Below are 56,406 nucleotides of genomic sequence, written 5' to 3'. Positions count from 1 at the left end.
TTGAAATTCGTATTGATGCAACAAATACAAATGCATGTAACCTAGCAGAACGTTTAGAATTTATTCTAGAAGGTACAATGGAAAATGATTTCATAGCACCAGATGGTAGCTTACGTGATGCACGCGTATATGCAAAAATCAATTAAAAAACACTCGCCTTTGGCGAGTGTTTATTTTTGTAGTTGTAAATATTGTACTGCAAACATCGTCTTCGCATCATGAATACGAAGATCTTTCATAAGAATAACCGCTTCTTCTAACGATACTTCCATCAATTCCACAAACTCATCTTCATCTAACTCAGCTTTATTTTCTTTTTTCGTCAAACCTGTCGCTTTATATACATATAAAATTTCATCCGCGAACCCTGGAGATGTGTAGAAAGAAGTAATAAGCTCCATATTTTCACATACATATCCTGTTTCCTCTTCTAATTCACGAACTGCTGTCACCTCAGGTTTTTCACCAGGTTCTAACTTGCCGGCTGGAATTTCTATAATCGCCTTTTCAAGCGCTTTACGATATTGCTCAACAAGCACAATTTTCCCCTCATCAGTAATAGCAATAATAGCAACTGCACCAGGGTGATTTACAATTTCACGTTTACTCATTGCTCCATTTGGTAATACTACATCATCAACACGAACTTTTATAACTCTACCATCAAAAATTGGTTCAGTTTTTACGGTTCTCTCTGCAAGATTACTCATACTACTTCATCTCCCTGTTCTATTTCCTATTCTTTCCTCATACATTTTACCACATTGAAAGGAGCGTGATAGAAATGAAAGTTTATATTTTACCAAATCGCGTCACTTTAGTCGGAAAAGCGTGGCAAATTCGCCATAAGCTAAAACAATATGGCAAAGAGTACACAACTGTACAAGAGTGGATTACAGCAAATAAAGGGAAAATTTAATCAGAGGGGGCATCTCCTCTGATTATTTCTCTTCACCAATCGGGATAAAAAGTAAAAGTTTGTCAACCTCTTTTCCCTTGCGTACAATAAAGATAAGGAGGTTGACTTATGAAAAAACGTCAATTAGGAAACTCGGATTTATTTGTGACAGAAATGGGACTTGGCTGTATGTCTCTCGGTACATCTGAAACAGAAGCTATGCGTATTATCGATGAAGCAATCGATTTAGGAATCAATTTTTTTGATACAGCAGATTTATATGATTATGGATTAAACGAAGAATTTGTTGGAAAAGCCTTAAAAGGGAAACGAGACCAAATCGTTCTTACAACAAAGGTTGGAAATCGATGGACAGACGAAAAAAACGGCTGGTCTTGGGATCCTTCTAAAGATTACATAAAGGCTGAAGTGAAAGAAAGTTTACGTAGACTTCAAACTGATTACATTGACCTTTATCAACTTCACGGCGGAACGCTTGAAGATCCTATAGATGAAACAATTGAAGCCTTTGAAGAATTAAAAAAAGAAGGTATCATTCGCCATTACGGTATTTCTTCTATACGTCCAAATGTCATCCGTGAATATGCAAAACATTCAAATATCGTTAGTGTATTAATGGAATATAGCCTTTTAAATCGTCGCCCTGAAGAATGGTTCCCGCTTCTTAATGAACATCAAATTAGTGTCATTGCTCGCGGACCACTTGCAAAAGGAATTCTAGCTGACAACAATGCAAGAAAGATAGAAAGAGTAAAAGAAAAGAATTACCTTTCTTATTCTTACGATGAATTATATGCGACACTCGCAAGTGTAAAAGAAGTAATCAGAGAAAGCTCTTTAACCGGAACAGCTATTCAATATTGCTTACATAACGAAACTGTTGCAGCTGTTATACCTGGTGCAAGCTCTATTCAACAATTACAAGAAAATGTACAGGCTTGTAAACAAACACAGTTAACAACAGCACAATATATACAACTTCAGCAAATTGCTAAATGTGATACCTATGCTTTACATCGTTAAAAAGACGCTACCATACTGGTAGCGTCTTTTTATAACGTATCATATTTATCAGGATTCGTTCCTACATGTAAATTACGGTTTAATGTATTAATTTGATTCATTTCTTCTTCCGTTAGTGAAAAATCAAAGATAGTAAAATTCTCCTGAATGCGAGATGGTGTAACAGATTTAGGAATCGTCACTATCCCACTTTGAATATCCCATCTTAATATAACTTGCGCAGGTGTTTTTTCATATTTGTTAGCAATGGCCTGAATAATCGGGTGCTGAAATACTTCCCCGCCTCTCATTAATGGACTCCATGCTTCCATTTGAATTTGCTCACCTTGACAGAAATTACGCAATTCAAATTGTGTTAACATTGGATGAAGTTCCACTTGGTTTACCATTGGCTTCACTTTACAGTTTGGTAATAACAGTTCTAAATGATGTTTATGGAAATTAGAAACACCAATCGCGCGCACTTTACCTTCTTCGTACAGTTTTTCTAACGCTCGATACGTATCGACATACTTCCCTCTTATTGGCCAATGTATTAAATATAAATCTACATAGTCCATTTGTAATCTCTTTAGACTTTTCTCAAATGCTTCAAGTGTTTCCTCATATCCTTGATCGTCGTTCCAAACTTTTGTTGTAATAAAGATGTCTTCTCTCGGAATCCCTGATTCACGAACCGCTTCTCCGACACCGCTTTCATTTCCATATACAGTTGCTGTATCAATCGAACGGTATCCAACTTCTAACGCTGTTTTTACTGCTTGTTTTACTTCGTCGCCTTCTGTTGCTTTATAAACGCCTAGACCAATCATTGGCATTTTCACGCCATTATGAAGTGTAGTTGTTGGAATATGCACATTCGTTCTCCCTTTCATTGTTACATTTTTATAAGCCACCACTTTATTTCAACAAGATTCAATCAAAAAGTCAAAACATATGTACAGTTTACATAATAAATTTATACACCTTCAAAAATAATGCGAACTCATTCATTCACGCTATTTTCTATCCATTTCTTCGCTTTTTCATCCACATTACGTACAAACTCAGTTTTCCCTTCCGAATATAACGCACCATCATATGTATACTTTTCAGCTAATTCTTTCTTTAAAGTTGCATATGCCTCTGCTTCTTCACAATGAGCCATCATATAATCACGAAATGCTAAATGCCTTACTATCTCTGGATTTCCTTTTTCAAACACGTGTAAATGATACGAACGTTTTTCCTCCGTTCCATGAATAAAATAGCGGCGTCTTGAAATACCATTTTCTCCTTTTGCGATGTAACCAAGCTCTATAAATCGTTCATTCCACCTATCTACTCTTTCGATACTCTCTACTTCCATAATCATATCTATAATTGGTTTAGCTGCCAGTCCTGGCACTGACGTACTTCCAATATGATGAATTTTCACCGTTTCTGGCATCGCTGATTTTAATCTTTCAACCTCTATTTGAAATTTTTCACCCCAATGATTTTCATGCGGAACAACTACAATTTTCCTCATTCTAACTCCCCCTTTCTTACAAGCTCGTCAAAAAAATGATCAGTGAAATATCACTGATCATTTTTTTATTATTTAAAGTCTTTCCAAGTAAGGCTACTTTCACTTAACAGTTCTTCAAATGATTTATTCTTTTCACGTTCTTTTTGTTCTTGGCGCTTTCTTTCCAGTTCTGCTGCCTCTTTTTTCTCTTCTCTCACTTGCAATTCTTTCTTCTTATTCTTTAATTGCTGCATAAGTGAATCATTTAATTGATCACCTAATGTAAGAGATTCTTTCTTTGATTGATTCACTTGAGATTGTCTCTGCATTTGTCTTTGTTTCTTTTTCTTCATGCTGCTCACCTTTTACTTTTTTCTCCATTATAGTAGATACAAGATGAAATCGACAACAAAAAAGGGTCATTACTTTATTATTCATCTTTTGTAAATATGTTAATTTTTCGAAAAAACTAAATTTTTATATAGATATAATCCTATGAATCTATTAAAATTATGTCGTATGATGTCAGATTATAAAAAAAGGAGAATTAAATTATGTGGAAAAAAATTATTCCTGCTGTTGCCGTTTTAAGCACCATTACTTTTTCAAGCGTATTTGCCGCTCCCCCATCTCAGACTCCAGCTGAACAAAACCGCTACATAGACGTACAAATGCTTGGTATTAATGATTTTCATGGACAACTAGATACTGTTAAAAAAATTAATAATAAAGAAGCTGGTGGCGCTGATTACTTAGCTACTTATTTAAAAGAACGGAAAAAACAAAACCCGAATACACTTCTCGTACATGCTGGTGATATTGTAGGTGCTAGTCCACCAGTTTCAGCATTATTACAAGATGAGCCTACAATTGAATTTTTAAATGACTTAAAGTTTGATGTTGGTACAATCGGAAACCATGAATTTGATGAAGGTATCGATGAAATGAAACGCCTCATTTACGGTGGATATCACGAAAAAACAGGAAATTTCAAAGGCGCTAACTTCCCTTATGTCGCTGCAAACTTCTATAACAAATCAACTGGTCGACTATTTTTACCCCCATTTACTGTAAAAATGGTAAACGGTGTGCCTGTAGGATTCATTGGCGTTGTTACAACTGATACACCAAATGTCGTTATGCCAACTATGCTTCAAAATGTAGAAATCACTGACGAAGTAGAAGCAATTAATAAATCAGCGCAACAATTAAAGCGTCTCGGTGTTAAATCTATTGTCGTCCTTGCTCATGTCGGTGGAACAACAGATGAATCTGGTATAACAAATGGAGACCTTACTCGAATTGCAAATGAAACAGACCCGGAAGTTGATATTATTTTCGGTGGACATAGTCATACGTATGTAAATGGTACAGTAAATAATAAACTAATTGTCCAAGCGAACTCTTACGGAATGGCTTTCTCTGATGTGGATGTAACGATTGATAGAAAAACAAAAGATATTGTGAAGAAAAAAGCTGAAGTTGTTACAACATACCATGAAGGTGTAGAACCTGATAAACAAGTAAAGAAAAAACTAGATCAATATAAAGAAAAAATCGCACCACTTGTAAATGAAGTTGTCGGAAAATCTACAGCACCTATCGACCGTAAACAAAATGCTGCCGGTGAGTCCACTCTTGGAAATTTAGTTGCCGATGCCCAGCGCCAAACGATGCAAACTCAAATCGCACTTATGAATCCGGGCGGCATTCGTAATGACTTAGATGCTGGCGATATTACATGGGGCGAATTATATGGTATTCAGCCTTTTGGAAACCAATTGATTAAAGTAGATTTAACAGGTCAAGACATTCGCGACATTTTAAATCAGCAATGGCAAAAAGGTACGACAAGAATGCTTCAAATTTCAGGTATTCAATATACGTGGGATGCAAACAAACCAAACGGTGAAAAAGTTACAAATATACGTTTAACAAACGGAGAAGAATTATCTCCATCTAAAACGTATAGCGTAGTAGCGAATGCTTTCTTAGCTTCTGGTGGTGATGGATTTGTATCATTTAAAAATGGGAAGAATTCAGAAACTGGTCCAAACGACTTTGAAGCACTAGTCGATTACGTAAAACAATTAAAAGAACCAATTCAGCCAGTTATTGATGGAAGAATTCAAAAAGTAAATTAAGTATTTTCCTAATAAACAATCCAATTTTTTCAATGCAAAGGATATGCACTTATCCTGTATATTATCCGTAATATACAGGAAACAAAGAAAAGGATACTCGTTCTTACAATGAACATAGTATCCTTTTTTAGTTATCAAAATGTGATGTTTTGTTAAAATCATATTGTTGTAAAAATTGTTGTAACGCCTCTTCTACAAGTTTAGATTTTTGAATTCCTTTCGATTCTGATATGGCGTCTAATTTTGCTAATATTTCTTTATTAATAGAAAAGGTACGCTTCTTTTTTTCTGTACTTATATTCATAATGGGTGCACTTACTTCTTCTCTCTTTCTTAGTAATTCATAAATACTTTGTAATTGCTCATAAATTAATAATTGATAATCCGTTTTCGCATATTGAAGGGCTGTCGCTTCTTGGAGTTGTAAGTGACGCGGTTCTTCTCCATCTCCTACAAAAATACGTTTCTTCTGTTCTCCATCATATTCGTATCCAATCAATCTTAATTTCTTTGATAATGTATACGGGCTCATTTCAAGACGTTTTGCTATAATAGCGATGGATTCACGTCTATTTAAACAATCTATAATTTCTCCAATCGTCACAATTTCCCACCTCCCGTGTTGAAATGACACTAGTATGGTATGTTACAATGATTTTCTAACAGTATATGCAAAACGAATAGCCTGTGCGATTCATACGATTTCAGAAAAGGAGGTTTTCAATATGCTTTTTCGTAGCTATACTCCGCAGTTCTATAATGAAAATAAACAACTCATTCCTAATAGTATCGCTACGATGGAAAGCGTTATGATTAACAATCGAAAACAAACCCTCCTTATGCGCGGGCAAAACATAGAGCAGCCTATTTTATTGTGCTGTCATGGTGGACCTGGCATGGCACAAATCGGATTTATTCGCCATTTTCAAAAAGAATTGGAGAAACACTTTATCGTTATTAATTGGGACCAACGCGGGGCAGGCAAATCCTTTTCAATGAAAGATTTCGGAGCAAATTTTACAATCAAACAATTCGTTTCCGATGCAAAAGAAGTGATTCAATATGTACTGAAAAAGTTTAACAAACAAAAACTCTTTCTCGCTGGTCATTCTTGGGGAAGCATTATTGGGCTTAACATAGCACATCAATATCCACAGTATATCGAGGCCTACATCAGTATTGGGCAAATTGTACATATGAAACAAAACGAAGAATTACTATATCAACATTTAATTCGTTCTGCCAAAAAGCATGATCATAAAAAAGCATTAGCTTCTCTTTTAAAATTAGGTAAACCACCATTTTTAGATACGAGACGTCTCATTATTCAAAGAAAGTGGCTTGGTACATTCGGAGGAGCAATCCAAAACGGATCTTCCTTTTCTTTCATACGAAAAGGTTTCTTTTCTCCTGAATATACGCTATTAGATTGGTTCAAGTTTCTCGTAGGAAACTTAAAATCTGGTGTTTTATGGGAAGAAATGCTGACAATTGATTTCTTTTCGTCCATTTCAAGTTTATCTATTCCTGTTTACTTTTGTTCTGGCCGCTATGATTATCAAACTCCTTATGCACTCGTTCAGGAATATTGTGATGTTATGGAAGCACCTATAAAAAAGATGATTTGGTTTCCAAATTCAGCACATTCTCCTGATTTAGAAGAACCGGAATTATTTGCTAATTCTTTACAATCAATTAAAAAAGAGCTAACTTTTCAGCATTAGTAACAAAGGGCTCTTTTACATTTCATAAAAAACATTTTATAATAATATGTCGCAACTATGTATAAATCTAGCAAAGTGCTTCATATTTACTTGCCTTAACAGAATAAAAAATTTAGGGAGATTACATTTATTATGAATGCTGTACTCGTCGCAGTAGCAGTTATGCTATTGCTTAGTTTGTTACGTGTCCAGGTCATTGTCGCCATCATTGTTGGAGCTTTAACAGGCGGAATTATCGGCGGACTCGGTATTTCAGAAACTATTAACACTTTTACCACTGGTCTTGGAAACAGTGCTCCAATCGCTTTAAGTTATGCAATGCTTGGCGGTTTCGCTATTTCCCTTTCCAAAACAGGACTTCCAGATGCCATGATTCAAACGGCATTAAAATGGATTGGCAATGAACAAGACACAAAAAAACAAGTTTATTCAAAAATACTTATTTTATTTATCATTTTAACGATGGCTTGTTTCTCACAAAATGTTATTCCTGTTCATATCGCTTTCATCCCCATCTTAATTCCAGCACTTTTAAAAGTATTAAACGAGCTGAAAGTAGATAGAAGGCTTGTTACATGTATTATTACATTCGGATTAATTACTCCTTATATGTGGATTCCTGCAGGATTCGGAAAAATTTATCATGACGTATTGCAAACAAATGCCGCGCAAAGTGGTCTTACATTTGACGTTACACTTATTCCAAAAGCGATGACTATTCCAGCAATCGGTATGATTATCGGATTATGTGTCGCGGTATTTATTACGTACCGAAAACCTCGTACGTATGAAACTGAACAAGTTCATACTACCGAAAATGAAATCGTTCCCTATACAAAACGAAACATTACTTTCGGGTTAGTATCTATCTTAGCTACATTGACTGTTCAATTAGCAACAGAATCAATGATTTTCGGTGCTCTAGCGGGGATTATCGTTTTATCAGTTAGTGGTAGTCTACCTCTTAAAGAAGCAGATGCAATTTTAACAAGCGGAATGCGTATGATGTCCTTTATCGGATTTGTTATGATTTCTGCCGCTGGGTTCGGTGCTGTCCTTCGAAAAACAGGACATGTTGAATCCCTTGTACAAACGAGTGCACATATGATTGGGAATAACAAACCACTCGCTGCATTTCTTATGCTCGTTATTGGACTTCTCGTTACGATGGGAATTGGTTCATCCTTTTCAACCATCCCTATTTTAACAACAATTTTTGTACCTCTTTGCATTCAACTTGGATTTAGTCCAATGGCTACAATTGCAATTATCGGTACAGCCGGAGCGCTAGGCGATGCAGGATCTCCAGCATCAGATAGTACACTTGGACCAACATCCGGTTTAAATGCTGATGGTCAACACCATCATATATGGGATACATGTGTACCAACTTTTCTGCATTATAATATACCGTTACTTATATTTGGCTTTATTGCCGCAATTACATTATAAAAGGTGCGTTTTATACGCACCTTTTACTTTTTTATTTTTCCTTTTAATTGTTGCAAAGCTATTTTCCCATTTTCCTCGACACAACTTTCAATTTTCATGAGTGATGGGCCTATCCATTCACTGTCTATGCTCCCGTTCAGTCCAATAATTTTCAATTTATTCGGTATACAGATATTTAAATTTTTCGCTGCTCGAATTAACTCAAAAGTAATCTTATCACTTGAAGTTACAATTCCATCTATATACGGATTGTTTTGCAATAATGTAATAAACTGTTTATTCGTATACCCTTGTACACATTCTTCTCGATAAGAGACTCCTTCTTCCCAAACAGCATCTAAAAATCCTGATATGTGCTCTTCCATTTCTTCACTATCTTCTCCCTCACCGAAATAAGCAAGGAAGTGACAGCCTTTCTCTTTTAATAAAGAAACCGCTCTTTGTCCACTTTCATAATAATTTGTATGTGATTTTTTTTTATCAACCACAACAAACGGAAGTGGAATTTCTCCTATACTTTTAAAAACGGCTCTTGTCAAAATAACACCTGCAATGTTATTTTCCTTCAACATATGTATGTACCTATCTTTATTCTCTATATTACAAACAATGATTTGATATCCTTCGTTATATGCTATTTCCTCAATACAATGTAGCAAAGTGATGTTTGATGGGTCATATAAATTATCTACAAGTAATGCAATTATCGTTGAATCTTGTTTAAACAATGGCTTCGCTGTAACATTTGGCCTATAACGTAATTCTTCAATTGCTTCCTTTACTTGTTTTACTGTGTCCTCATGAACGTATCCTTTTTCATTCATAACTCGTGAAACGGTTGCGACTGAAACACCTGCTAATTTTGCCACATCACGTATAGTTGCCACATCGTCACCCCTTAATATGGTAATAGATTACAATTTTACGGTAACCTATATTCTACTATTCGTCAAGGTTAATAACTTATATTTCTGAAAATTGTTACATCATTTCATTAAATGATACTCTAATTGAATTTCATGCAAAATTGAGATACCGTCATATCCAATACGTGGAATTTCTTTCTTTATCTTTCGTGCTTCTTCCACTGCGTTCACATATAAATGAGTCATCACAAAATTACGTTTTTGGTAAAAACGTAACGCATTCATATTATCATTTGTTGTAATAAGCCAAACCTGCCTGCACCGTTCTTCTTCTGCAACTTGTAATACACAATCTACAAGCTTCGTCCCTATTCCTTTTCTTTCTTCTAAGCTATCTAACGATACAATTTCACACATATTTCCGTTCACTTCATATGTTATAATTCCGATTATTCTGTCATCTGAGAGCGCAACAAATCCTGACAACTCTTCTAACCGATGCCCCTTACCACGCGAAACCATCAATGAACTTCCCCAGTTCGCACACATGAACATTCGGATTGTTTCTTTCATCGCTGGTGTAATTTTTTGTATATGCAGCATTTCCTATTTCTCCCCTTTTCTATCATTGTGATACAATATAAGTGTATCACATGTAACGGTATTTGGAGGATGAGGTAAAGTATGAAACGTTTTTTTGCAGCATTGTTTACTATACTAGGTGCGATAACTGCCCTTGGGATTTTCTTTACAAATAAAGTGATGTACTTAAAGAAAAAAACAGAGGAAGAAGTACTCGAAAGAGAAACGAAAAAACATTTTCGTATAGAGGATTTTGATGCTCTTCATAAAGAAGAAATTCATATCCCTTCGCAATTCGGATATGATCTTCACGGGTATTACATTCCTGCTGGTCATTCCAATAAGTTTATGGTTTTTTGTCACGGCGTAACTGTAAATAAAATGAACTCTGTAAAATATGCAAACTTATTTTTAAACAGAGGATATAATGTCGTTATTTATGATCATCGTCGTCATGGTAGAACTGGTGGAAAAACAACAAGCTATGGATATTATGAAAAACATGATTTAAAATCTGTAGTTGACTGGCTAAAAAGTCGTTTTGGCACAAATATAACCCTTGGTATTCATGGTGAATCGATGGGAGCTGCAACACTTCTTCAATACGCAGGGCTTGTAGAAGATGGGGCTGATTTTTATATTGCGGATTGTCCTTTCTCTGATTTTTACGGGCAATTGCAGCACCGTTTAAAAGTGGAATTCCATTTACCAAAATGGCCTTTATTACCTTTAGCAAACGCATTTTTAAAAGTTCGCGACGGTTATACAATTCGTGAAGTGTCACCAATCGACTGTATAAAAAACATTAACAATCCCGTTCTCTTTATTCATAGTAAAGATGACGATTATATTTTAGCTGATATGACAAAAGCGTTATATGAAGCAAAAGAGAATAAGAAACAACTTTATATTGCAGAACACGGTGCACATGCTTGCTCTTATAACGAAAATAAAGAAGAGTATGAAGCAGCCGTCGATCAATTTTTAAACACATATGTGAAAGAAACAAAAAACAGGCTTGCATAAGCCTGTTTTTTTATTGCGCTAAAACGTCTGTAACTTGTTCCATATTTTCAGAAATCCATTGCATTGCATCATCTAACGTTGGAAATTCTGTCGTTTGAAAGGTTACTTCATCTTGAAGTAACCAAACATCCTTCGATTCTTGTCCTACACCTGCAATGGACCAATGTAACAAACTATATGGATGATTATCATTCAAAAATGATGCCCACGTGCGCTCATCTGCAATATTTCGTAATGTACGTAATTGTTTATCCATCTTTCGTCACCTTACTCTAGTCAGTTATAAAAAACATTATAACACTCTCTTCTCTTTCGAACAAAGTGCTCTTTTTGCCCCGCTATTTGCGGGCAGTAAAAATCCTACCTCAAAATTCAGCTGAAACAAAGACGTTAGGTGTGAGATTAACTGCCCCTAAAAGCCCGATTGGTTCAACTAATAATCAGTGGGGGATGCCTCCCCCACTGATTAAAGTTTCACTTTATATTGTCAAGTACTTCTCTTGATTATATGATGGAATTAAGCGTTTGGGAAGGAGGGATAGTGTTGGCAAAAGTACAAATTAAAGTAAATGACAATGGCTCTTTTCGCGTTACAGGGGACGTGGAATTAGTCGACTCACAGGGGAATGTATTCCCAGCAAAACCGGCATTTTCTTTATGCCGTTGTGGTTTATCAAAAAATATGCCTTATTGCGATGCTTCGCATAAAGGTAAATTTGAGTCTGTTGTTAGAGCACCAGAGGCAGAATAATTTTACATGTGACATGCACATTTTTTTGTGCATGTTTTTTCTTTTTATCAACTCCGCTATATCCCTTCTCCTTACAACATTTCTAATACTTTTGTCTTCATTCCAGCCTACATATATTTTCACACAATTCTTCACATTCGAATACTTTTTACTAGCCTTTTATTTTTTTTGTGCTATAATTTGACCAAACAGCATCCTTCGGGGTCGGGTGAAATTCCCAACCGGCGGTGATGAAGCGAAAGCTTCTAAGTCCGTGACCCGTTTTCAACTCGAAAACGGTGGATCTAGTGAAACTCTAGGGCCGACAGTATAGTCTGGATGGGAGAAGGATATGTTTCTAGTTTTTTATATAGTGAATACACTTTTATTTCAGTATGCATATTTTTAAAGATTCATTTTGATTCTTTATATATGTTTAGTTTTCTATACTCATTTTTTATACTGAAATAAAAAGAGACAACTAGCGTTTAAAAAATCCGATATTTTGCTAGGTTTTTTCCTTATGCAGAAATATCGATTATCGTTAGGTTTCTTCCCTATGCTTTCGTATTCGAACTATATTTCTAGAAATCACGTCTCCCAAACCCCAAGGATATTAAATCCTTGGGGTTTTTTGATTTTTTTAGGAGAGGTGAAGAAAATGACAGATCAAGAATATATGAGGATTGCCCTGCAGTTAGCAGAAGGAACATCAGGACAAACAAGTCCAAATCCTATGGTTGGTGCTGTTGTTATAAAAGATGGAAACATCGTCGGTATGGGGGCTCATTTACGTGCTGGTAAAGAACACGCAGAAGTTCATGCCCTTCAAATGGCTGGTCAGAACGCCAAAGGCGCTACCGTTTATGTAACACTGGAACCGTGTAGCCATTTTGGAAAAACACCACCTTGCTGTGAATTGCTCATCGAAAAGGGAGTTAAGCGCGTTGTAATTGCTACCCTTGATTGTAACCCGCTCGTTTCTGGTAATGGAAAAAGGAGATTAGAAGAAGCTGGAATCGAAGTAACTACCGGTGTCCTTGAAGCAGAAGCAGTTTTATTAAATCGCTACTTTTTTCACTACATGAAAACGAAACGCCCATTTGTAACAATAAAAACAGCGATGAGCTTAGATGGAAAAACAGCAACTGTAACTGGTGACAGTAAATGGATTACAGGTGAAGAAGCACGAGCTGATGTTCATCAATATCGCCATACACACGATGCAATTCTTGTTGGAGTGAATACAGTTATAGCTGATAATCCGCATTTAACAACAAGAATTCCTAATGGGGGTAAAAATCCAATACGCGTTATTTTAGATACTCATTTAAAAACGCCACCATCTTCTCATGTCATAACAGATTGTTTAACACCGACATGGATTATGGTTGGTAAGGATGTAAATAAAGAGAAAATAGCTTCTTATGAATCTGAAAATATATTTATATTCCAAATGAAAACGAAACAAATTGAAATTCAAGATGTTTTAGACCTACTCGGTGAAAAACAAATCCTATCTCTTTTCGTTGAGGGTGGTCAAACGGTTCATGCAAGTTTCTTACAAACAAATAATTTCAATGAAATTGTAACTTATATAAGTCCAAAATTAATTGGCGGGAAAGATGCCCCTACTTTATTTGGCGGAAATGGTTTTTCAAAATTACAAGATGCGCTTTCCTTAAAAATTCAAGAGATGAAACAAATTGGCGATGATATAAAAATCGTTGCGAATGCCCGAAACGAGGTGACGAAATGTTTACAGGAATTGTAGAAGAATTAGGAACGATAACAAATATGCAACAAAGCGGGGAAGCAATGAAGTTAACGATACATGCAAATGAAATTTTATCAGATGTTCATTTAGGCGATAGTATAGCGGTTAACGGTATTTGCTTAACTGTAACGAGCTTTACACCTACTTCATTTACAGTTGATGCAATGCCCGAAACGATGAAATCAACATCACTTTGCCTACTCAAATCACACTCTAAAGTAAATTTAGAGCGAGCAATGGCTGCAAATGGACGATTCGGTGGACATTTCGTTTCAGGACATATTGATGGCATCGGGACGATATTAAACAAAAAACAACACTATAATGCCATCTATTACAAAATAGCTATTTCGGATGAACTGCTACGCTATTGTTTGCATAAAGGATCCATTGCTGTTGATGGAACGAGTTTGACAATATTTGATATAGACGAATCTTCCATTACAATCTCACTCATCCCGCACACAGTAAGCGAATCTGTTATCGGAGAAAAGAATGCCGGTGACATCGTAAACATTGAGTGTGACATGATTGGTAAATATATCGAACGCTTTATTACTAAGCCTGTAAGACGAAAAGGTTCAATGACCGAAAACTTTTTACAAGAAAACGGATTTCTATAAGGGGGAAGCATTATGTTTCATCGTATTGAAGAAGCTCTAGAAGATTTAAAACAAGGAAAAGTCGTTATCGTATGTGATGATGAAAACCGTGAAAACGAAGGCGATTTTATCGCTTTAGCAGAGTATATTACGCCAGAAACGATTAATTTTATGATTACACATGGACGCGGTCTCGTTTGTGTACCGATTACGGAAGGGTACGCAGAACGCCTACAACTAGAACCAATGGTATCTCATAATACAGATTCGCATCATACTGCATTTACAGTGAGCATTGACCATGTTTCTACCACAACAGGGATTAGCGCTCACGAACGTGCAACTACGATACAAGAATTGTTAAACCCTGCATCAAAAGGCGCTGATTTTAATCGACCTGGACATATCTTTCCATTAATCGCGAAAGAAGGCGGTGTCCTGCGTCGTGCTGGTCATACAGAAGCTGCTGTCGATTTAGCACAGCTTTGCGGAGCAGAACCAGCTGGAGTCATTTGCGAGATTATCAATGAGGACGGTACGATGGCACGCGTCCCTGATTTACTACAGTGTGCAAAACAATTTGATATAAAAATGATTACAATAGAAGATTTAATCGCTTATCGCCGCCATCATGAAACACTTGTGACGAGAGAAGTGGAAATTACATTACCTACAGATTTCGGTACTTTTCAAGCAATTGGCTATTCTAACTCATTAGATACGAAAGAACATATCGCACTCGTAAAAGGTGATATTTCAACAGGTGAGCCTGTACTTGTACGCGTTCATTCAGAGTGCTTAACAGGAGATGTATTTGGCTCGTGCCGCTGTGATTGCGGACCACAACTCCATGCTGCACTTGCTCAAATTGAGCGTGAAGGAAAAGGCGTTCTTCTTTATATGAGACAAGAAGGACGAGGCATTGGCCTTCTTAATAAGCTTCGCGCTTATAAGTTACAAGAAGAAGGCTTCGATACTGTAGAAGCAAACGAAAAACTTGGGTTCCCCGCTGACCTTCGTGATTACGGTATCGGCGCTCAAATATTAAAAGATTTAGGTTTACAACATTTACGATTATTAACGAATAATCCAAGAAAAATTGCTGGCTTACAAGGTTATGATTTAAAAGTTACGGAGCGCGTACCGTTGCAAATGCCAACAAAAGAAGAGAATAAAACGTATTTACAAACGAAAGTAAACAAATTAGGACATTTATTAAACTTATAATCAAAGGAGAGATTTATTATGGTATTCGAAGGTCATTTAGTTGGTACAGGATTAAAAGTTGGGGTTGTTGTTGGACGTTTTAATGAATTTATTACAAGTAAGTTACTAGGCGGAGCTTTAGATGGATTAAAGCGTCACGGTGTAGAAGAAAACGATATTGATGTTGCTTGGGTTCCTGGCGCATTCGAAATTCCTTTAATCGCTAAAAAGATGGCGAATAGCGGAAAATATGATGCTGTTATTACGTTAGGCACTGTAATTCGTGGTGCTACAACACATTACGATTATGTTTGTAATGAAGTAGCAAAAGGTGTTGCATCTTTATCACTTCAAACAGACATTCCAGTTATTTTCGGTGTATTAACGACAGAAACGATTGAGCAAGCGATTGAACGCGCGGGCACGAAAGCTGGTAATAAAGGCTATGAATCTGCAGTTGCTGCCATTGAAATGGCTCACTTATCAAAACAATGGGCATAAAAAATAAAAAGAGGCTGCGGCCTCTTTTTATTTTTTTACTTTTTTCCGTACATCTTTTATTAATTCATTCATTGTTTTTCCTTCTGTTTGTATATGAAGCGTTTGTGCTGTTCTCCATACATTCTCTCTTTTCTTCGCTTCTTCTATAATAGTAATTTCTTTTCGTACTTCCTTTAAATCTTTCCCTTCTGTTTTCAATCCAAAATGTTCAGCTTTCGTTCGAAAATGTTGTTCAATTCGTTGTTGCATCTCTTTTTGTTCAGGATTTTCAGCGGCCTTAACTGGATCAGCACTTATTGCTTTTAGTAAAATTAGACAAGTCATAATCGCTAATATATATTTGTGCATGTAAAATCCTCCAACCCAATATAAATTACATATTTACTATGTACAATTAGGGCTTGGAAAATTCGTCCGCAAAAATTATATTTCTCACTCAAAACCCATTCATATCAAGCGTTAACACCTTTTTATTACATTTTATTTACAAAAAAAGCAAACTCTTTTACAAGTTTGCTTTTTCCTCTATCTTATAACGCACATTCTTCAATCTCAAATCCTAAATCTTCAATCATACCCCAGTCTGCAGTCGGTTCTTGTCCAGCTGTCGTTAAGTAATCCCCAACAAAAATAGAGTTTGCTGCAAATAAACCAATTGGCTGCACAGCACGTAAATTGATTTCACGTCCCCCTGAAATACGAATTTCTTTCGTCGGGTTTACAAAACGCATCATCGCCAGCACTTTTAAACATTCTACTGGTGTTAACTCTTTTTGTCCTTCAAGCGGCGTACCCTTTACAGCAACAAGGAAATTACATGGGATTGAATCTGCATCTATACGTTGTAATTCAAATGCAATTTCAGCACGCTCTTCTATTGTCTCCCCCATCCCAAAAATCGCCCCAGAGCATGGTGAAATACCCGCTTGTTTCGCTTTTTGAACTGTATCAACACGGTCGTCATACGTATGCGTTGAACAAATACTTTCGTAATTATTTGCATGTGTATTTAAGTTGTGGTTATAACGATGTACGCCAGCTTCCGCTAAACGTCCCGCTTGATCTTCATTTAAGAAACCTAAACAACAACAAATCTTCAAATCTGTCGTTTCACGAATCTCCTTAACTGCTCCAATTACATGATTCACCTCTTTATCCGTCGGACGACGACCAGATGCTACAATACAATATGTACCCGCTTTACGGCGAATCGCTTCATGTGCTCCTTCTACAATCTTTTCCTGCGTTAACCATGCATATTTATCAATCGGTGCCTCTGAAATAATAGACTGAGAACAATATCCACAATCTTCAGGACATAATCCAGACTTCGTATTAATAATCATATTCAATTTTACTTTCTTACCAAAGTGATGATGGCGAATGATGTAAGCTGCATTCATAATCTCTAAAATCTCTGTATCGTCAGCCTCCAATATCGCTATTGCATCTTCTTTCGTGATCATCTTCTCTTCTACTACGTCGTATGCAAGTTTGTTCCAATCTCTTTTTGTTTGTACTTGTTTCATTTCATCTCTTCCCCTCTTTTGTTATATGCACAAATAAAGCATGATACGTTGCCATTATCCCTTCATTTCCCGTGAAGTCTCTTTCGTATATGCGAAGCATCGCACGAAAGAGTGAGGGACTTTGACAATATGATTCTTCATTACTATTGGTCGCTCCTACTTTTCGAATAGAATGCAGAAACTCCTTAACTTCTGTAAAACTCTCTATGTAACATGTTTCAGAAACATGCACATCCCCTGTTTCTATTTCACATATATGGCGCAACTGATTTTCCGAATAAAAACGTTGTCCAATCGATGTTTCGTTTTGTATATTTTTTTCTTCTTTCGCCCGCTGGAACGAAGCATGCAACTCTTGAAATGTTTCATGTCCAAACGTTGAAAAAAGTAATATCCCATCTATAGACAAATGATGAAATAAATTTCTTATCACTTGTTTTAAATCATTTAGCCATTGAAATGTTGCATTTGAAATAATGACATCATATGTTTCTTCTAGTCGTAACCTTTCTATATCCTCACAGTAAAACGTTACATTTTTCACATTTTGTCTAGTTTTCGCAACTGAAATCATACTTTCAGCAAAATCAATGGCTGTAATATGTGCTTTCGGAAATAACTCTGATAGTCTTTCTGTGACATAACCTGTCCCGCATCCAAGTTCTAAAATACGTATCGATGAATTAGCACTATATCGCCGATTCAATTTAGAAAGTAATGAATGTGCCATCTTTTTTTGTACACTTGCATATTGATCGTAGGATACAGCTGCCACGTTAAACCGTTTTTGTAGTAACGTTTTATTGATCATGTCGTATCCCCTCTATAAATTGAATTATCTCATTCGCGCAATATTCAAAATTCGTTACGCATAATGCGTGTCCAGCCTCACTTACTACCTTGAGCATGGCAGTCTCATTCTCAGCCATACTACGCGCTGCAGACAATGGACATATTACATCCTTCTCCCCATGAATAAGTAGTATAGGTACTTTCACTTCTTTCAGTTCTTTTCTCATATCTGTTTCTATTAAATAATCCAAACCTAATTGTAAAGACTGGATAGAATCACCTTTAAAATGTTTTACGATGTCTTCAAAACTTTTATTCTCTTTCAGCTCATCTTTCGTAAACATATTTTCATAAAACCGCTTGAGCGTATCTTCTTTCTTTCTAGTCAAATTCTTTTTCAGCCGTTCCACATGCAAAGCATTCCATCCACTCGTATAGTCGCTCGTATTTGTAAATTTGGCAGTACCACCAATTAGTACAATACCTTTTGCCTTAATCTTTTTATGAGCTTGAACTGCCGCTAACGCTCCTAGTGACCATCCAACTAAAATTATATTTTCATCCTTTGCTACATCTATTATTCGCCCCGCAAATTCACTTTGTTCTTTCACGTTACGCCAATCAATGCATTGAACAGGATATTCTTTAAAATGCGGAAGTACTAAATCCCAAATATTTTCTTCCATTCCCCATCCAGGGATAAAAATAATCTTCAGCTCTTTCATACGAAAAGTTCCTCTTCTTTCGCAATGTGAATAATTCGGTCAATAGCCCATTGCAAATCAGCTATTGTATGTTGCGATGTAACTGCAAAGCGAATTCGAGAACTATTGACTGGTACAGTTGGCGGACGAATTGCAATAGCTGCAATACCTGCCTCTTGTAACTTTTTACTAAACTGTAAAGCTGTTTCATTTGAACCGACCACAATCGGTACAATATGAGTTGAGCTATTCCCAATATCAAAACCAGCTTCTCGTAAATGGTTTCTGAAATAAGCTCCATTCTCTATAAGTCTCTCTCTTCTTTCATTATCTTCTTTCACAATTTCAATTGCTTTTTGTACCGCTCCTAAAGTCCCTGGTGGTAAAGCAGTAGTAAAAATAAAGCTTCTCATCATATTTTGTAAATACTCTATATAAATTGCATCACCTGTCAAATACGCACCATAACACCCTAAAGCCTTGCTAAACGTCCCCATATGTATATCAATTTTTTGAGCAAGATCTTTTTCTATATGAGACAATCCAGCTCCGCCGATTCCATATATTCCACTCGCATGCGCTTCATCAACTATAATGATTGCCCCGTATTTCTCTTTTAGCTGCACTAACTCCCTCAAATACGCAGTATCACCATCCATGCTAAAAACAGTATCAGTTACAATTAATTTCCGCTTTTCAGGAGATGCTGTTTTCAACAGCTTCTCTAAATGCTCCAAATCATTATGCCGATACCTTTTATGTTCTGCCCCGCTTAATATAATTCCATCAACAATGCTTGCGTGATTTAATTTATCACTAAATACAATATCGTGACGACAGGCTAAAGAAGATATTGCCCCTACATTTGCTGTATACCCACTATTTACGATTAATGCTCTTTCAGTACCTTTCCAGTTGCATACACTTCTCTCCACCTCTTCATACAATGGATAATTTCCTACAACGAGACGAGAGGCAGTCGAACCAGTTCCATATTTTTTTGTACACACAATAGCAGCCTCTTTTAACCTCGCATCTCCAGCTAACCCTAAATAATTATTTGACGCTAAATTTAGCATCTTTTTCTCATCTCGAATAAGCCATGTCTCTTCTGCTTGTTCTGTTACGTACAAATTACGATACTGCCCTTGCTCATGTAATTGTTGTAATTTAGATTGAAGATGTGCGTGCCACGTTTGATTCATTTTGAATGAACTCCTCTAATTTTGAAATCATTATATATTCTTTAGCAGATTCCAATACTTCTTCTTTTGTAAAGTTACCTGCAAAGAATGGTAATAAACCTAAAACTGGTACCCCGCTCAGCTCTTCAATCATTTCTTTATTTTCTTGCACTCTTTCCATTTCACATTCTTTGCAACCAGATAAAATGACACCTGCTACCGTTAAGCCATGTGCCTTTGCATAAGCAATCGTTAAAACTGTATGATTTACTGTCCCTAATGTAGGACGTGCTACTATAATAAGAGGAAGCTGTAATTCTTTTGCGAAATCAATTACTAAAGCGTCTTCTGTATATGGAACAGCTAGTCCACCTGCTCCTTCTACAAATAGGCTATTAAACTCTTTCAATCGTTCATTATAGTGATTAATAATGTCTTTTAAACGTACTACTCTTCCAGCTCTTTTCATGGCAAATCTCGGAGCAAGCGGTTCTTCAATAGAATAAGGACAAATTTCATTTTCTTTTGTCGGTACACCCGATAATGCTTTTAACCTTGCTGCATCTCCCTCTGGATTTGATGCAACATGTCCACTTTGCAACGGTTTATATACCCCTACGTTATATCCTAATTCTCTAAATACACCTGTTAATGCACCTGCAACTACAGTTTTCCCCACTTCAGTATCCGTTGCTGTTATGAAAAAACCGCCCATTACTCTCCCTCCGTAACATCCGAGATTGCTTTATATAAAATACGTAACATCTCATCAATCTCATCAATTGTAGAAGCAAGAGGAGGCATAAATACAATCGTGTTTCCGAGCGGCCGCAAAATCATGCCCAGCTCTCTTGAGCGTTTACATACTTGAACACCGACTCTCTCTGTCCATTCAAACGCTTCTTTCGTTTCCTTATTCTTCACAAGTTCAATTCCAACCATTAATCCGCACTGACGAATATCCCCTACATGTTTATATGTAAAGAGTGCTTCTAATTGCGTCGCCACATATTCTGTTTTACGTGCTACTTCTTCTATTAAATTTGTTTTCTCGTATAGTTCTAGATTCGCAATTGCTACCGCACACCCTAACGGGTTCCCTGTATAACTATGACCATGGAAAAATGTTTTTTGTTCTTCATAGTCTCCTAAAAAGGCATTATAAATTTCATCTGTCGTTACGGTGATTGCAATTGGTAAATATCCACCTGTTAAACCTTTTCCGGCAGTTAAAATGTCCGGCGTTACATTTTCATGTTCACATGCAAACATTTTCCCGGTACGCCCAAATCCAGTCGCTACCTCATCTGTAATAAATAAAACATTATATTTTGTACATAAATTACGTAGTCCTCTTAAGTATCCTTTTGGCATTGTAATCATACCGCCAGCACCTTGCATTAAAGGTTCTACAATAATTGCTGCAATTTCTTCATGTTTGTCTTTCAGCAGCTCTTCCATTTCTTCTAAATGTTTTTTTACAATTTCCTCCTTATTATTTCCATAAGGAGAACGATATGTATATGGATAAGGCATTTTAATTGCCTCAAATAAAAGTGAACTATACACTTGGTGAAACAAGTCTATCGCTCCTACTGAAACAGCTCCAATTGTATCACCGTGATACGCTTCTTTTAATGTAACAAATCTTTGTTTCTTCGGTTTTCCTTTATGCTGCCAATATTGAAATGCCATCTTAATTGCAATTTCAACAGCGCTAGAACCAGAGTCTGAATAGAATACTTTCTTCAAACCTTCTGGTACAACTTCAATTATTTTTTCTGCTAATAAAATAGATGGAACGTTAGCAAGTCCTAGCATAGTAGAATGAGCAATTTTATTTAATTGCTCACGAATTGCTTCATCTAGTTCCGGTACTTGATGTCCATGAACATTTAACCAAATAGACGAAACACCGTCCCAATATTCATTTCCATTTACATCGTATAGCTTTCTCCCCTCTCCGCGTTCAATAATGACAGGATCTTCTTCTAAAAAATCCTTCATTTGTGTAAATGGGTGCCATACATAGGCTTTATTTTTTTCCGATAACTCTTCATATGTATAAGACGATTTTTCATTCGTATTACTATTAACAGTCACAATTGTCACCCCTAATGTTAACTTGTTTATAAATATAGTTAACATTAAATCTAAATTGCTGTCAATTATTTTTAAATCAAAAAGTTCTTAAAAAAGAACAACTTATCATACGATAAGTTGCTCTATCTTCCGTGCTGTATCTTTCCAATTTCTAAAATAATCTCTTCATCTTTTTTTCCTTCTGTATCAATTCCAAGTTGTTTTGCATGTTCAATTAATAGATCGTGACGTTTTTCAAATCTTGCAGTATTTACTTCTTTCTTAACCTCTTCTTTTGTTTTCCCTTCAGTAGAAACTCCTAGTTTTTCAGCTGCTTTTTCCATCGATTTCTTCTCTTCTAGTTCTTTTACTTTCTTCACTTCTGACTGCTTTGTTCGACTTTGTTTTGACTGCTCTGATTCAGCTGCAAAAGCTGTGTAAATTCCAGCACTTCCGCCAATGACTAGTAAGGTGGTAAAAAGAATTATTTTTTTCTTCACTCTTTCCTCCCCTTTCAAATTCATTATAACGCACATTTTCACAGTATTAAAATCTTTCTCCTTTATTTTCCCAAAAAAATTATTGAACATTTTTATTGACATGTAAGACGAATATATGATAAAAATTTAACTAACATCATATGAATCGGCGTTGATAGGATTTAGTAGTATTTCGATTTCTGATTTCAGAGAGCTGGTGGTCGGTGCGAACCAGTACAGAGCGAATTATGAATTACCCCCTGGAGCTTCTTTTGCGAAACGTAAGGAGTAGTGAAAGACGGTTATAGACCGTTATGTCTAAAAGAGTGGTGAAACGAAACTGTTTCACAATTTAGGGTGGTACCGCGAATTTTTCGTCCCTGCATATATTGCAGGGGCGTTTTTTATTTTATTAACGCATATCATACGACCCTTTATTTTGTGATACATTCATTTTACAAGCTAGGGTGGTACCGCGATTTCTTCGTCCCTGCATAATTATATGCAGGGACGTTTTTTTATCCAATTATTTCCGCATCATATTGAGATATGGACAATTACCATTAATTTGTCACAAAATTCTAAATTTTAGAAGGAAATAAACAATATTGGCGAATTTTATATAAAAAAGAGCTATTTTAGATTACTTAGGAGGGAAAAACAATGGTTTCAAAAATTGAATCTGTTCTTTTAACAATTTTTATCTTTTTCTGCATTGGCTTTAGTGTTATCAAATTAGAAGTTTCACCACACATCCCGATTTTATTCGGTATCGTTCTTTTATTAGCATTTGGATTTATGAAAAAAATCTCTTGGTCTACTATGGAAAAAGGAATGATCAGTAGTATTTCAGCTGGTATTCCATCTATTTTTATTTTCTTACTTGTAGGCGTATTAATTAGTGTTTGGATCGCTGCTGGAACAATTCCAACTTTAATGGTATACGGCTTCCAGCTTGTATCTCCAAAAATTTTCATTCCAACTGTTTTTGTTGTTTGTGCAATTGTTGGAACAAGTATCGGTAGTGCCTTTACAACTGCCGCAACTGTAGGACTTGCCTTTATGGGCATGGGTAGTGCTCTCGGATACGATCCGGCTCTAATCGCTGGTGCAATTATTTCTGGTGCATTCTTTGGAGATAAAATGTCTCCTTTATCTGATACAACAAACTTAGCTCCTGCTGTAACGGGTGTAGATTTATTTGAGCATATTCGTAACATGCTTTGGACAACCGTCCCTGCTTTCATTATTGCCTTTATCGCATTTTTCATTTTAGGAAGCGGTACTGGTGGAAACGTTGACTTCACAAACTTTATTAGCACATTAGAGAAAAATGCAACGATTTCTATCGTTACACTTATTCCAATTTTATTACTGTTCCTATTCGCATTTAAAAAAGTTCCAGCAGTTCCAACATTACTCGCAGGAATTGTGGTAGGAATTATTATTCTCTTTATTTTTAAACCTAGCACCTCTTTAGCTGATTTAATGAAAATTATGCAAGACGGCTACGTTTCTAAAACTGGCATTAAAGACATTGATAGCTTACTATCTCGCGGTGGTCTACAAAGCATGATGATGTCGATTGCGCTTATTTTCCTAGCTCTTTGTATGGGAGGTTTATTACAAGGAATGGGTATTATAGCGCAGCTGATGAATATCATCTCTAGCTTCGTAAAAAATAGCACACGCTTAATTATTTCTACTGCTTCAACTGCAATTGGTGTAAACTTCTTACTTGGTGAGCAGTACTTATCTATCGTTTTAACAGGACAAGCATTTGCTAAGAAATACGATGAAGTCGGTTTAGAACGTCGTAATTTATCACGCGTATTAGAAGATGCAGGTACAGTTATTAACCCGCTTGTACCATGGGGAGTAAGTGGCGTATTCTTAACAAACGTCCTTAGCGTTCCAACATTTGATTACCTGCCATACGCTATCTTCTGTTTAGCTTGTCCAGTCTTAACGATTATCGTCGGCTTTACTGGATTTGGTCTTTCATGGAAGAAAGAAAAAGCAGTAACAATTTCATAATATAATAAAAAGGATTACCTTAATCGGTAATCCTTTTTATATTTCTCGACTATCTATTTGCTTTTTTTCTTCTAAATAACAGAAGTAATCCCGCTCCAACAAATGCCAAACCTGCTCCAATTGTAGAAACAACACTTGTACCTGTTTTCGGTAAATCACGTTCTTCTTTATTTTCACTCACAGTTGTTGTTTCTTTTGTGTTTTGATTGTCAGTTGTAGTTTGTCCAGATCCTGTATTTTTACCTTCATCTGTTGGTGGTGTCGTTGGATTTCCTCCATTATTTCCTTCACCTGTTGGCGGTGTCGTTGGATTTCCTCCATTATTTCCTTCACCTGTTGGCGGTGTTGTTGGATTCTCTCCATTGTTTCCTTCACCTGTTGGCGGTGTTGTTGGATTCTCTCCACCAGTTTCCTTATCATCATTCTTCTTCGTTATATCAATTGCATATTTAGCAAATTCATTTTCAGATGGTCCAACGTACGATATTTTCCCATCTTTCTTTATATACTTTTGTGCATTTGGTGAAGAATCAAATGTTGTATTTAATTTATCTGCAACAATTGGTTTAAACGCCCAATTTTTATCTGCTGCTGGATCAATAACTGGTGTTTCTTGCATATACTTCACAATGATTTGACGTGTTTCATCTTGTGATTGATATACAACTTCCCCTTTACTTACACCTGGGAACGTTTGGCTACTTCCACGATAGTTATTTGTAGCGACGATAAACTCTTGATTGTCAGCTACTGGCTTACCTTCATATGTCATATTTATAATACGATTCGTATTTGCATTTACAACTTTTCCATCCTTATCGTATTTCGCCGGTTGTGTTACATCAATTTCGTATTTTAAGCCATCTAAAATATCGAAGTTATATGTAGGATAGCCTATATTTACTAACGGCTGTTCTTCTGTTTTCTTTGGATCGATTTGATTAAACTGACCTGCAGACATTTCAAGCCATTCTTTCACTTGTGCCCCATTTACTTTTACAGCATATAACGTATTTGGATATACATATAAATCTGCAACGTTTTTAATTGCTAACGTCCCAGCTGGAATATCCGTATAATATGTAGCACCGTTTCGTCCACCTGCTTTAAATGGTGCACCTGCAGATAAAACTGGAATTCCTTTATATTTGCTATACTGTCCATTTTCAGCAAATAACTTTTCTACATACCATTTTTGTGCATTTGTCACAAGTTGTACAGAAGGATCATCTTGTACTAATGAGAAATAACTATTAATTGGCGCTGTCGTTTTTCCTACAGCTGTATTCACATAATCAATTGTCGCTTGATGATCATCTTTAATTTCATTAACTAATTTTTCATCGGATTTTACTAGTGGGTTTCCTTTACTATCAGCAATTGGACGAAGTTGTGGCTTCGATTGCTCTTTTTGTACTTCCCATTTTCCGTTTACCTTTTTCAATTGCATATCAATAATACCTAGGTTACTTCCAAAGACACCAGGCATTACAACTGGAACACCATTAAATACATCCTTCATTTCAGTATGTGAATGTCCCATTAATACTGCATCTACACCAGGAACTTCTGTTAAATAATACGACGCGTTTTCCATACCAACGTTGTATCCACTCTTATCAACACCGGAATGCGCTAGTGCAACGATAACATCTGCACCTTCTGCTTTCATTTTTGGCACCATTTTCTTCGCTGTTTCAACTATATCTTTCGCTTTAACTTTTCCTTCTAAATTTGCTTTATCCCAGTTCATAACTTGCGGTGGAACAAATCCCATTACACCAATTTTCACCTTTTGTTTTTGACCTGATTCATCTTCTACTTCTTTTTCAAAAACATGATATGGTTTAAAGTAATTTTGGTCGTTCTCTTCATTATTATCTTTATCATCTTTATAGACGTTCGAGTTAATAACCGGGAACTCTGTTTTACTAATTACTTTGTTTAAATAATCTAAACCGTAGTTAAATTCATGATTCCCAAGAGAGATGACGTCATACTTCATTAAATTCATTAAACGATATAATGGATGTGTATAACTAGGATCCACAGGATTTTTCGGATCGTTTATTTTATTCGCTACATAATCTCCAAGCGGTGTCCCTTGTAATGCATCCCCATCATCAAATAGGACAGAGTTCTTCGCTTCTTCACGTGCTTTATTAACAAGTGTTGCCGTTTGCACGAGACCTACTTTATTATCTGTTTTCGTTTGATAATAATCGTAATTCATTAAGTTAACGTGAATATCTGATGTTTCTAGAATTCGTAAGTTAACTGTACTCTCCCCAGCTTTCTCATCCGCATGAGCTGTTGTTGGCAATACTTGCGGCGCTATTACGCCAATAGCAAGAGTTGCTCCAGCTAGCATTTTTTTTGACTTTTTCACAAAAAATCCCCCTTATACAATTACCAAAGAATAATGAAATGAATTTCTATTAGTCTCTAACCACATACCTTTTTTCTTCTATTAGATACACGATTTTCATTTCATCCTGCGCTAACGAGTAGTCTCCTTAAACGATCAATTGATGGAGACTAGCAATTAACGGGAGATAAAGCTCCCACTATGTAGAATTTTACCTTATCTGACATTATCATATATAATGTCCTTTCATATCGTCAATATTTTTTGACATACTTCTACAAATTTTCTGTAAAGTTATTGTAAACTTTTCATAAACATATAATATGCCCTTACATTGCTAATACTGCTGAATATGATACAATTACCAATTACAAGGAGGATGAATTATGAAAAAAGTCATCTTAACAATTGTTTGTCTCCTCCTTCTAATCATTTCTTATTCTTATTTTGAAAAGAACGATGAGACAAAACAAAATGAACCCGAAGAAAAAACAGAAAAAACATCTACTCCAAGTTGGATTGATAAGCAAACAAACGATTCCTTTTATCATCTCGTACTAGGTGATTCGCTTGCCAAAGGATATGGATCGACACAAGGGGGATTTGCTGAATTAGCCTCTAGACAAATAGAAGCACAAATTCATAAACCAATTACTGTAGAAAACCTTGGGATAAACGGTCTTACAACAGATCGTCTCGCTAAAAAGGTTCAATCAGAAGATGTAAAGCAAAAAATTAGAGCAGCAAATATAATTACGATTAATATTGGGGGAAATAATTTATTTCGCTTAAATCGTGATGTCGGTGTTATAGATGGTATTAAAATGTTAAATAAAGAAAAAGCTCATTTTGAAGCTGATGTAAAAAATATTGTAAAGACAGTTCGAGATCAAAATCCGGATGCTTTACTCATTCTTTCCGAACTCTATAACCCGTTACAACTCGATGACTCCATCGCAAGTTATGCAGATATGTTTTTAGATGGCTGGAATGAATCCGTTTATTCCATTTCAAAAGCAAATCAACCATCTATCGTTTTACCAATTCGTAAATTAATATCGAATGATAAAAAAGAATTACTCTTTGACCAAGTACACCCAAATGATAAAGGCTATACGATTATTGCCGATTCATTTACAAAAAAAGTGTTAGCCTACAAATATTAAAGTTTCCATGAAACAATTCTATTTTTATAACATGTCTTTTTTGTTACAATGAGAGTGGAAGGGGGCCTTTATATGGAATCACGCGAGTGGGAACGTATTGTTGATCATCTTCTTTCGCTAGTGCCTCTTTTTTATCGCAAATTTATGCTTCCTGGAGAATTTTCTTCTCAAAGACATATGCCGCCATCACATACACAAGTATTACTGCTTCTGCATGAGAATGGCACATTAGCAGTTTCCGAAATCGGCAAGCGGCTAGCGATTTCAAGGCCTAACATGACACCTCTATTAAACAAACTGATTCAAGAAGAACTAATAGAGCGTCATTATAGCGAAAAAGATCGACGGGTCATTTTAATTTCCCTAACAAGTGAAGGGAAATTGTTAGTAAATCAGTATCAACAATTCATTTTAGACAAATTAAAAGAAAATTTCCAAACATTATCTGAGGAAGAGCGTGAGAAGCTCATCCATTCTCTTCAAACCATTCAAAATTTAATTTTGAAAACAAACGCATAAAGCTGCTTCTAAATAGAAGCAGCTTTATGATTCGTAATAATTACCATAGTATACATTTGAATACGGCCATGTCGTTAAATATGGTTTTTGATCTTGCGTAGGTTGTTGTGATGGTATTTGTGGTAATTGCTGTAATTGTTGTTGTCGATATAATTCGTATTGTCTATTCATATCATAAACCGGATGATAATTTACATATGGATATACTTGCGGTACGTAATAATAATACATTCATTCTCTCCCCCTTTTTCTTAAACATATTCAAAGGAGAAAATGAATGTGACACTCTTTATATTTGCATGAGTGGTTCTCTCACTCGTTTCTTTCTATTCTTCAGGCGTAACTTACGGTTCTTTTCATATAAATAATGCACAACGAAATATGAAACTACACCAAATACAACTCCTAAAATGGTCATTCCAATTAATACATACACTTCACTCTGTAATAACCCCTTCAATATCATAAAAATATGACTCGAAAACAAATCAGATATTGTAAATGGTTCATGATGTATTTTCTGTACATGAAATGGATAAATCATTTTCCCTAATGCATAAGCAAGTGGGAATAAAACTACTGGAAGAAACGAAATCTTCCCAAGAATATTGCCAATAACCGCAGCAGGAAAAGATCCCCTTGCTAATCGAACAATCGGATAAAATATTACATATACGAGCGATGCCGTATAAATGACTAACATTTCTAAACCAAATCCTATAGCAAAACCTAGCGATACTTTCTTTGCTCCTTCTGGCGATCGAAGTAACTTATAATATTGAAACTTTAATATTCTCCACATCCGCTGAAAAAACGAATATGTTTTCTTAGTTGTTTTCACTCTCATCATCTCTTTAACTATATTTTTATACCTAGTATGCCCTTACACACTCCGAAAAACAAATTTCAGTTTCTCTTTTATTATAGATGATATCAAAATGGTTAACTAAATATACATATGACATTTCAATATAAAAAAACCTTCCACTTAGGAAGGCTCTTCTACATTTTTAAATAAACTTACTAATAATGCTTTTTGCGCATGCAATCGATTACCAGCTTGCTCAAAGACAATAGACTGTGGTCCATCTATAATCTCGCCTGTTACTTCTTCTTCACGATGGGCAGGTAAGCAGTGTAAGAAACGATATGTTTGCTTCGCATGCTTAACAAGTTTGTTATTGATTTGATATGGTTGAAATAAAGTATATTTCTCTTCTTCGCCCTCTTGCCCCATGCTCATCCAAACGTCAGTATAAATGAAATCTGCTTCATTCACCGCTAATTCAGGGTTATGCAAAATTTCAATTTCAGCTCCTGTTTCCTTGGCAATTGCTAACGCTTTTTTTACAATCTCTTCATTCGGTTCATACCCTACAGGCGTTGCAACAGTCATATGCATTCCGACTTTCGCACTCGCTAACAACAATGAATGACATACATTATTTCCGTCACCTATGTAAGCCAATTTTATTCCTTTAAATGTATTTGTTTCTTCATATATTGTCATTAGGTCTGCCAATGCTTGACAAGGATGATGATGATCCGTTAAACCGTTAATTACAGGTATGCTCGATTCTTTTGCAAGCTCTTCTACATCCGCATGTGAGAATGTACGTATCATGATCCCGTCAATATAATGCGATAATACTTTCGCAGTATCTGAAACGGTTTCTCCTCTTCCCATTTGCATCTCTTTCCCACTTAAAAACATACCATGTCCCCCGAGCTGTACCATTCCCGCTTCAAAAGATACACGAGTACGAGTTGAATGTTTATCAAAGATAAGCCCTAATATTTTGCCTTGTAATAAAGGCTCCTGCTTATTCTTTTTTAAATATATAGCGAACTCAATTAAAGAAATAATTTCTTCTTGCGTTAATTCTTCTAGTGTTAAAAGATCTTTCGTATTTAATTTCGGTACTTGTACAGTTGACATGAAATTTCCCCCTTATATGATCGATACGTTTTTTGTACAAACTACTTTTTTTATCATATATACTGCCTGTTCTAACTCTTCATTCGTTACAATAAGTGGCGGTAATAGCCTTATAACATTAGGCCCTGCTTGTAATACGAGAAGTCCCTCTTTTTCTAGTTGTTCTATAAAACTTGCAACTTCATGCGTACATTCAATTCCAATCATAAGCCCCTTACCACGTATATTTTGAATACATTCGACATGTTGTAATTCCTCTTGCAACTTCTGTAATACATACTCGCCCTTTTCTTGTACTTCTTTTAAAAACGATGGTCTTTTGCTTACTTGCAATACTTCTTTCGCTGCAGCCATCGCAATATAATTTCCACCAAACGTTGAACCGTGTGAGCCTGCAGTAAACGATGTTCCAAGTTCTTTCCGGCCAATCATCGCTCCGACAGGAATCCCGTTTCCAAGTGCCTTTGCGACGGTAACGATATCAGGTTTTATTCCCATTTGTTCATAAGCAAATAATGTACCTGTTCTTCCGATCCCTGTTTGTACTTCATCTATAATAAATAAGGAACCGAACTTATTACATAATGCTTCAATCGCTTGCAAAAAAGATAGATCAGCAGGTATGACTCCTCCCTCTCCTTGAACAACTTCTACCATTACCGCCGCAATTTCTTCATTCATTACTTCCTCTAATGCTTTTATATCGTTAAAGGGGATATGTAAAAAAGACGGAAGGAGTGGACCAAATCCTTCTTTCACTTTATTTTGCCCCGTCGCACTCATCGTTCCGAATGTTCTACCGTGAAAAGATTGCAGACATGTTACGACGAGAGATTTTCCAGTATGCTTACGAGCTAGCTTCAAAGCTGCTTCATTCGCCTCTGCTCCGCTATTACAGAAAAACACATAATCTAATGCTATATTTTCTGTTAATAATGACGCGACTTCTTCTTGTAAACTGTTTGTAAATAGGTTAGATATATGCCATATATCATCAAGTTGTTCTTGTACAGCTTTCATAACTGTAGGGTGACTATGTCCCAAATTACATACGCCAATTCCTGACGTAAAATCTAAGTATTGTTTACTGTTATTATCAATAACTTTCGTTCCCTTTCCCTTTACAAACTCAACAGTTCTTCTCCCATATGTTTGAAAAAGATGAGTTGTCATACGATACTCACTCCTCTCGTTACCGTCGTTCCGATACATTCTCCTGTATCTTTAGTAAAATCTTTTGTACCATTTACGATACTTATCTTGTGCACTCCCATTTTTAATGAAGCTAGTGCCGCCTGTACTTTCGGAATCATTCCGCCTGTAATAACTCCTTTTTCTATAAGAGTTGCAATTTCAGACTCATCTGTTTTCTTTACCAATTTCCCTTCATGTAATATCCCATCTACATCCGTAATAAAAATGAGTTCTTTTGCGGATAGTGCGGCCGCAATCCCAGCTGCAGCGGTATCCGCATTTATGTTATAAATCTCATTATCATGGATCCCGATTGGAGCAATAACAGGAATATAATTCATATTTATTAATCCTTTTAGTAAGGCTGTTTCTACATAGCTTACTTCTCCCACATATCCTATCTCCTCGCTGACAGGTTGAACTTGAAGTAATTTGCCGTCACACCCTGAACAACCTACCGCAAGTAAATTATGCCTTTGCAAATTCATTACAAACTTTTTATTCGTACTCCCGCATAGCACCATTTGAACAATATCCATAACTTCTTTTGGTGTCACTCGTAATCCATCTCTTTTTTCTACTTTGATATTACAATTTTTTAAGTTGGTATCAATTTCTGGACCACCACCATGGACAATCACTACCTTATACTTCTGCTGTAATTTCTTTATACAATCAAAAAACACATCATTTAATTGCTCCAACATACTACCGCCGCATTTCACTACAATATAATCGCTCATCTTCCCTCTCCTTATGTACGATAACAAGCGTTTATTTTCACATATTCATAGCTTAAGTCACAGCCCCAAGCTGATCCTGCTTCTTCTCCTAAATGTAAATACACATCAATCATAATTTCATGTTCTTGTAATCTCTTTTTCATTTCCTCTTCAGAAAACATTTGAGGTTCACTATTTTTTAGCACAACGATAGATTGAAGAGTAATATCAATTGTATTTGGATTAATTACTACTTCACTTTGTCCAATGCCGCTAATAATTCGCCCCCAATTTGGATCTTCACCGTGTATTGCTGTTTTCACAAGACTTGAACCGACTATTTGCTTTGCAATTTTCTTTGCCTCTTCACTCGCTTTCGCTCCTAGCACATTTACTTCTATTAACTTCGTAGCACCTTCACCATCTTGTGCAATTTTTTTGGCTAAATCTTCACATACCTTCTGTAAAGCAAATACGAAAGTTTCCCAATCCGGATGTTCCATATGAATTGGTTTCGTTTCTGATAATCCACTTGCCATAACGATGACCATATCATTCGTAGAAGTATCTCCATCCACCGTAATTTGATTAAATGTATGATTCGTTATTTGCGATAATGCTGTTTGCAATACGTCATGCTCTATATGAGCGTCTGTCGTAATAAAGCTCAGCATCGTTGCCATATTCGGATGAATCATCCCTGAGCCCTTAGCAACACCAGCAATCGTCACTTTTTTCCCATCAATAATCATTTCATAGCAAGTTTCTTTCGTTATAAGATCCGTCGTTAAAATCGCTTCAGAAAAAGAACGCGCTTCACTTTCTTCCTTCGTCGGTATAAGAGTTGCAACTCCCTTTCGAATTATATCCATCGGTAAAGGAACACCAATTACACCTGTCGAAGCTACTGCAACATAATTTTCTTTCAATCCAAAATGTTCCGCTCCTAATACTCGCATCTCGTAAGCATCTTGTAATCCTTTCATTCCTGTACAAGCATTTGCATTTCCACTATTGACGATAATAGCTTGTAATTTCTCCTCAGCCGCTATACTATCTTTTGTTACTTGCAAGGGGGCTGCTTGTATTTGATTTGTTGTATAAACAGCAGCACATGATGCCGGTACATCACAAACGATTGCCCCTAAATCCTTTTTCTCCTTTTTCAGACCAATTGCAGTACCAATGGCCGAGAAACCTTTCGGAGTTACAATCGAACCATTTTCTACTTTTGTAATAGACGCTACTTTAATCATTATGTCCCCCTTATAGATAAAGCGGCATATATTGTAAACCTGTAGTTTCTTCTAGTCCCGCTACTATATTTGCATTTTGAATCGCTTGCCCAGCCGCACCTTTCATCATATTGTCTATAACAGAAACGACTGTCACTCTTCCTGTTCTTTCATCGTAAGCTATCCCCATTTCACAATAATTTGAGCCCCTCACTTCTTTCGGACTCGGAAACTCTCCTTGCGTGCGAATTCGAATAAAAGCCGATTGTTCATACGTTTCTTCATATAACTTTTGAAGTTGTTCTATTTCCATTTCTCGTTTTACTTTCGCATACAGTGTAACCATAATCCCTCGTGATATCGGTATTAAATGTGTACTAAACGTGATTGGCTTCGTTTCCCTATCCCACTCTGCAAGCATTTGCTCAATCTCAGGGACGTGTTGATGCTCATTTACTTTATAAATACGTAAGTTATCGTATAACTCAGGAAAGTGAGTCATCGTTGTTGGTGTTTTGCCTGCTCCAGATACCCCTGATTTTGCATCAATAATAATTGAATCTTCTTCAATCATGCCGCTACGTACTAACGGCAATATCGCTAATAATGTAGCTGTAGCAAAACATCCTGGGTTTGCAATTAAATTTGCATTTTGAATCTCGGACCTTTTCCATTCACTTAACCCATATACAGCTTCACTAAGGACTTCTTCTTTTGCAGCTGCCCTTTTATACCACTGTTCGTATATCAAAGGATCTTTCATACGAAAGTCTCCAGATAGGTCAATTACTTTTAAACCTACTGCTAATAATTTTGGAGTTAACTCTGCCGATACTCCTGCTGGGGTTGCTAAAAATACAATTTCTGCTTCCTTCTCTATTTCCTCCGCCTCAATTTCTTGTAACGTATGAACAAGAATATTTCGAAGATGCGGATATACATTTGTTATGCACTCGCCAACTTGTGAAAAAGAATGGAGAGATGCTATCGAAAAATATGGATGTTGCTCTAATAACCGAATTAATTCAATACCTCCATACCCAGTTGCTCCAATAATCGCGACTTTCATACGCTCCTCCTCATATCGATTCTTTAAATTAAGTATGATTATAATATTGTATATTTATAGAGTCAATTAAATATTTATAAATTTTTTAAACTTAAAAAACTTAATTTTACTAGAAAAACAATATACACACCCGAATTTTTATACACAAATAATGTATAGTAGTTTTTTCATTCCACTTCAAGTACAATAAAACAATACATACGTACATACAGGCGGGGAAAACATGAATGAAAAATTAATTGAGAAAATGATTATAAAAAGTTTTCAACAATACCAATGTAATCCTATGTCAAATGAGGATCAGGAGATGCTAATTAAACAGATTCAAACGATAATTCATTCAAATACTGAAATTGATGTATACGAAGCAGTTGAGGATATTGTTTACGATTATGTGACTGGAAAATAAAAAAAATAGGAGATTTCCATATGGAAATCTCCTATTTTTTGCTTAATGATTTGCCTGCAACACGCTCAAATAAACCTGGGAATAGAGCATAAAGTTTCGGCCCCATGCCCATCCACTTCGGTAAGTTTACTTCACGCTTTTTCGTTTTCATTGATTTTACAATTTGTTCTGCTACATAAGTTGGCTTTAACATGTATCGTCCCATATTTTTCACATATGTACCGGATTGATCAGCTATTTCAAAAAAGTTCGTATCTATCGGACCTGGATTAATCGCTGTTACAAAAACGTTCGTACTAGACAACTCCATGCGTAAACTATTCGTAAACCCTAATACGGCATGTTTCGTCGCTGCATATGCGCTTGATTTTGGAGTCGCAATTTTCCCAGCAAGTGAAGCAATATTAATAATATGTCCTTCGTTTCTGTTTACCATATAAGGTAGTACCGCTTTCGTACAAGCTACTAATCCAAATACATTTACTTGGAACATATCTTTCACTTCATCCATTGACGCATCTTCAAACGTTTTAAAAATACCAAATCCCGCATTGTTTACTAATATATCAATACGTCCCACTTCTTGTAATACCTTTGAAAAAACAGATTGTACCTCCGTCTCTTCACTTACATCTAATACATAATAATGGCAAGGCGTATTATAAGTTTCTTTAATTTTTTCTGCTAACACTTTTAATTTCTCTTCTGTTCTAGCCATTAATACTGGAGTCGCCCCTTGCTCTGCAACTTGCATTGCAACTTGCTCTCCAATTCCACTAGAAGCACCTGTAATGACGATTACTTTATTTTGTAAACGTCCCGTCATTGCTGTCACCTACTTTGCATAATAAATCAATTGTTGCGAAGATTCATCAATCATCACTTGTTGATTATATGCTAAAAAGTCTAATTGTCCAACCGTTTCTGAAATAGTAAGTGGTAATTGCTCTTTATATAATACCGGAAATAGTTTTACACATACTTCAAATGCTGTCATTGGTTTTTCCTTTAATAACTCAAGCACTTTAAACGCACGTGTTTCTTGCTTTTGTAATCTCGTTTCAATAAGTTGTTTCACATTTAGGACATCTTCTCCATGTCCTGATAAAATGCGTGAAATATTCATTTCACTTAAACGCTTTAACGTTTGATTATATTGTAATAACGGGCGTGCCCTTTCTGTTTGTCCTTCATATGGTGGTTCTAATATTGGATTCGAAGAAATATGACTAATGAGAGCATCACCGCCAATTAATATCCCATCAGATTCTCTATATAATGAAATATGAGTGGAAGCATGACCTGGTGTTTCGATTACTGTAAACCCAGGTAAGGAATCAATACGATTTCCCTCTCTCACAGTATGCGTTAACGATCTATTACAAGAATATTTAAGTGTTCTTGTCGTTAATAACGCCTCGTCTTTCAAAAATGCTGCTGGAACACCAAATTGCAAAGCTGTCTCTCTAAAAAACTCATGATACCGCTTTAAAAATTCTGGATTTTGCGTAATCCAAGGCTCATTCCAAGGGTGTCCAATAATGTTTGTTTTCTCAGAAAATATATTTAAAAGCCCACAATGATCCGCATGATGATGCGTAATGACTACTGTTTCAATATCTTCTATCGTATATCCTAATGCACCTAACTGACTTTCTAACGCATTTCTTGCCACTTCTGTATTCGTCCCTGTATCAATTAATGTTAATGTCTCCCCCTCAACTAAAAACACATTCACAGTTTCAACTGCAAATGGCACAGGAATCTCCATTCGGTGAATTGCCGTCATGCTTAGCCCCCCTGTCTCTTTCCGGTTCAAAAATGAATACTTCTTCAGTTTACAACTTCTATATATATTTGTCATTATTTTCAGATAAAAAGAGGTGTTTCCTATTTAAAAACGAATGTATGTACATTTATAAGAATTTCTACCAAATTTAAAGGAGGAACATCATGTCTATTCAAAACATTTCCTTTCTCGGTGCAGGCTCTATTGCTGAAGCTATTATTGGTGGCTTGTTACATGCAAATGTTGTGAAAGCCGAACAAATTACCGTAAGTAATCGTTCTAACGAGACAAGGTTACAGGAGCTACATAAAAAATACGGTGTCAAAGGTACACATAATAAAAAAGAACTACTTACTGATACAAATATTCTTTTTCTAGCGATGAAACCAAAGGATGTTGCAGAAGCGCTTATCCCTTTTAAAGAATATATACATAATAACCTGCTTATTATTTCGTTATTAGCAGGTGTTTCTACTCACTCGATTAGAAACCTACTTCAAAAAGATGTTCCGATTATTCGCGCCATGCCAAATACATCTGCTGCTATTTTAAAATCAGCTACTGCTATCTCGCCTTCAAAACATGCAAAAGCGGAACATATTCAGACTGCAACAGCCTTATTTGAAACGATTGGTCTCGTCTCTGTTGTAGAGGAAGAAGATATGCATGCTGTCACTGCATTATCCGGAAGTGGCCCTGCTTATATTTATTACGTAGTAGAGGCGATGGAAGAAGCCGCAAAAAAAATCGGTTTAAAAGAAGATGTTGCAAAGTCACTTATTCTTCAGACGATGATTGGTGCTGCTGAAATGCTAAAAGCAAGTGAAAAACACCCTTCTATTTTGCGAAAGGAAATTACTTCTCCTGGTGGAACGACCGAAGCTGGCATTGAAGTATTACAAGAACATCAATTTCAACAAGCCCTTATTTCTTGTATTACACAGGCTACACAACGATCACATAATCTCGGGGAAACATTAGAACAACTAACAAAAGAAAAATAAGAAATGGAGCTCAATCTTACTTGAGCTCCATTTTTTTATAAACATATATTTTTTAGTTATTAGTCTTTCCAAAAATCTCTTCTTGCAGACGGCGACCAGTCGGTGTTGCTGCAAGTCCACCTTCAGCTGTTTCACGAAGTGCTACTGGCATCGTTTGTCCGATTCTAAACATTGCCTCAATTACTTCATCACATGGAATTGTACTCGTTACACCAGCTAATGCTAAATCAGCTGAAATCATCGCATTTGCAGCTCCTGCTGCATTACGTTTTACACAAGGTACTTCTACAAGTCCTGCAACAGGATCGCATACTAAACCAAGCATGTTCTTTAATGAAATTGCCATCGCTGTAGCTGCTTGATCTTGTGTTCCACCAGCCATCTCAACTGCAGCTGCAGCTGCCATTCCACTTGCTGAACCAACTTCAGCTTGGCATCCTCCTGCCGCACCAGAAATACAAGCGTTATTCGCAACAACCATACCAAAAGCTCCTGCTGTAAATAAAAATTCAATCATTTCTTCACGTGTAGGCTGCAATTTTTCTCTTAGTGCAAATAGTACACCTGGCACTGTTCCAGCAGACCCTGCCGTTGGTGTTGCACAAATAATTCCCATCGCTGCGTTTACTTCATTTGTTGCAACAGCTTTACTCACTGCATCCAAAATCGTATCTCCAGATAAGCCTTTTCCGCTCTCCATATACGCCTGAACTTTTACAGCATCTCCGCCAGTTAAACCAGTTGGTGATTTCACACCGCGAATACCACGTTCTACTGCTTGCTCCATCACGACTAAATTCTTTTCCATACCCGCAATTACTTCTTCACGTGAAATACTTCTTGTTTCCATTTCACATTGAATCATAATTTCTGCGATTTTTACATTTTGTTCTTTAGCTTGCGCCACTAGTTCCGCTGCGTTCCGAAACATGGTGTGTCCCCCCTGCAATTATTCCATAATAGTTACTTGACAAATATTTTGTTGCGCTTTTATTTCTTCAATCACTTCATTTGCTAATAATTCATCTGTTTCGATAACCATCAGCGCTCTTCTTCCTTTTTCTTTACGAGAAACACTCATTGTACTAATGTTGATCTCATGTTTCGCAAGGATTGAAGCTACTGCTGCAATAGCACCGAAGCGATCGTTATTTACAATAAGTAGTGCTGGACTCGTGCCTGATAATTGAAGATCGAATCCGTTTAATTCTACAACTTCAATTTTACCGCCACCAATTGAGCAAGCTACAACTTCAATTTCTTCTTCACCTTTATACAAACGAATTCTCGCTGTATTTGGGTGAGGTGCATTTGCATCCTCTTCAATGAATTCCACTTCAATTTCGCGCTCTTTTGCTATATCTAGCGCTTCTGGAATACGTAAGTCATCTGTTTCAAATCCTAATATTCCACCAATTAACGCTACATCCGTACCATGCCCTCGATACGTCTTTGCAAATGATCCATATAATGAAATGCTTACTCTTTCTGGTTCATGACGAAACAGCTGGCGAGCAACTTGCCCCATTCTTGCTGCCCCTGCTGTATGTGAACTTGATGGACCAATCATAACTGGACCAATAATATCAAATACTGAGCGATACTTCATCATAACTCCCCCTAAACCTCTATGAAAAAAATTTTCACTATTCTATTAAGCTACCAAATCGGTTGCTTTTCCAGTTGTATTACGAATTTGTTCCGCTGTACGAATTGGATTGTTTTTGAATAACAGTGAAGCAATATATCCTGAAATAATACCAGTTATAATATTAAATAAGAAACTTAGCATTACCTTCATTTAAAAATAATATAAGATAATCTACGGTAAAGTCTTGTAGCAATCCAAAGTTTAACACAGAACCCCTTACAAGCATAGCACAAACAAGTGAAACACCCATTGCTTTCATACCTTTTGATGCCTTAAAGCTAAAAAGTGAAAAAGACTTAATACAAATAATAGTAATATCCTTCCTATTATAATTTCCATGTTGCTCTCTCACGATTTATTCAACTTCACTTGTTATGATAAATGAATCAAACACATGTAGCCTACAGTAAATTATAATCTGTCCTCATTATAGCCTGTTTTTAATAAAACGCTTACTTTTATTGAATTTTAAAAGTTCTGAATAAAAATCCGTTTTTGCTATTTGTATCACTCGTATGTCGTCTGACTTATATAACAGTTTTTCTAAATAATCAATACTATGTAGTTTCATCCTATATCTTCACATCATTAAAACTTTCTGTTTCATCCAATATAAGCATAAAATGATAACAGCTTTATTTTAAATTTTTTTTAGAAATAAAAAAATGGCAACCTTTCGTCACCATTTTTTTATAACATTATTATCTCTCCACTGGAAATAATTTCAAATCTGTAGCTATTTCTGTATTAGAAAATAGCTCTCTTGCCTCTTTCAATAATTCCTTATATGTATCTCCTTGATAACGAGAACTAATATGAGTCAATATTAATCGTTTTGCATTTGCCTGAAGTGCAATACTTGCAGCCTGCTTAGATGTAGAATGAAAATAATCATACGCTTGTTGTTCATCTTCTGCCGCAAAAGTTGCTTCATGAACAAGTACGTCAGCGTCTTGTGCCAGCTCTCTACTCGCTTCACAATATCTCGTATCACCTAAAATGGTAATAATTCTTCCCTTTTGAGGCGGACCGATAAAGTCTTTTCCATTTAGCATCGTACCATTTTCTAATTCAACTACTTCCCCATCTTTTAAACGTTTAAAGAGTGGACCTGGTTTCACGCCCATCTCCAGCAATTTATCGACTAAAAGAGCACCTTGTATATCTTTCTCTATAATACGATACCCAAAACATTCAATACCATGTGACAACCTTTTCGTTGCCACGTGAAATTCATTATCTTCAAACACAGTACCTTCTTCTGTTATCTCAACAATTTCAAGTGGGTATTTTACATGTGTCGTACTTACTGATAATGCCACTTCAATAAATTGTTTAATTCCTTTTGGTCCATACACTGTTAAAGGTGTAGTCCCTCCTTGAAACGAACGGCTTCCTAATAAACCAGGCAATCCAAAAATATGATCACCATGTAAATGCGTAATAAATATTTTTTCAATGCGGCGTGGACGTACTGACGTATGTAATATTTGATGTTGCGTCGCCTCGCCACAATCAAATAACCAAGTCTGTCCTCGTTCTTCTAACAATTGCAAAGCAATTGCCGAAACGTTCCTTCCTTTCGAAGGAACACCTGCACCAGTTCCTAAAAATACAAATTCCACTTTCTTTCCTCCAGCTCTTTATATAATCTACCTTCCATCTTACGGAATGTTATTTCAAATGGCAAATCGATTTTACATAACCAATCATCTAGACAACTATATATCACGAACGTTATACTCGAAAAACTTAGCAATCGTTCGTGTTTTATGCTAAAATGATTATACTACATTTTAAGGGAGCGTTTTATTATGAAAGAAGCATTTCGTTTACAAACTGATTTTTCATCTTCATTTGATCGCTGGGTAAGTTCTTTCGTGTCTGATCACCCAGCACAATTAGAATGGACGACTTTGAAAGAGTTAATCCATGAATATACAACAACACATACAAATGATTCGTTACCAACATATATTTCTTCAGCTTTCACATATTATGCACAACGTGTTTCAACAACAAACAGTTCAGAAATTGTTATTTTTGAAAATAATACAATCTCTTAATCTATCATAAAAAGCACTGGTTACAGTGCTTTTTTATTTATATTTATATAGCAAATCGGCATATTCCGTCCAAAATTTGTATACATACTTTGATGAAACTCATCTAAAATTATCTTTTCACTTGAGTTATTAAATAATTCTTTTGCTTGTAGTGCAAAAGAGACAATTGGTTTTCTATAAAAACTTTATAATAAAAAGGGTCATGATATGTACTGCTTCATGACACCTTCTACATAAACTTATTTTCTAATTTTTGCTGAAAAGACTTTTCTTGCTTACGTAGTAGTTGACTACCTCGTTGTAAAATTGGCATTCCATACTTATCATTAATTTGATCAATGACAGCAAGTAATGGTTCTTCTTTCGCATCTTCTTCAAATGAAAACAAATCTAATTGTTTCACCGATTCTGTCTTCCACTCTATTTCAGTAGCTGTAACACCTAGCAAACGAACGGAATCACCATCCCAATGTTGCTTCCATAAACGAGAAGCTGCTTGAAAAATATCTCGTTCTTCCCAAATGGCATTTTTCAATTGCTTACTCCGCGTTACTGTTCGCCTATCATGATACTTAATCATAATTTGAATATTATAGCTGACAAGAGTTCGCTTTTGTAACCTCTTACTCACTGATTTTGATAGCCGTTCTAACATATCAAGTAATTCTTTCTCTTCATCCATATCCTTTGAAAAAGTCATCGAGTTACCAACGCTTTTATGTTGTCCCATTTGACTCGGATCAACTTCCCTATCATCCATACCTTTTGCCCGCTTTTGTAAATCAACACCGTGCTTTCCAATTTTAGCGCGAATGATATGTTCGTTTCCCTTTGCTAACTGCTCAATGGTTTGTATATGAATAGCATTTAATTTTTCAGCTGTTTTTTCTCCAATTCCATGCATCACTCCAACTGGAAGTGGCCAAATCATTTCTGGAATATCTCGTTTTCGAAGCACCGTAATACCGAGAGGCTTTTTCATATCAGAAGCTGTTTTTGCAAGGAAAAGGTTTGGAGCAATTCCGATGCTACACGGCAGCTGTAACTCTGTTAATAACGCTTGCTGAATCATCTTTGCTATTTCAAGAGGTGAACCAAGTGCGTAGCAATCTGTAATATCTAAATACCCTTCATCTATTGAGACTGGTTGTATTTTTTCTGTAAAACGGGAAAGAATTTGAAACATTTGAAATGAAGCTTCGCGATATAATGTAAAATTAGGACGTCTTATAACTAATTGTGGGCATAACCGTTTCGCTTCCCAAAGAGGCATCGTTGTACGTATTCCATATTCTCTCGCCTCATAACTACATGTTATGATAATTCCTTTTCTTTCTTTTTCATTTCCAGCAACCGCTAACGGCTTCCCTTGTAATGATGAGTCATGAGCAATTTCAACAGATGCGAAAAAACAATTCATATCTACATGTAAAATAACACGACCCTTTTTCGGATACATTTCTCGCATAGTACTCACTCCCTAATCAGAACGTTCGTTCTTTTATTATATCAAATTTTGCACAATAATTATAATAATTACTTGTTCTTTTCTATCATGTTTATTGCTATAATTTAAATAAAGTGGATATATTTGTAATCAGGAGTGATTACTATGAAATCAACTGATAAACTCAACTATACGTTCCTCGTAATTATACTAATCGTCGCAATCAATTATTTACTTCTTCCTATTTTTGATATGAACATAGCTGGTTTCCTTCCTCGCCTAATCCATGTAGTAACAACTTACATACTGCCATGGATTTTCTTGTATTGGCTTATCCGCCTTGTAAAAGCAATCGAATCAAAATAAAAAGCGTGTAAATCACAATTGATTTACACGCTTTTTCTATTACATTACTTCGCTACTTCTTCAATAATTGCAACAACTAATTCTGCTGTTTTCGCTAATTCTTCAACAGGAATCTTTTCGTTTGTTGTATGAATTTCTTCATAACCAACCGCTAAGTTAACTGTTGGAATACCGTGTCCTGCAATTACGTTTGCATCACTTCCGCCACCACTTTGGTGAAGAGAAGGTGTACGACCAATTGTTTCAGCTGCACGTTTTGCAACCTCTACAACGTGATCGCCATCAGCAAATTTAAATCCTGGATACATAACGTTTACTTCAACGTCTGCTTGACCGCCCATTTCTTTTGCAGTTGTTTCAAATGCTTCTTTCATTTTCGCAACTTGTACTTCCATTTTTTCATTGATCAAAGAACGCGCTTCTGCAAAGATTTGTACATGATCGCAAACGATATTCGTTTGTGTACCACCTTCAAAACGTCCAATATTTGCAGTTGTTTCAGAATCAATACGACCAAGTGGCATCTTCGCAATTGCTTTCGCTGCGATAGTAATTGCAGATACACCTTTTTCTGGTGCTACACCAGCGTGAGCTGTTTTTCCGCGAATAATTGCATTCACTTTCGCTTGTGTTGGAGCTGCAACAACGATTTCACCAACTTTTCCATCGCTATCTAATGCATAACCGTATTTCGCAGTAATGCGCTCACGATCTAATGCTTTTGCACCAACAAGACCAGATTCTTCTCCAACTGTAATAATAAATTCAATTGTACCATGAGGGATATTTTTTTCTTTTAAAACACGGATTGCTTCGAACATTGATGCTAATCCGGCTTTATCATCCGCACCTAAAATCGTAGTACCATCTGATACGATATATCCATCTTTAATAGAAGGCTTAATTCCATTACCAGGAACTACTGTATCCATATGAGAAGTAAAGTAAATTGTATCAACACCATCTTTTGTTGCTGGTAATGTACAAATTAAGTTACCTGCACCATGCCCAGTAACAGCCATTGTGTCATCTTCAAATACTTCTACACCTAAATCTGTAAATTTCTTTGTTAATACTTTGCAAATTTCTGCTTCAAATTTCGTTTCAGAATCTACTCGTACTAATTCCATGAATTCATTTACTAAACGTTCTTGATTAATCATAAGACTGCGCCTCCTGCACTACCATTATGTATGTAACACTATTAATTATAACAGAATTTCGCAAAAGTTTCGAAATACAAGACAAAAAACAGACGGTTTATATGTCTAGATAACCATCTGCTTTCTATTACTCATTTAACAATACCCAGCGCATATGATCTTCCCACACTCCATTAACCATTAACATCTTTCTAGACACGCCCTCATATTGAAAGCCTATCTTCGTCACTACTTGTATAGATGCTAAGTTTCGCGGCATAATAGGTGCTTCTATACGATGTAATTGAAATTCTTCAAAAGCAACTTGAATAGCTTTTCTAAGCGCTTCTGTCGTATAACCTTTGTTTAACTCTGCTTTATCTAATTTATAACTGAGTACACAAGATTGATAAATTCCACGAACAATTAAATTAAATGAAATACACCCAATTATTTTCGTATCATCACCCTTTTTAAAAATCCAAAGCCTGATGATTTTACCTTCTGCGAACTCTCTTCTATCCTTTTGTAACTTTTTCTTTTGATAATCTAACGTAAAAAAATCATCCGGTCTATACTCTTCCCAAGCTTTTAAAAATTCACGATTTCTGTCGTAATATTGAAGAACTTTTTCAGCATACGACTCATCAATTTCTCTTAAATGCAAACGATTTGTTTCGTATATTTTCATCATTGTATCTCCATTCTTCAGCTTGCATAACAAAAAACTTATACTCCATCATTTTATATATTCTCTACCTACATACAAATTTCCTGTTATACTTTACACGCACTTCTCGAATTTTGTCATTTCTCTCCCCTTGTCCACAATATCATTTCTCGTTACAATGATATTGTACTGATTTGCAAGGAGGTATAACGATGCATAAAAAAGCTCAAAAAGTTATGATTTATGTAATGCTAATTTCTATGCTTGTAACAACATTACTTGCTGGCGCAAGTATGTTTTGGTAAGAAGGACGATGTGTTCGTCCTTTTTTTACTTTTACACACAATAAAAATAAACCATCTCGAAATCGAGATGGTTTATTTTGTATAAAGCACAATCGCTACAATACTAAAGGAAAATGACATTACAAGCGCTATTACAAAACTTGTATATTGTTTCTGCTGAAATGCCCCAATAACAAAAGTAAGATTGAGTAATGCCATACATACAATCGCTACAAGATAAGAACATATATTAAAAGTTGCCAATATGAATGTAATAACAAATAGAAATCCCATAAAAAACTGCATATACGAAAGTTTTGGATTCAAGTACATATGAGCAACCCCTTTATCTAATTTTACTCCGATTGGTTTGGGCTAATAATGAGCGGGTAATAACCTCCCACTGATTAAAGTTTCACTTTACCTTTCTATACTCTCATTAACGCATGGTTATGTACACATGTCAAGACAACTTATTACAATAGAAAAAGCCAACCTTTTCGTTGGCTTTTTCATATGCAATGGCTCCTTTTTCTTTTGCCAATTGCTGAAATGATTTTTTCGATTTTACAATCCATACTTTCGTTCCAATTGGAATGCGATCAAATAAATATTCCACATCGTTTTTCTTCATTCTTATACACCCTTGTGAAATATACTTTCCAATTGAACTAGGTTGGTTTGTACCATGTATTCCATATTTACTCCCATCAGTTCCTCTGGCATTAAATCCCATCCACCTAGATCCAAGTGGATTTTTTGGTGATCCACCTGGAATATTTTTCGCAATATAATATGGGTCCTTCGCTTTCATTACAATATCAAAAGTTCCCTCTGGAGTTAATTCGTTTGTTTTCCCTGTCGCTACTGGAAAAACCTTCTGAATTTTCCCATCGTCAATATAAGCTAATTTATTCGTCGCTTTATTTACAATAATGAAAGGATCTCCGGCACGTGGATTATCACCAAGAGGCCAAATAGGCGATAAAGAAAGGCATAATATGAAAGAGAGAAGATACGGCATAAACAATCCCTACCTTCTATATAAGTTCTTTTATATTATCCTTTCCCTTAAAGCGGCTTTTAATGAGTAAATATTGCTCCATTTCATACACAAGTTGAACAAGTTTCGCACGTATCTCAAATTCTTCACGTGTAACTGGTAATGGCATGTCTCTAAATAACTCTCGCATTTCTTGAAGCTGTCTTAAGGAAATAACCCCAGTACTCTCCGGGCTAATGGCATTTCCAATGTTTTCAACCACATCCGCAATCATGTCAGCTTGTTCATATGTCCATGATAAAGAAGCAGCTAATGGTATCATTCGCTCTAAAATTTCGAATTGTTGCATACGCATATTAAAATAGCGGTAGTAATAACTATCTTCTCGCATAAATGCATTCTCAAGTTTCTTAAACGATAAATCCCTTGCTTCATTTAACATATTTTCAGTTTCAATAAGTTCTGCCCCGCTCCAGCTACTTTCCCTGTTTCGTAAATACACAACCATTTCAAACAAAATTGTTTTAAAATTACTTTCTATTTTATCCTGATACTCTTTTAGTTTATTTTCACTACTTGGCATATACATATTCACTAATAAAGCCACGCTAATCCCTATCGTTAATATCGCAATTTCGTTCCCAACAATAAGCCATGTAATTTGTTTCAATGAATACAGGTGCATAACAATAACTGAACTCGTGACAATACCTTCTTGAATTTTAAGCATAACTGCAGTCGGAATAAATGTAAGTAATAATACACTAATTGCAAGTGGTGTATAACCAATTGTTTCAAATATACAAAACGCGAATACCATTGATAGTACACAAGCTAAAAAACGATGTAACGACACTTGAAGTGATTTACGTTTCGTATTTTGTACACATAATATAACTAAAATACCCGCTGAACTATAAAATTCTAACCCTAATAACTGAGCAATAAAAACTGCTGCGCCTGTCCCTATTGCTGTTTTTACTGTACGGTATCCAATTTTGAACATAGCATTGCTCCTATATGTATAAACTTATTTAAAGTTAGTATAAAAAAAGGATGACACAATGCCATCCTTTTCTACTTATTATTCACGTAACCTTTACATATTACAATATTTTTTGTAAAAATTGTTGCGCACGCTCGCTTTTCGGTGCTGCAAAGAATTCTGCTGGCGCACTATCTTCTACAAGTTTTCCACCATCTAAAAAGAGAACACGATCTGCTACTTCTTTTGCAAATCCCATTTCATGTGTAACAATCGCCATTGTCATTCCTGTCGTAACTAATGATTTCATAACTTCTAACACTTCTTTTACCATTTCTGGATCTAGTGCTGATGTCGGTTCATCAAATAACATTACTTCTGGTTCCATCGCTAACGCTCTCGCAATTGCTACACGTTGCTTTTGTCCTCCCGAAAGACGATTCGGATACGTATCTTTTTTATCTAATAAACCGACCTTTTCTAAAAGTTTTTCGGCTTTCTTTTCTGCTTCTTGTTTCGTTACTCCTTTTACATTGATAGGAGCATACGTAATATTTTCTAATACAGTCATATGAGGAAATAGGTGGAAATGTTGAAATACCATTCCGACATTTTCACGAACGTGCATAATATTCGTTTTCGGATTCGTTACTTCTTTCGTTCCAATCCAAATGTGACCATTTGTCGGTGCTTCTAACACATTCATACAACGTAAAAATGTTGATTTCCCTGATCCAGACGGTCCAATAATTGCTACAACTTCCCCTTTTTCAATCGTTGTTGTAATTCCTTTTAATACTTCGTTTTTTCCAAATGATTTATGAAGGTTTTCAATTTTAATCACTTTTCTTCATTCTCCCTTCAATTGCCTTCCCGACTAATGTAAGAATAATGACTAGCATATAATAAATGAGTCCAACAAAAAGTAATGGTTCCAGATATTTAAACGTCTCACCGCCTACAATGTAAGCACGGCGCATTAAATCCGTTGCTCCTATTACTGTTACTACAGCCGATTCTTTCGTAAGTGTCGCAAACTCGTTCACAAGCGCTGGTAATATATTTTTTAATGCTTGAGGAAAAATGATATTTCGCATCATTTTCCCGTAAGGAATCCCTAAAGCCATTGCTGCTTCTGTTTGTCCTTTATCAACTGCTTGAATGCCGGCACGGATTACTTCTGACATGTATGCACCTGAATTCAAACTAAATGCTAGTACAGCCGCTAAAAAGGCCGGTATTTCATAACCAATTATTTGCGGTACACCGAAATAAATAATCATTAATTGCAATACAAGTGGTGTACCACGGAAAATTGATGTATAAAGATCTGCCGCTATATTTAATGCTCGTATTCTAGCAATTTTACAAAGCGCTAATAACGTTCCTAAAATAAATCCTGCTAAAGCTGACACTGCTACAATTTTCAAAGTAACTTCTAGACCTTTTAATATATACGGTATCGAAGGCGTAATCGCTGAAAAATCTAAGTTCATTCTTTTCATTCCCCTCACAGAAAAGTGAAAAGCAGCTTATTTTTCGCTGCCAAACCATTTCTTCACTAATTTATCCATTTCTCCATTTTCTTGCATTTTTTTAATTACTTTATTAAATTCAGCTGTTTTATCACTATTTTTCGGAAGGGCAATTGCTGCTCCTACTTCTTCTGGCGCTTCTTTAATTTCAATTCCTTGTAAATCTTTCATTTTCTCTAAATAATTTTTAGCAACTGTGTCTTCTATAATTGCAGCATCAAAACGACCTGCTTTAATTTCTTGTACGATTTCTGGTATACGGTCACGTCCCTCAACTTTGAAATCTACTTGTTTTTTAAATTCTGCTGCTTTCTCTTCTTGAATAGATCCTGTTTGTACCCCTACTTTTTTCCCTTTTAAATCCTCTACAGATTTAATGTTAGAATCCTTTTTAGAAACGACCATGTTTTTTGCAACAAAATAAATATCTGTGAAATCAACATTATTTTTACGCTCTGCAGTTGGTGTCATTCCTGCCATTACGAAATCAACTTTTCCTGAGCTAAGAGATGCTAATAAACCACCAAAATCCATATCTTTCACTTTCACTTCATAACCAAGTTCTTTTCCGATATATTTAGCAACATCAACATCAAAGCCGATAATTTCATCACTTTTTGAAGCTTCCACGTATTCATATGGTTTATAATCTGCTGAAGTCCCCATAACCAGTACTTTTTTATTTTTTCCCGTAGCCTTTTCTTCCCCATTACTACAAGCACTGAACATACTTACAATTAAAATAAGTGCAAACGATATTGATACTAACTTCTTCATCTTTCTTCCCCCTAATAATGTATATTTAAAAGTTTAATAGAATATTTATTCGATGTTTGTATTGTATCAGCACTTTAATTTTTATGCAATATATAAAATAAAAATAAATAAAAAAATCATTTAAACCAATGTTTATTATGCATAAAATAATGCATAAATTAACCAACTAATGTATATCCTATCGTTTTGAATAATAAATAAAAAAGGCGCTACCCCCACTTAATTGTGAGCATAGCGCCTTTTCAATTATTTATAGTTCTTCGCAATTCTCTTCGAAATAAGATTGTAGTTTCGCAATGACTTGCATTGGTTCATGACCTTCAATTTCATGACGCTCTACCATCGTTACAATTTTTCCATCTTTTAATAACGCAAATGATGGAGAAGAAGGTGGATACCCTTCGAAATATTCACGAGCTCTTGCTGTTGCTTCTTTATCTTGACCTGCAAACACCGTTACAAGATGGTTAGGACGTTTATCATAATGTACGGAATGCGCAGCAGCAGGACGAGCGATGCCACCTGCACAACCACATACAGAGTTTACCATTACAAGTGTTGTTCCATTTCTTTTAAACGCTTCTTCTACTGCTTCCGGCGTCGTTAATTCTGTATATCCAGCAGAGACAATCTCTTCACGCGCTTGGCGGACAACATCATTCATAAAAAAGTTAAAATTAATCAATCTTTTCCCTCCTCTAAAACTATCTATTTGTATCTTACCAGTTAATGTTTATGAAATACAAGTAAGTTTACTTGTATTTAGGTATAGAAAAGGTGTCAGAGCAGGACTCTAACACCTTTTTTTAATGACCACGATGTTTTTGCTTTGCTTTTTGTACTTTGATTAAACGCATTCTTTGTTTTTCAGCTTCTCGCTCCTCTTTAGATTGCACTTTCTTTTCTTGTTTATGCAGTTCATAAGATAAGCTAATTGCCTCTTGCGCCTTAGTAAAACGGTTTACATTTACTTCTTTTGCTGCTTGTCGTATGATCCGCTTTATATTTTTGGGACGCTGTTTTTCTTTCACTTCCACACCACATTTTGCAAAGTGCTGAAAATACGCTAACATTGAACCGTTCACAAATATAAGCACTTCTTCGTCTGAAGGTTCCGTTCCAAAAATATACCTCGCTCCATACAATTTCCCTTTTTCTTTACATGTAATAATTCCTACAAAAAATTGTCCATCGTGATATACTGTCAAATCCATTGACAGCCCCTCCTTTAAAAAAATTAGAAATACGGGACATCCCGGAGGGGGAAGGTTACTGACATGAAATCATGCGTCTGGACTACCAACCAGAACTGTGTTTTTGTATTTCTTTCACTATTATTATATCTTTTTTTCCATAATCTTCATATATTCACCAATCATTTTTTTATGAGATCCTACAATATATTCAGGTAGTTCTGTTACTTGGAAAAATTTAAGCTGAACTGCTTCTTCTTTATTCATAACAAAATCCCCTTCGTATTCATCCGTATAATAAGCAGTCGTTACAGATTGAAATTCATCACCGTTTGCTAATTTTGTAAAATAGTTCGCTCCAGAAAATACATTGATTAATCGTAGGTTCTTTACTTCTATTCCTGTCTCTTCATATACTTCGCGGTAAGCTGTTTCTTCTGGTGATTCACCAAGCTCCATGAGCCCGCCAGGCAGCCCCCATTTTCCGTACGGCTCTGTCCGTTGCTGTAATAAAACATATCCACTTTCATTTATAACGAGTACAACAGCACCAACTAAAATTAAAGGGCGATGACCAACTATTTTTCGTAATTCTTCTACATATCCCATCGTATCGCCTCCTTGTTCGTTGTCCACACTATTGTATCATATGTATGAAACGACAAAATGCGTATATTTTTCATTTTTTTAACAAAATATTTATTTTATGTGCTTCATCTACTGTAGCTAACATATATGTAAAAAAGCTGGTTCGTTTTTACACGAACCAGCTTTTTTACTTAACAGAAAACATATACTTTTTATACGTTTTTCGTACCGATAATATAAGACCCATCATAATCATATTTGAGAATAAGGAACTTCCCCCGTATGATAAGAAAGGTAATGCAATCCCTTTTACAGGCATTAGTCCAACAATCATACCGATGTTTTGGAATATTTGAACTGTCAATATACCGATAGATCCAGCACATAATAATGTACCAAATAAATTATCAGCAGAATAACCGATAATAATTGTTCGATATAGTAGTAATAGGAACAAGAAGACAACTAGCGCTGCTACGATAAATCCACCTTCTTCGGCAATAGTAGCGAAAATAAAGTCCGTATGCTTCTCTGGGATATAGACGCTTCCTTCACCAAACCCTTTACCTTCCATTCCTCCACTACCTACAGCTAAAATCGATTGCTGTGTTTGATAACCTTGATCTGTATGTTCAAATGGATCTAACCAACCTAAAATACGTGATTGTTGGTGAGGTTTTAGTAAAGTAACTAAATTGTTAAAGAAGAAATCCTCATATCTTACGTAAATGAATATTAACGCAGATAATATGGTCACCGGAATAACTGTACATAACGCTATCAATTTTTTCTGAATACCTGACATAAATAAAATACATGCAATAGCAGCAGCATATAAGAACACCATACCTGTATCTGGTTGGCTATATACAACAGCCATAGGTGGAAGTGACACTAGCATAATTTTACCTACTAATTTCAAATCCGTTTGGAATGTCCTTGCCATATACTGTGCATTATGTTTCACTGCTATACTTGCTACTATGAGAAGCAATGAAATTTTGAAAAACTCAGACGGCTGAATTTGTCCAGCTACTGGAAAAACAAACCACCTTTTTGCACCTAATTTTTCAGGTGTGAAAGTGGAAACCGGTAATATTTTCAAAAGAATAAGTGAGCCAAATCCAGCAATATAAAGTGGCCAAGACAATTTTTGTAATTGATCTAAGTCTATGCTTGCAACAAGAAGTAACAATACAACCCCAATTATGTAGTTAACACCTTGTTTCATAGCAAAGTTTGCATCTCCATACTGTCCGGTTTGCTGACTGCTATATATAGCAGCTATACTCGTAACACATAGTGCAAACAAAATTAAAATTAATTTTACATCTAAACTTTTTAGAAACTCGGTACTTCTTTTCATGACATCCTCCTGAAACATTGTTACGGCAAAATAAAAAACCAGGAGTCAACATTCTTCATGTTTTGACGACTGATTACACATTATCTATAAAACACTTATATAGAATAACTCTCTTTTTCATACAATACAATATATTATACTACAGTTTCATCAGTAAGATTTGCCAAAAAAATTATTCTTTCCTTATTTTATATCTATATACCATATATCAGCAATGTATTTTCGTAAATTCCTAATACATTCTCGTTCATTGTAAGATTACCGGGAAAAGTGTTGTACATATAGTAGGATGCAAATGAAGAAATGAGATGATAAAAAGCTCGCATAAGCGAGCTTTTTATTAATATACAGATGTATTATTTTCTGACGTATTTTCTAAAATTTCTTTTACACGTCCTAAGAATTTACCACAAATTAAGCCATCTAATACACGGTGATCAAGTGATAAACATAAGTTAACCATATCGCGAGCACCGAACATACCATTATCCATAATTACTGGACGTTTTACAATTGATTCAACTTGTAAAATAGCCGCTTGTGGGTAATTAATAATACCCATAGATTGAACAGAACCGAATGATCCAGTGTTATTAATTGTAAATGTTCCGCCTTGCATTTCGTCCGCTTTTAACGATTTCGTACGTACTTTTCCTGCAAGTTCTGTAATTTCACGAGCGATACCTTTAATCGTCTTCTCGTCCGCGTGTTTAATTACTGGTACAAATAGTTCATCCTCTGTTGCAACAGCGATAGAAAGGTTAATATCTTTCTTCTGAACGATTTTATCGCCAGCCCACATTGAATTAATTTGAGGATATTCTTTTAACGCTTGTGCCACTGCTTTTACGAAGAAAGCAAAGAACGTTAAGTTAAAGCCTTCACGCTTCTTGAAATCACCTTTAATTGAATTACGGTATGACACAAGGTTTGTCACATCTACTTCAATCATCATCCAAGCATGTGGCGCTTCGTGTTTACTACGTAACATGTTCGCTGCAATTGCTTTACGCACACCTGTTACTGGAATTTCGATATCGCCAGGCATTGTCGGTACAGAAACTGGTTTTGCAGCTTCTACTTTTTGTGCTACCGGCGCTGCTTTTGGTGCTTCTGGACGCGCTACTACTACTGCTGCTACCGCTTCCTCTTTCTTTGCACCTGCTTGCGGAATATTTCCAGATTCCACTAGCTTTAAAATATCTTTACGAGTGATACGGCCATTTGCTCCCGTACCTTCTACTAAATCTAAATCCACATTATGCTCACCCGCAAGTTTTAACACAGCTGGTGAAAAACGTGGTTTTCCATCAGTTGGTTGTTTTGCTTTCGGTGCTTTTTCAGGCGTAGCTACTTCTGCCTTTGGTTCTTCTTTCGTTTTTTCCTCAACAGCTGTTGCTGCTACTTCATCTGCGCCTTCTACTTGAATCACACAAACTACTTCACCTACAGCTAACGTATCACCTTCACCAGCGATTAACTCTTTCACAATACCAGTGAAAGAAGATGGTACTTCAGCATTTACTTTATCAGTCATTACTTCTGCAAGCGGATCATACTTATTTACGTGATCGCCAACATTAACGAGCCATTTACTAATTGTACCCTCTGTAACGCTCTCCCCGAGCTGAGGCATTGTAATATTTTCTACAGCCATGTATAGTCCCCCCGATTAAAATTCCGCAAGTTCACGCATTGCTTTTTCAACTTTATCTGGATTTACCATAAAGAATTTTTCCATTGTTGGTGCATATGGCATTGCTGGAACGTCTGGACCTGCAAGACGTGCGATTGGCGCATCTAAATCAAACAGACAGTTTTCAGCAATAATTGCTGCCACTTCACTTATAATACTTCCTTCTTTATTGTCTTCTGTTACAAGAAGAACTTTACCTGTTTTAGAAGCAGCTTCAATGATTGCTTCTTTATCTAATGGATATACAGTACGTAAATCAAGAATGTGTGCAGAGATGCCGTCCTGTGCTAACTTTTCAGCTGCTTGAAGAGCAAAATGAACACATAATCCGTATGTGATAACAGTAATATCATCACCTTCGCGTTTTACATCTGCTTTTCCGATTGGTAATACGTAGTCATCTTCTGGTACTTCACCTTTAATTAAGCGATATGCACGTTTATGTTCAAAGAATAATACTGGATCTTCATCACGAATGGCAGCTTTTAGTAAGCCTTTTGCATCATATGGCGTAGAAGGGATAACAATTTTTAAACCTGGTTGGTTTGCAAACATCGCTTCTACAGATTGTGAATGATACAATGCACCGTGAACGCCTCCGCCAAATGGTGCACGAATTGTAACTGGACAAGTCCAATCGTTGTTAGAACGATAACGAATTTTTGCTGCCTCAGAAACAATTTGGTTTACTGCTGGCATGATAAAATCAGCAAACTGCATTTCAGCGATTGGACGCATACCATACATTGCAGCACCAATTGCTACTCCAGCGATTGCAGATTCTGCAAGCGGTGCATCAAGCGCACGATCTTCACCAAATTGATCATACAAACCGTGTGTCGCTTTAAACACGCCACCTTTTTTACCAACATCTTCTCCTAAAACGAATACTTTCTCATCGCGTTCCATTTCTTCGCGCATTGCTAATGTAATAGCATCAATATAAGACATTACAGCCATGAAACGTTCCCCCCTATTCTGCGTATACGTGCTTCAATGCATCTTCAGGTGCTGCATACGGAGCATTTTCTGCATATTCTGTTGCTTCATTTACGATATGCATAATTTCGTCTAACATTTGTTTTTCAGATTCCTCAGTTAACACACCAGCTTCTTTTAAATAAGCTGCAAATGTTATAATTGAATCTTTTTTCTTCGCTTCTTCTACTTCTTCTTTATCACGATAAACACGATCATCGTCGTCACTAGAATGTGCTGTTAAACGATATGATACTGTTTCAATTAAAGTCGGGCCTTCACCACGACGACCGCGATCTGCCGCTTCTTTTACAGCTTTATACACTGCAAGCGGATTGTTTCCGTCTATTGTATATCCAGGCATACCGTAACCAATTGCACGATCTGCTACGTTTTT

General features: G+C 35.9%; 66 protein-coding genes, 1 riboswitch and 1 other annotated feature (2 of these 68 only partly in view). Of the genes, 20 read left to right on the top strand and 46 right to left on the bottom strand.

The genetic code is table 11. The features are described from left to right. Positions 1-146, top strand: partial view of a GNAT family N-acetyltransferase gene (locus ACQVV1_RS04625; RefSeq protein WP_431168656.1) — the 3' end only. Its footprint begins 406 nt before the window's first position; 146 of the gene's 552 nt are visible here — the last part of the coding sequence; the start codon falls outside the window, past its left edge; the stop codon is at positions 144-146. 24 nt (positions 147-170) lie between these two features. On the opposite strand, the gene ACQVV1_RS04620 is transcribed toward ACQVV1_RS04625, so the two are convergent. Next, complete coding sequence (locus ACQVV1_RS04620) at positions 171-710, bottom strand: NUDIX hydrolase (protein WP_060632166.1); 540 nt, start codon at positions 708-710, stop codon at positions 171-173. Positions 711-784: 74 nt separating this feature from the next. On the opposite strand from ACQVV1_RS04620, the gene mciZ reads away from it, so the two are divergent. Continuing rightward, a complete protein-coding gene (gene mciZ, locus ACQVV1_RS04615) occupies positions 785-919 on the top strand; it encodes a Z-ring formation inhibitor MciZ (protein ID WP_063223066.1) in 135 nt (44 codons plus the stop codon). A gap of 108 nt (positions 920-1,027) precedes the next feature. Continuing rightward, complete coding sequence (lolS, locus tag ACQVV1_RS04610) at positions 1,028-1,942, top strand: aldo/keto reductase (protein ID WP_431168655.1); 915 nt, start codon at positions 1,028-1,030, stop codon at positions 1,940-1,942. 29 nt (positions 1,943-1,971) lie between these two features. On the opposite strand, the gene ACQVV1_RS04605 is transcribed toward lolS, so the two are convergent. From ACQVV1_RS04605 to ACQVV1_RS04595, 3 genes are all read right to left on the bottom strand, one after another. Next, entirely contained in the window at positions 1,972-2,799 is an 828-nt protein-coding gene (locus ACQVV1_RS04605; protein ID WP_199677483.1) for an aldo/keto reductase, read from the bottom strand. Positions 2,800-2,927: 128 nt separating this feature from the next. Next, positions 2,928-3,452 carry a GrpB family protein gene (locus tag ACQVV1_RS04600; RefSeq protein ID WP_431168654.1) on the bottom strand — a complete coding sequence of 175 codons (525 nt, stop codon included), beginning with the start codon at positions 3,450-3,452 and terminating at the stop codon, positions 2,928-2,930. Between the two features lie 68 nt (positions 3,453-3,520). Then, the gene (locus tag ACQVV1_RS04595) at positions 3,521-3,784 is read right to left on the bottom strand and encodes a YqkE family protein (protein WP_063223062.1); all 264 of its coding nucleotides are present in this window, start codon (positions 3,782-3,784) and stop codon (positions 3,521-3,523) included. A 201-nt stretch (positions 3,785-3,985) separates the two neighbouring features. Between ACQVV1_RS04595 and ACQVV1_RS04590 the strand changes: the two genes are divergently transcribed. Then, positions 3,986-5,575, top strand: coding sequence for a bifunctional metallophosphatase/5'-nucleotidase (locus ACQVV1_RS04590; protein ID WP_242252131.1), 1,590 nt, complete (start codon positions 3,986-3,988; stop codon positions 5,573-5,575). A gap of 127 nt (positions 5,576-5,702) precedes the next feature. On the opposite strand, the gene ACQVV1_RS04585 is transcribed toward ACQVV1_RS04590, so the two are convergent. Beyond that, entirely contained in the window at positions 5,703-6,179 is a 477-nt protein-coding gene (locus tag ACQVV1_RS04585) for a ribbon-helix-helix domain-containing protein (RefSeq protein WP_242252132.1), read from the bottom strand. Positions 6,180-6,300: 121 nt separating this feature from the next. On the opposite strand from ACQVV1_RS04585, the gene ACQVV1_RS04580 reads away from it, so the two are divergent. After that, a complete protein-coding gene (locus tag ACQVV1_RS04580) occupies positions 6,301-7,299 on the top strand; it encodes an alpha/beta fold hydrolase (RefSeq protein ID WP_431168653.1) in 999 nt (332 codons plus the stop codon). A 132-nt stretch (positions 7,300-7,431) separates the two neighbouring features. Continuing rightward, positions 7,432-8,751, top strand: coding sequence for a Na+/H+ antiporter family protein (locus tag ACQVV1_RS04575; RefSeq protein WP_431168652.1), 1,320 nt, complete (start codon positions 7,432-7,434; stop codon positions 8,749-8,751). Between the two features lie 23 nt (positions 8,752-8,774). On the opposite strand, the gene ACQVV1_RS04570 is transcribed toward ACQVV1_RS04575, so the two are convergent. Together ACQVV1_RS04570 and ACQVV1_RS04565 are read right to left on the bottom strand one after the other, a co-directional pair. Beyond that, entirely contained in the window at positions 8,775-9,638 is an 864-nt protein-coding gene (locus tag ACQVV1_RS04570; RefSeq protein WP_431168651.1) for a LacI family DNA-binding transcriptional regulator, read from the bottom strand. Positions 9,639-9,737: 99 nt separating this feature from the next. After that, the gene (locus tag ACQVV1_RS04565; protein WP_242252136.1) at positions 9,738-10,220 is read right to left on the bottom strand and encodes a GNAT family N-acetyltransferase; all 483 of its coding nucleotides are present in this window, start codon (positions 10,218-10,220) and stop codon (positions 9,738-9,740) included. A gap of 81 nt (positions 10,221-10,301) precedes the next feature. Here ACQVV1_RS04565 and ACQVV1_RS04560 point away from each other — a divergent pair, with 81 nt between their 5' ends. Then, the gene (locus ACQVV1_RS04560; RefSeq protein WP_063223056.1) at positions 10,302-11,225 is read left to right on the top strand and encodes an alpha/beta hydrolase; all 924 of its coding nucleotides are present in this window, start codon (positions 10,302-10,304) and stop codon (positions 11,223-11,225) included. Between the two features lie 10 nt (positions 11,226-11,235). On the opposite strand, the gene ACQVV1_RS04555 is transcribed toward ACQVV1_RS04560, so the two are convergent. Further along, positions 11,236-11,481 carry a DUF2552 family protein gene (locus ACQVV1_RS04555; RefSeq protein WP_060632177.1) on the bottom strand — a complete coding sequence of 82 codons (246 nt, stop codon included), beginning with the start codon at positions 11,479-11,481 and terminating at the stop codon, positions 11,236-11,238. 288 nt (positions 11,482-11,769) lie between these two features. On the opposite strand from ACQVV1_RS04555, the gene ACQVV1_RS04550 reads away from it, so the two are divergent. The 5 genes from ACQVV1_RS04550 to ribH all read left to right on the top strand — a co-directional run bounded on the left by ACQVV1_RS04550 (position 11,770) and on the right by ribH (position 16,041). Beyond that, a complete protein-coding gene (locus ACQVV1_RS04550) occupies positions 11,770-11,976 on the top strand; it encodes a CDGSH iron-sulfur domain-containing protein (RefSeq protein ID WP_001151582.1) in 207 nt (68 codons plus the stop codon). 190 nt (positions 11,977-12,166) lie between these two features. Beyond that, positions 12,167-12,310, top strand: a riboswitch (FMN riboswitch). A 306-nt stretch (positions 12,311-12,616) separates the two neighbouring features. After that, positions 12,617-13,729 (top strand): bifunctional diaminohydroxyphosphoribosylaminopyrimidine deaminase/5-amino-6-(5-phosphoribosylamino)uracil reductase RibD, encoded by a 1,113-nt coding sequence (gene ribD, locus ACQVV1_RS04545; protein WP_242252137.1) that lies wholly within the window; start codon positions 12,617-12,619, stop codon positions 13,727-13,729. Continuing rightward, the gene (gene ribE / locus ACQVV1_RS04540) at positions 13,711-14,355 is read left to right on the top strand and encodes a riboflavin synthase subunit alpha (RefSeq protein ID WP_242252138.1); all 645 of its coding nucleotides are present in this window, start codon (positions 13,711-13,713) and stop codon (positions 14,353-14,355) included. Before ribD ends, ribE begins: the two co-directional genes overlap by 19 nt. Positions 14,356-14,367: 12 nt before the next feature. Next, a complete protein-coding gene (ribBA, locus tag ACQVV1_RS04535) occupies positions 14,368-15,561 on the top strand; it encodes a bifunctional 3,4-dihydroxy-2-butanone 4-phosphate synthase/GTP cyclohydrolase II (RefSeq protein ID WP_098556057.1) in 1,194 nt (397 codons plus the stop codon). An 18-nt stretch (positions 15,562-15,579) separates the two neighbouring features. Beyond that, complete coding sequence (gene ribH / locus ACQVV1_RS04530; RefSeq protein ID WP_000230892.1) at positions 15,580-16,041, top strand: 6,7-dimethyl-8-ribityllumazine synthase; 462 nt, start codon at positions 15,580-15,582, stop codon at positions 16,039-16,041. 27 nt (positions 16,042-16,068) lie between these two features. Here ribH and ACQVV1_RS04525 read toward each other — a convergent pair whose 3' ends face one another. The 8 genes from ACQVV1_RS04525 to ACQVV1_RS04490 form a co-directional block, all read right to left on the bottom strand. After that, the gene (locus tag ACQVV1_RS04525) at positions 16,069-16,389 is read right to left on the bottom strand and encodes a hypothetical protein (protein ID WP_097950637.1); all 321 of its coding nucleotides are present in this window, start codon (positions 16,387-16,389) and stop codon (positions 16,069-16,071) included. A gap of 182 nt (positions 16,390-16,571) precedes the next feature. Continuing rightward, the gene (gene bioB / locus ACQVV1_RS04520; protein ID WP_063223051.1) at positions 16,572-17,570 is read right to left on the bottom strand and encodes a biotin synthase; all 999 of its coding nucleotides are present in this window, start codon (positions 17,568-17,570) and stop codon (positions 16,572-16,574) included. A gap of 1 nt (position 17,571) precedes the next feature. Then, a complete protein-coding gene (bioC, locus tag ACQVV1_RS04515; protein ID WP_309259296.1) occupies positions 17,572-18,381 on the bottom strand; it encodes a malonyl-ACP O-methyltransferase BioC in 810 nt (269 codons plus the stop codon). Next, positions 18,371-19,087, bottom strand: a complete 717-nt coding sequence (locus tag ACQVV1_RS04510) for an alpha/beta fold hydrolase (RefSeq protein WP_242252143.1) — start codon at positions 19,085-19,087, stop codon at positions 18,371-18,373. The genes bioC and ACQVV1_RS04510 overlap by 11 nt, the downstream gene beginning before the upstream one ends. Continuing rightward, the gene (gene bioF / locus ACQVV1_RS04505; RefSeq protein ID WP_242252145.1) at positions 19,084-20,271 is read right to left on the bottom strand and encodes an 8-amino-7-oxononanoate synthase; all 1,188 of its coding nucleotides are present in this window, start codon (positions 20,269-20,271) and stop codon (positions 19,084-19,086) included. Before bioF ends, ACQVV1_RS04510 begins: the two co-directional genes overlap by 4 nt. Continuing rightward, positions 20,237-20,965 (bottom strand): dethiobiotin synthase, encoded by a 729-nt coding sequence (gene bioD, locus ACQVV1_RS04500; RefSeq protein ID WP_431168650.1) that lies wholly within the window; start codon positions 20,963-20,965, stop codon positions 20,237-20,239. Before bioD ends, bioF begins: the two co-directional genes overlap by 35 nt. Continuing rightward, positions 20,965-22,398 (bottom strand): adenosylmethionine--8-amino-7-oxononanoate transaminase, encoded by a 1,434-nt coding sequence (gene bioA, locus ACQVV1_RS04495; protein ID WP_242252149.1) that lies wholly within the window; start codon positions 22,396-22,398, stop codon positions 20,965-20,967. The genes bioD and bioA overlap by 1 nt, the downstream gene beginning before the upstream one ends. 77 nt (positions 22,399-22,475) lie before the next feature. Continuing rightward, positions 22,476-22,832, bottom strand: a complete 357-nt coding sequence (locus ACQVV1_RS04490; protein WP_242252151.1) for a hypothetical protein — start codon at positions 22,830-22,832, stop codon at positions 22,476-22,478. 142 nt (positions 22,833-22,974) lie between these two features. Beyond that, positions 22,975-23,196 (top strand) — a binding site (T-box leader). Between the two features lie 278 nt (positions 23,197-23,474). Here ACQVV1_RS04490 and nhaC point away from each other — a divergent pair. Beyond that, complete coding sequence (gene nhaC / locus ACQVV1_RS04485) at positions 23,475-24,848, top strand: Na+/H+ antiporter NhaC (RefSeq protein WP_063223045.1); 1,374 nt, start codon at positions 23,475-23,477, stop codon at positions 24,846-24,848. 49 nt (positions 24,849-24,897) lie between these two features. Here nhaC and cpdB read toward each other — a convergent pair whose 3' ends face one another. Continuing rightward, entirely contained in the window at positions 24,898-27,237 is a 2,340-nt protein-coding gene (gene cpdB, locus ACQVV1_RS04480) for a bifunctional 2',3'-cyclic-nucleotide 2'-phosphodiesterase/3'-nucleotidase (RefSeq protein WP_313897229.1), read from the bottom strand. Positions 27,238-27,602: 365 nt separating this feature from the next. Between cpdB and ACQVV1_RS04475 the strand changes: the two genes are divergently transcribed. Both ACQVV1_RS04475 and ACQVV1_RS04470 read left to right on the top strand, forming a co-directional pair. Continuing rightward, positions 27,603-28,382: a GDSL-type esterase/lipase family protein gene (locus tag ACQVV1_RS04475; protein ID WP_016086392.1), complete on the top strand. Its 780-nt coding sequence runs from the start codon at positions 27,603-27,605 to the stop codon at positions 28,380-28,382. A gap of 72 nt (positions 28,383-28,454) precedes the next feature. Then, positions 28,455-28,901: a MarR family winged helix-turn-helix transcriptional regulator gene (locus ACQVV1_RS04470; protein ID WP_060632191.1), complete on the top strand. Its 447-nt coding sequence runs from the start codon at positions 28,455-28,457 to the stop codon at positions 28,899-28,901. Between the two features lie 24 nt (positions 28,902-28,925). Here the strand turns inward: ACQVV1_RS04470 and ACQVV1_RS04465 are convergent, their stop codons facing one another. From ACQVV1_RS04465 to argC, 7 genes are all read right to left on the bottom strand, one after another. Continuing rightward, positions 28,926-29,132 carry a hypothetical protein gene (locus ACQVV1_RS04465; RefSeq protein WP_060632192.1) on the bottom strand — a complete coding sequence of 69 codons (207 nt, stop codon included), beginning with the start codon at positions 29,130-29,132 and terminating at the stop codon, positions 28,926-28,928. A gap of 58 nt (positions 29,133-29,190) precedes the next feature. Further along, on the bottom strand, positions 29,191-29,751 hold the full coding sequence (locus ACQVV1_RS04460; protein WP_431168649.1) for a DUF2062 domain-containing protein: 561 nt from the start codon (positions 29,749-29,751) through the stop codon (positions 29,191-29,193). A 138-nt stretch (positions 29,752-29,889) separates the two neighbouring features. Then, positions 29,890-30,840 (bottom strand): ornithine carbamoyltransferase, encoded by a 951-nt coding sequence (argF, locus tag ACQVV1_RS04455; protein ID WP_431168648.1) that lies wholly within the window; start codon positions 30,838-30,840, stop codon positions 29,890-29,892. Between the two features lie 12 nt (positions 30,841-30,852). Then, entirely contained in the window at positions 30,853-32,013 is a 1,161-nt protein-coding gene (gene argD, locus ACQVV1_RS04450) for an acetylornithine transaminase (RefSeq protein ID WP_242252163.1), read from the bottom strand. Beyond that, a complete protein-coding gene (gene argB / locus ACQVV1_RS04445; RefSeq protein ID WP_063223034.1) occupies positions 32,010-32,777 on the bottom strand; it encodes an acetylglutamate kinase in 768 nt (255 codons plus the stop codon). Before argB ends, argD begins: the two co-directional genes overlap by 4 nt. Positions 32,778-32,788: 11 nt before the next feature. Next, entirely contained in the window at positions 32,789-34,012 is a 1,224-nt protein-coding gene (argJ, locus tag ACQVV1_RS04440; RefSeq protein ID WP_242252164.1) for a bifunctional glutamate N-acetyltransferase/amino-acid acetyltransferase ArgJ, read from the bottom strand. A gap of 10 nt (positions 34,013-34,022) precedes the next feature. Further along, positions 34,023-35,060 (bottom strand): N-acetyl-gamma-glutamyl-phosphate reductase, encoded by a 1,038-nt coding sequence (gene argC / locus ACQVV1_RS04435; RefSeq protein ID WP_242252165.1) that lies wholly within the window; start codon positions 35,058-35,060, stop codon positions 34,023-34,025. Positions 35,061-35,283: 223 nt separating this feature from the next. On the opposite strand from argC, the gene ACQVV1_RS04430 reads away from it, so the two are divergent. Continuing rightward, a complete protein-coding gene (locus ACQVV1_RS04430) occupies positions 35,284-35,469 on the top strand; it encodes a YqzH family protein (RefSeq protein ID WP_063223031.1) in 186 nt (61 codons plus the stop codon). Positions 35,470-35,500: 31 nt separating this feature from the next. Here the strand turns inward: ACQVV1_RS04430 and ACQVV1_RS04425 are convergent, their stop codons facing one another. Continuing rightward, positions 35,501-36,295: an SDR family oxidoreductase gene (locus ACQVV1_RS04425; protein WP_098555497.1), complete on the bottom strand. Its 795-nt coding sequence runs from the start codon at positions 36,293-36,295 to the stop codon at positions 35,501-35,503. 9 nt (positions 36,296-36,304) lie between these two features. Beyond that, positions 36,305-37,258 carry an MBL fold metallo-hydrolase gene (locus ACQVV1_RS04420; RefSeq protein WP_431168647.1) on the bottom strand — a complete coding sequence of 318 codons (954 nt, stop codon included), beginning with the start codon at positions 37,256-37,258 and terminating at the stop codon, positions 36,305-36,307. Positions 37,259-37,422: 164 nt separating this feature from the next. Here ACQVV1_RS04420 and proI point away from each other — a divergent pair, with 164 nt between their 5' ends. After that, the gene (gene proI, locus ACQVV1_RS04415; RefSeq protein ID WP_242252169.1) at positions 37,423-38,262 is read left to right on the top strand and encodes a pyrroline-5-carboxylate reductase ProI; all 840 of its coding nucleotides are present in this window, start codon (positions 37,423-37,425) and stop codon (positions 38,260-38,262) included. Positions 38,263-38,314: 52 nt separating this feature from the next. Here the strand turns inward: proI and sdaAA are convergent, their stop codons facing one another. The 4 genes from sdaAA to rnz form a co-directional block, all read right to left on the bottom strand. Then, positions 38,315-39,193, bottom strand: a complete 879-nt coding sequence (gene sdaAA / locus ACQVV1_RS04410; RefSeq protein WP_063223027.1) for an L-serine ammonia-lyase, iron-sulfur-dependent, subunit alpha — start codon at positions 39,191-39,193, stop codon at positions 38,315-38,317. Between the two features lie 18 nt (positions 39,194-39,211). After that, on the bottom strand, positions 39,212-39,871 hold the full coding sequence (gene sdaAB / locus ACQVV1_RS04405; RefSeq protein WP_060632200.1) for an L-serine ammonia-lyase, iron-sulfur-dependent subunit beta: 660 nt from the start codon (positions 39,869-39,871) through the stop codon (positions 39,212-39,214). A gap of 45 nt (positions 39,872-39,916) precedes the next feature. Beyond that, positions 39,917-40,054: a hypothetical protein gene (locus ACQVV1_RS04400; RefSeq protein ID WP_161940519.1), complete on the bottom strand. Its 138-nt coding sequence runs from the start codon at positions 40,052-40,054 to the stop codon at positions 39,917-39,919. Between the two features lie 560 nt (positions 40,055-40,614). Then, positions 40,615-41,538: a ribonuclease Z gene (gene rnz / locus ACQVV1_RS04395; protein WP_309259305.1), complete on the bottom strand. Its 924-nt coding sequence runs from the start codon at positions 41,536-41,538 to the stop codon at positions 40,615-40,617. Between the two features lie 189 nt (positions 41,539-41,727). Between rnz and ACQVV1_RS04390 the strand changes: the two genes are divergently transcribed. Continuing rightward, a complete protein-coding gene (locus ACQVV1_RS04390; protein WP_431168646.1) occupies positions 41,728-41,979 on the top strand; it encodes a DUF3932 family protein in 252 nt (83 codons plus the stop codon). A 229-nt stretch (positions 41,980-42,208) separates the two neighbouring features. Here ACQVV1_RS04390 and ACQVV1_RS04385 read toward each other — a convergent pair whose 3' ends face one another. Then, positions 42,209-43,447 carry a DNA polymerase IV gene (locus ACQVV1_RS04385; RefSeq protein ID WP_242252172.1) on the bottom strand — a complete coding sequence of 413 codons (1,239 nt, stop codon included), beginning with the start codon at positions 43,445-43,447 and terminating at the stop codon, positions 42,209-42,211. Positions 43,448-43,591: 144 nt separating this feature from the next. Between ACQVV1_RS04385 and ACQVV1_RS04380 the strand changes: the two genes are divergently transcribed. Beyond that, complete coding sequence (locus ACQVV1_RS04380; protein WP_309259306.1) at positions 43,592-43,792, top strand: hypothetical protein; 201 nt, start codon at positions 43,592-43,594, stop codon at positions 43,790-43,792. 44 nt (positions 43,793-43,836) lie between these two features. On the opposite strand, the gene ACQVV1_RS04375 is transcribed toward ACQVV1_RS04380, so the two are convergent. Continuing rightward, positions 43,837-44,955: a tripeptidase T gene (locus ACQVV1_RS04375; protein WP_309259307.1), complete on the bottom strand. Its 1,119-nt coding sequence runs from the start codon at positions 44,953-44,955 to the stop codon at positions 43,837-43,839. Positions 44,956-45,082: 127 nt separating this feature from the next. Next, on the bottom strand, positions 45,083-45,628 hold the full coding sequence (locus ACQVV1_RS04370; RefSeq protein WP_063223021.1) for a GNAT family N-acetyltransferase: 546 nt from the start codon (positions 45,626-45,628) through the stop codon (positions 45,083-45,085). 188 nt (positions 45,629-45,816) lie between these two features. On the opposite strand from ACQVV1_RS04370, the gene prli42 reads away from it, so the two are divergent. Further along, entirely contained in the window at positions 45,817-45,909 is a 93-nt protein-coding gene (prli42, locus tag ACQVV1_RS04365; RefSeq protein ID WP_000549038.1) for a stressosome-associated protein Prli42, read from the top strand. Positions 45,910-45,981: 72 nt separating this feature from the next. On the opposite strand, the gene ACQVV1_RS04360 is transcribed toward prli42, so the two are convergent. From ACQVV1_RS04360 to bfmBAA, 13 genes are all read right to left on the bottom strand, one after another. Next, positions 45,982-46,221: a DUF3894 domain-containing protein gene (locus ACQVV1_RS04360; RefSeq protein WP_029439874.1), complete on the bottom strand. Its 240-nt coding sequence runs from the start codon at positions 46,219-46,221 to the stop codon at positions 45,982-45,984. Between the two features lie 130 nt (positions 46,222-46,351). After that, positions 46,352-46,912, bottom strand: a complete 561-nt coding sequence (locus tag ACQVV1_RS04355) for a L,D-transpeptidase (protein ID WP_063223020.1) — start codon at positions 46,910-46,912, stop codon at positions 46,352-46,354. 16 nt (positions 46,913-46,928) lie between these two features. Continuing rightward, positions 46,929-47,897, bottom strand: a complete 969-nt coding sequence (locus ACQVV1_RS04350; RefSeq protein ID WP_063223019.1) for an aromatic acid exporter family protein — start codon at positions 47,895-47,897, stop codon at positions 46,929-46,931. A 100-nt stretch (positions 47,898-47,997) separates the two neighbouring features. Continuing rightward, the gene (locus ACQVV1_RS04345; protein ID WP_431168645.1) at positions 47,998-48,720 is read right to left on the bottom strand and encodes an amino acid ABC transporter ATP-binding protein; all 723 of its coding nucleotides are present in this window, start codon (positions 48,718-48,720) and stop codon (positions 47,998-48,000) included. Next, positions 48,713-49,372: an amino acid ABC transporter permease gene (locus ACQVV1_RS04340; RefSeq protein ID WP_001046917.1), complete on the bottom strand. Its 660-nt coding sequence runs from the start codon at positions 49,370-49,372 to the stop codon at positions 48,713-48,715. Before ACQVV1_RS04340 ends, ACQVV1_RS04345 begins: the two co-directional genes overlap by 8 nt. A 36-nt stretch (positions 49,373-49,408) precedes the next feature. After that, entirely contained in the window at positions 49,409-50,188 is a 780-nt protein-coding gene (locus ACQVV1_RS04335; RefSeq protein WP_242252173.1) for a transporter substrate-binding domain-containing protein, read from the bottom strand. A 250-nt stretch (positions 50,189-50,438) separates the two neighbouring features. Next, entirely contained in the window at positions 50,439-50,852 is a 414-nt protein-coding gene (locus tag ACQVV1_RS04330) for a BrxA/BrxB family bacilliredoxin (protein WP_001979317.1), read from the bottom strand. A gap of 142 nt (positions 50,853-50,994) precedes the next feature. Further along, positions 50,995-51,402 carry a YjdF family protein gene (locus ACQVV1_RS04325; RefSeq protein ID WP_242252174.1) on the bottom strand — a complete coding sequence of 136 codons (408 nt, stop codon included), beginning with the start codon at positions 51,400-51,402 and terminating at the stop codon, positions 50,995-50,997. 123 nt (positions 51,403-51,525) lie between these two features. Then, positions 51,526-51,990 carry an NUDIX hydrolase gene (locus ACQVV1_RS04320; RefSeq protein ID WP_063223016.1) on the bottom strand — a complete coding sequence of 155 codons (465 nt, stop codon included), beginning with the start codon at positions 51,988-51,990 and terminating at the stop codon, positions 51,526-51,528. Positions 51,991-52,156: 166 nt separating this feature from the next. Next, positions 52,157-53,335, bottom strand: a complete 1,179-nt coding sequence (locus tag ACQVV1_RS04315) for an FtsW/RodA/SpoVE family cell cycle protein (protein ID WP_063223015.1) — start codon at positions 53,333-53,335, stop codon at positions 52,157-52,159. Between the two features lie 340 nt (positions 53,336-53,675). Continuing rightward, the gene (locus ACQVV1_RS04310; RefSeq protein ID WP_431168644.1) at positions 53,676-54,992 is read right to left on the bottom strand and encodes a dihydrolipoamide acetyltransferase family protein; all 1,317 of its coding nucleotides are present in this window, start codon (positions 54,990-54,992) and stop codon (positions 53,676-53,678) included. 15 nt (positions 54,993-55,007) lie between these two features. Then, positions 55,008-55,991, bottom strand: a complete 984-nt coding sequence (bfmBAB, locus tag ACQVV1_RS04305; protein ID WP_000290070.1) for a 3-methyl-2-oxobutanoate dehydrogenase subunit beta — start codon at positions 55,989-55,991, stop codon at positions 55,008-55,010. Between the two features lie 13 nt (positions 55,992-56,004). Further along, on the bottom strand, positions 56,005-56,406 hold the final stretch of the coding sequence (bfmBAA, locus tag ACQVV1_RS04300; RefSeq protein WP_431168643.1) for a 3-methyl-2-oxobutanoate dehydrogenase subunit alpha. Its footprint extends 600 nt past the window's final position; the window shows 402 of its 1,002 coding nt (coding positions 601-1,002); the start codon falls outside the window, past its right edge — the gene reads right to left on this strand; the stop codon is at positions 56,005-56,007.

Origin of the sequence: Bacillus basilensis (assembly GCF_050630465.1) — a bacterium.
Taxonomy (GTDB): domain Bacteria; phylum Bacillota; class Bacilli; order Bacillales; family Bacillaceae_G; genus Bacillus_A; species Bacillus_A basilensis.
This window is presented reverse-complemented; position numbering and strand designations above follow the sequence as displayed.

Coding starts and splice junctions, on each gene's coding strand:
- ACQVV1_RS04620 (WP_060632166.1), bottom strand. CDS start 710: ATGAGTAATCTTGCAGAGAGAACCGTAAAAACTGAACCAATTTTTGAT.
- mciZ (WP_063223066.1), top strand. CDS start 785: ATGAAAGTTTATATTTTACCAAATCGCGTCACTTTAGTCGGAAAAGCG.
- lolS (WP_431168655.1), top strand. CDS start 1,028: ATGAAAAAACGTCAATTAGGAAACTCGGATTTATTTGTGACAGAAATG.
- ACQVV1_RS04600 (WP_431168654.1), bottom strand. CDS start 3,452: ATGAGGAAAATTGTAGTTGTTCCGCATGAAAATCATTGGGGTGAAAAA.
- ACQVV1_RS04595 (WP_063223062.1), bottom strand. CDS start 3,784: ATGAAGAAAAAGAAACAAAGACAAATGCAGAGACAATCTCAAGTGAAT.
- ACQVV1_RS04590 (WP_242252131.1), top strand. CDS start 3,986: ATGTGGAAAAAAATTATTCCTGCTGTTGCCGTTTTAAGCACCATTACT.
- ACQVV1_RS04580 (WP_431168653.1), top strand. CDS start 6,301: ATGCTTTTTCGTAGCTATACTCCGCAGTTCTATAATGAAAATAAACAA.
- ACQVV1_RS04575 (WP_431168652.1), top strand. CDS start 7,432: ATGAATGCTGTACTCGTCGCAGTAGCAGTTATGCTATTGCTTAGTTTG.
- ACQVV1_RS04565 (WP_242252136.1), bottom strand. CDS start 10,220: ATGCTGCATATACAAAAAATTACACCAGCGATGAAAGAAACAATCCGA.
- ACQVV1_RS04560 (WP_063223056.1), top strand. CDS start 10,302: ATGAAACGTTTTTTTGCAGCATTGTTTACTATACTAGGTGCGATAACT.
- ACQVV1_RS04555 (WP_060632177.1), bottom strand. CDS start 11,481: ATGGATAAACAATTACGTACATTACGAAATATTGCAGATGAGCGCACG.
- ribD (WP_242252137.1), top strand. CDS start 12,617: ATGACAGATCAAGAATATATGAGGATTGCCCTGCAGTTAGCAGAAGGA.
- ribE (WP_242252138.1), top strand. CDS start 13,711: ATGTTTACAGGAATTGTAGAAGAATTAGGAACGATAACAAATATGCAA.
- ribBA (WP_098556057.1), top strand. CDS start 14,368: ATGTTTCATCGTATTGAAGAAGCTCTAGAAGATTTAAAACAAGGAAAA.
- ribH (WP_000230892.1), top strand. CDS start 15,580: ATGGTATTCGAAGGTCATTTAGTTGGTACAGGATTAAAAGTTGGGGTT.
- ACQVV1_RS04525 (WP_097950637.1), bottom strand. CDS start 16,389: ATGCACAAATATATATTAGCGATTATGACTTGTCTAATTTTACTAAAA.
- bioB (WP_063223051.1), bottom strand. CDS start 17,570: ATGAAACAAGTACAAACAAAAAGAGATTGGAACAAACTTGCATACGAC.
- bioC (WP_309259296.1), bottom strand. CDS start 18,381: ATGATCAATAAAACGTTACTACAAAAACGGTTTAACGTGGCAGCTGTA.
- ACQVV1_RS04510 (WP_242252143.1), bottom strand. CDS start 19,087: ATGAAAGAGCTGAAGATTATTTTTATCCCTGGATGGGGAATGGAAGAA.
- bioF (WP_242252145.1), bottom strand. CDS start 20,271: ATGAATCAAACGTGGCACGCACATCTTCAATCTAAATTACAACAATTA.
- bioD (WP_431168650.1), bottom strand. CDS start 20,965: ATGGGCGGTTTTTTCATAACAGCAACGGATACTGAAGTGGGGAAAACT.
- bioA (WP_242252149.1), bottom strand. CDS start 22,398: ATGTTAACTATATTTATAAACAAGTTAACATTAGGGGTGACAATTGTG.
- nhaC (WP_063223045.1), top strand. CDS start 23,475: ATGGTTTCAAAAATTGAATCTGTTCTTTTAACAATTTTTATCTTTTTC.
- ACQVV1_RS04475 (WP_016086392.1), top strand. CDS start 27,603: ATGAAAAAAGTCATCTTAACAATTGTTTGTCTCCTCCTTCTAATCATT.
- ACQVV1_RS04470 (WP_060632191.1), top strand. CDS start 28,455: ATGGAATCACGCGAGTGGGAACGTATTGTTGATCATCTTCTTTCGCTA.
- ACQVV1_RS04465 (WP_060632192.1), bottom strand. CDS start 29,132: ATGTATTATTATTACGTACCGCAAGTATATCCATATGTAAATTATCAT.
- ACQVV1_RS04460 (WP_431168649.1), bottom strand. CDS start 29,751: ATGATGAGAGTGAAAACAACTAAGAAAACATATTCGTTTTTTCAGCGG.
- argF (WP_431168648.1), bottom strand. CDS start 30,840: ATGTCAACTGTACAAGTACCGAAATTAAATACGAAAGATCTTTTAACA.
- argD (WP_242252163.1), bottom strand. CDS start 32,013: ATGACAACTCATCTTTTTCAAACATATGGGAGAAGAACTGTTGAGTTT.
- argB (WP_063223034.1), bottom strand. CDS start 32,777: ATGAGCGATTATATTGTAGTGAAATGCGGCGGTAGTATGTTGGAGCAA.
- argJ (WP_242252164.1), bottom strand. CDS start 34,012: ATGATTAAAGTAGCGTCTATTACAAAAGTAGAAAATGGTTCGATTGTA.
- argC (WP_242252165.1), bottom strand. CDS start 35,060: ATGAAAGTCGCGATTATTGGAGCAACTGGGTATGGAGGTATTGAATTA.
- ACQVV1_RS04430 (WP_063223031.1), top strand. CDS start 35,284: ATGAATGAAAAATTAATTGAGAAAATGATTATAAAAAGTTTTCAACAA.
- ACQVV1_RS04425 (WP_098555497.1), bottom strand. CDS start 36,295: ATGACGGGACGTTTACAAAATAAAGTAATCGTCATTACAGGTGCTTCT.
- ACQVV1_RS04420 (WP_431168647.1), bottom strand. CDS start 37,258: ATGACGGCAATTCACCGAATGGAGATTCCTGTGCCATTTGCAGTTGAA.
- proI (WP_242252169.1), top strand. CDS start 37,423: ATGTCTATTCAAAACATTTCCTTTCTCGGTGCAGGCTCTATTGCTGAA.
- sdaAA (WP_063223027.1), bottom strand. CDS start 39,193: ATGTTTCGGAACGCAGCGGAACTAGTGGCGCAAGCTAAAGAACAAAAT.
- sdaAB (WP_060632200.1), bottom strand. CDS start 39,871: ATGAAGTATCGCTCAGTATTTGATATTATTGGTCCAGTTATGATTGGT.
- ACQVV1_RS04400 (WP_161940519.1), bottom strand. CDS start 40,054: ATGCTAAGTTTCTTATTTAATATTATAACTGGTATTATTTCAGGATAT.
- ACQVV1_RS04390 (WP_431168646.1), top strand. CDS start 41,728: ATGAAAGAAGCATTTCGTTTACAAACTGATTTTTCATCTTCATTTGAT.
- ACQVV1_RS04385 (WP_242252172.1), bottom strand. CDS start 43,447: ATGCGAGAAATGTATCCGAAAAAGGGTCGTGTTATTTTACATGTAGAT.
- ACQVV1_RS04380 (WP_309259306.1), top strand. CDS start 43,592: ATGAAATCAACTGATAAACTCAACTATACGTTCCTCGTAATTATACTA.
- ACQVV1_RS04375 (WP_309259307.1), bottom strand. CDS start 44,955: ATGATTAATCAAGAACGTTTAGTAAATGAATTCATGGAATTAGTACGA.
- ACQVV1_RS04370 (WP_063223021.1), bottom strand. CDS start 45,628: ATGATGAAAATATACGAAACAAATCGTTTGCATTTAAGAGAAATTGAT.
- prli42 (WP_000549038.1), top strand. CDS start 45,817: ATGCATAAAAAAGCTCAAAAAGTTATGATTTATGTAATGCTAATTTCT.
- ACQVV1_RS04360 (WP_029439874.1), bottom strand. CDS start 46,221: ATGTACTTGAATCCAAAACTTTCGTATATGCAGTTTTTTATGGGATTT.
- ACQVV1_RS04355 (WP_063223020.1), bottom strand. CDS start 46,912: ATGCCGTATCTTCTCTCTTTCATATTATGCCTTTCTTTATCGCCTATT.
- ACQVV1_RS04350 (WP_063223019.1), bottom strand. CDS start 47,897: ATGTTCAAAATTGGATACCGTACAGTAAAAACAGCAATAGGGACAGGC.
- ACQVV1_RS04340 (WP_001046917.1), bottom strand. CDS start 49,372: ATGAACTTAGATTTTTCAGCGATTACGCCTTCGATACCGTATATATTA.
- ACQVV1_RS04335 (WP_242252173.1), bottom strand. CDS start 50,188: ATGAAGAAGTTAGTATCAATATCGTTTGCACTTATTTTAATTGTAAGT.
- ACQVV1_RS04330 (WP_001979317.1), bottom strand. CDS start 50,852: ATGAATGATGTTGTCCGCCAAGCGCGTGAAGAGATTGTCTCTGCTGGA.
- ACQVV1_RS04325 (WP_242252174.1), bottom strand. CDS start 51,402: ATGGATTTGACAGTATATCACGATGGACAATTTTTTGTAGGAATTATT.
- ACQVV1_RS04320 (WP_063223016.1), bottom strand. CDS start 51,990: ATGGGATATGTAGAAGAATTACGAAAAATAGTTGGTCATCGCCCTTTA.
- ACQVV1_RS04315 (WP_063223015.1), bottom strand. CDS start 53,335: ATGAAAAGAAGTACCGAGTTTCTAAAAAGTTTAGATGTAAAATTAATT.
- ACQVV1_RS04310 (WP_431168644.1), bottom strand. CDS start 54,992: ATGGCTGTAGAAAATATTACAATGCCTCAGCTCGGGGAGAGCGTTACA.
- bfmBAB (WP_000290070.1), bottom strand. CDS start 55,991: ATGGCTGTAATGTCTTATATTGATGCTATTACATTAGCAATGCGCGAA.